The following is a 57,671-nucleotide window of genomic DNA, read 5'->3' on the forward strand; positions in this document are numbered from 1 at the left end:
ATTCTTTATCGGCGCTTGGGTGAAAGGAGGAGGGGCGAACTCTCCCACAGTCTGTACTGCGTCAACAGTCAGAATCGAGCCTTGTCCCTCCTCCTCCCTTCAAGTCCTACCATACAAGCGAGCCTGCCCGCGAAGGCGGCCTGACAGCCAACCCATCACTTCCGAATACACCCAAACCCACTGTAGGAGCTGGCTTGCCAGCGATGACGGCCTGACAGCCGCCCCATCTCCCGCGCCCCTACCCGATCAACTGTGGGAGCGGGCTTGCTCGCGAAGGCGGCCTGACAGTCAACCCATCACTTCCGAATACACCCAAACCCACTGTAGGAGCTGGCTTGCCAGCGATGACGTCCTGACAGCCAATCCATCTCCCGCGACCCTCCCCGATCAACTGTGGGAGCGGGCCTGCTCGCGAAGGCGGCCTGACAGTCAACCCATCACTTCCGAATACACCCAAACCCACTGTAGGAGCTGGCTTGCCAGCGATGACGTCCTGACAGCCAACCCATCTCCCGCGACCCTCCCCAATCAACTGTGGGAGCGAGCCTGCTCGCGAAGGCGGCCTGACAGCCAAGCTGTCATTTGTTGACTGAGTACATATCCATTCCTGCGGTAACGCCCACCTAGGGTTTCGCTTTTACAGCGAGTCACTTGGAAAAACGGAACGCCGCCCGGCCCTAAGTAACCAAGGGCTCTTGCCCCTGACGTTCGGTGCCTCGCTGCGGCTCGGCATGCCCTCGCTCCGGTCCTGCTCCGTGGGCCCGCCGCGCTGGGCCCTCCTTGGCCAAGCGCGGCTAAACCGGCATCCATGCCGGTTTACCCACTACGCAGAACCGGAACGAAGCCTCTCGACGGGGCAAGAAAAATCAAAAGCCAAATCACAATCAAAAGCGAGGCGGCCGACCGGCCTGATTGGAAGCCATACGCATCCCCCGTAGGAGCCAGGCTTGCCGGCGAATGCGTACTCACAACCAATGACTTTCTTTCAGGTGACACACGAAAAAGCGCACCTGCCAGGCTCCCTGGAAAGCTTGATACCTGAACCCAAAACAACAATTCATTGCACTGCCCCAACCCATAGCCTCTATCCCCCTACCTATAGTCAGGGCAATTCGCTGTGGTTGGGTATTTTAGAAAGTTGTCGTATGGGTTCAGCGTATGAAAGAGATTTGATCTGTTGATCGAGAAAGCCTTCGCCGGCAAGTCAGATCACTGCTGAACTGGTTCCCACAAGGAGCATGTACCCACGCTTAATGAGCTTGCTGCCCAGCCCATACTGCCTGAAAGGAACAGCATTACCCACAAGATGCCGTATTTACGGTGGACCACATCCCTGTGCTCAGTGTTCGCGCTCTTGAAAGGACCAGTGTTTCGTCAAACCACGACTAGTACTCGGTGTCGCCTTCGATTTTGAAATGTTGAACCCAACCTTGTATCGATGTAGCAAGAACCATCAGCGGTACCAGCATCAACAATGTCACGGTAATCATGGGCCAAGTAGTCATGTGCGTTCCCTGATTCAGGATAATCCGCCAGCTCGCCTTCCAACTGAATGTCAGGCACCTATAAACCTAGTCACAGCCACAGTTCTACACACGCCATGTTAAGGAAAAAAGTCAGGACCTTTCTTGCTGGCTAACGGGTAAATCTGCCTAAATGCATCATTAAAGGTAGTCTCGCCAGTCAATCAGGATGACCCCATGCTCGTACTGCCCTGGCCATACCTGACATTGCTCTCTGCCGGTTATGTACTCGCTCTCACCTACGGCTACCTATCTGCCCAGGCGATCATTGCAATCATCCTGCTGGGGCTCGCTGGATACGCCGTCCGGCAACACCGCTTTCGCTTTGGTCCCTACCTCGGCCACGCCCTGTTCATCCTCCTTGCCCTCGCCTTGGCCCTCCATTGGTGGCCGGGATTTCACAACGCCAGGATGATCGACCAGGAACGCTTCACCGAGAACGCCGTGCCCTTCTCGATGAACCTTAATCTGGATAAACCGCTGATAGGCTTCTGGCTGTTGCTCATATGCCCATGGATCATCGGCCGCCACTCACTGACACAAGCATTAAAGGCAGGCGCCCTGACACTGATCCTGACGGCAATCGTCACTTTGGGAAGCGCATGGCTGTTGGGAATTGTCGAGTGGGCACCGAAATGGTCGCCTCAGGCGTGGCTGTGGATAAACAACAACCTTCTATTGGTGACTTTGGTAGAAGAAGCACTGTTTCGCGGCTACCTGCAAGGTGGCTTGAGTCGACGCTTCAAACGCCTGGCCTACGGCGAACATCTTGCCTTGCTGATCGCTTCTCTATTATTCGGGTTAGCGCATTGGGGCGCTGGTTGGGAATGGGTATTGTTGGCAACCTTGGCAGGTGCTGGCTACGGTCTAGCTTATCGATTCGGCGGATTGGCAGCCGCCATCGCTACCCACTTCGGTTTGAATCTGCTGCATTTCAGTTTGTTCACGTACCCGATGACGGCCGCTTGAGCCATTACTAGTCGATCAAACCGAATACTGACCGACTGGTCAAAGCCTGTCAGAAAGCCCTCCCCGATGGCAAAAACGGCCGATTATCGGTAGGGAACTATGCAGCTTGACTCCTGTCAGGCCGAGCGTTTAACCTCCCGCCCCACGAATGGAAGCGATCTGTCCCACATGGACAGAAAGTCCTCTGAAATTGAATTCAAGCAACGCGTTTACCGCGCTGTTGTGCTGTGCGGTAAATCATGCTCAAGCCCCGCTCTCCCCTGCAGATCAAAAAATCCGTCATTTTTGCCTTGGTGCTGCGTGAAGCGCGTTCGCGTTTTGGCCAGCGCCGCATGGGTGCTATCTGGACACTTATCGAGCCGATTAGCCACCTGCTTGTTCTCAGCATGTTCTTTGCCTTAATTCGTGGCAACACCGTGGCAGGTATAGACTTCCCAGTTTTCGTGCTGGTCGGCCTGGCACCATTCCTGCTGTTTCGCAATACAGCCCTGCGCCTGATGAACAGCCCAAAGGAAAACCGCTCGCTCTTTGCCTATAAACAGATCAAGCCCCTAGATACTTTTATAGCCCGAGTGCTCGTGGAGTTCAGTATATCGGCAAGCGTCTACGCCATTCTGGTATTTGGCTTTGCTTGGTACGGTTTCGACATGTCCATCAAATCACCCATCGAATGGATGCTGACCATCCTGCTGGGCGTTTTGTTTTCCTTTAGCCTAGGCATGTTGTTGTCGCTGATCGCTCATGCGATGCCCAGCAGCTCGCTGTTTATTCGGATGATGTTTTTCCCGCTCTATTTCATGTCAGGCGTGCTCATCCCGGCTGCTTACCTGCCTCACGCCATGCTGCCGCTGCTACTGCTCAATCCGTTCCTGCATCTGCTGGAGCTGATTCGCGCCGAGATCTTCCCATATTACGTTCCGGTCGATGGCGTTTCAGTGAACTACGTGATCGCCTTCACTTTGGTTTTGCTGTTCGTCTCCCTGGGTACTTATCGGGTTCGTCGACTGCATTTGATCTCCACCAAGAACGGCTAACTGCAGGCTTCCCGTGTTCGAGCTCAGAAATATCACCAAGTCTTACCTGACCCCCAAAGGTCGTCGCCACGTTTTCCGCGACCTGTCGTTGAAGATTCCCGCTGGCAAGAACATCGGCCTGATCGGCCGCAATGGCGCGGGTAAATCAACCTTGATGCGCCTGCTCGGCGGTGCCGATGTACCCGACTCCGGCACCATCGTTACCGACAAAAGTGTTTCCTGGCCCGTGGGCCTTTCCGGCGGTTTCCAAGGCAGCATGACTGGTCGCGAAAACATCAAGTTCGTCAGCCGAGTTTATGGCGCTGAGGGCGACGCCATGCGTGAGAAGGTCGCCTACGTTCAAGACTTCGCCGAAATTGGCAACTGGATCGACGAACCAGTCAAGACCTACTCCTCAGGTATGCGCTCGCGCCTGGCCTTCGGTCTGAGCATGGCCTTCGACTTTGACTATTACCTTATCGACGAAGTGATGTCGGTGGGTGATGCCCAGTTCAAGCGCAAATGTGCAGAGGTGTTCGAAGAGCGCCTGCAGAAATCCAAGGTTGTGCTCGTTTCCCATAGCATGCCCGAAATCAAAAAACTCTGTGACGTCGTGCTGCTGGTGCGCGATGGCGCAGTGCAGATCTATGACGATGTCGATGAAGGCATCAAGGCCTACAACACCTGATCGCCTGACCGTGGCGTGACTGTTTCATTTCAAGGATGCGTGTGCATATGAGTAGTACGGGTAAATTCAAGGGCTGGCGCCTGACATTGGGGCTGATCGTGCTTCCAATGGTACTGGCCATCGTCTACTACAGCTTCTTTGCCGTGGACCGCTATGTCAGCTCCGCGCAGGTAGTTGTGCGCCAGGACAGCAACAACCCTGCCGGTCAAGTGCCAGGCCTGAGCATGCTGCTCAGCGGCGCCAATCCCGCCTCCCGCGAAGAGACCTTGTACTTGCGCGAATACATCGTGTCGATGGACATGATGCAGCTGCTGGAAGACCGCCTGCACTGGGTCGAGCAATACAGCAAACAACGCAACGACCCGTTCTTCTGGCTGAGCACCGACACTGAGCGCGAAGACCTGCTCAAGTACTACCAGCGCATGGTCACCGCTCACTATGACGAAACCACTGGCTTGCTCAAGGTTGAAGTACAAGCTTTCAGCCCGGAACTGGCCGAGCAAATGGTCAAGGTCATTCTCGAAGCAAGTGAGCACTTCGTGAACGAAGTCTCCCACAGCATCGCCCGCGAGCAGATGCGCTTCGCCCAAGGCGAACTGGAAGGCGCAAAAAAGAGCTATACCCAACGCAAGGAAGAGTTGCTGAGTTTCCAGAACCGCAACAAGGTACTGGACGGTAAGAGCTCGGCCCAAGGCCGCGCCAGCATCATCGATACTCTGGAAGGCGAGCACTCCAAAGAGCGCGCCGTGCTCACCCAAATGCTCTACAAGCTTCGCCCGGACTCACCCCAGGTCAAACAACAACAGCAACGCGTCGACGCCATTCGCGAACAGCTGAATGCGGAAAAACGCCTGCTGGTGTCAGCCCCTGATGGCGCCCAGCTCAACGTCGTTGCTTCGCGCTTTCAGCAACTGACCCTGGACGCCGGCATCGCTGAAGAAACCTACAAGACTGCGGTCGCCGCACTCGACAACGCCCGTATTGAAGCCAGCAAGAAGATTCGCACACTGGTCACCGTGGTCAGCCCGAACACACCACAGATGGCCATCTACCCAGAGCGCCTCTACAACCTGGCAACCATCTTCCTGGCCCTGCTGCTGCTCTACGGCATCACCCGCTTCCTAATTGCATCGATCGAGGATCATCGTGATTAAATCCATTACTGGCCTGCCCCTTCGCCCCCTGAACGTGAGCATGCGAAACAGCGCTGTAGCGGGTTTAATCCTGGCGGCCCTGACCTTGTCCGGCTGCGGCGGCACTTTGTCCGGCGCAGGCCCTTACAAGGGCGATATCGAAAGCAAAAACCAGCCGTATAACCTGGTCGAGATCAACGCCAACACCATCGCTCCGTACATGCGTGGCGCAGTGCGTCCGGTACAGGCGAGCATTGCCAAGCCAGTCGCTCCTTCGGCGCGACTGATGGCCGGTGATATCCTCAACGTGTTGATCACCGACAACGCACCGGAAGGCTCGGCGCTGTTCGCCCCGCTGTCCGCTGGGGGCACGCAGCTCAAGACTCGCATCGACGACCAAGGCATGATCTCCCTGCCTTACGTCGGCCGCCAGTTCGTCGCCGGCATGACGCTCAACGACGTTGAGAACATGATCCGAAAGCAGCTGAAGGGCGTGACTACCGACGTGCAGACCCACGTTGAACTGGTTGGGGACCTGTCGGGCTCGATACTGGTAGCCGGTGCGGTCAAAGCACCTGGCCGGTTTAGTACCCTGCAAGGACCACTGACCCTGCTTGACGCCATTAACCAGGCCGGTGGTCCGGTAATGGAACCACATTTGGTCAACGTCACCGTACGTACGGGCACACAGGTTCAAGAGTTTAACTATGAAGACGTACTGGCCGGCAACAATATGGTGTTGCGTCCGAATTCGGAAGTAGTGGTGGACCGTGCGCGCCAACGATTTGTGGCGATGGGGGCTGTGCAGGAACCAGGCCTTAAAGATTTGCCGTCCCAAAACACCAGCTTGCTCGATGCACTGGGATCAGTGGGTGGACTGAGAGAAGCGAACGCTAACCCTCAAGGCGTTTTCGTATTCAGAATGGGTGAAGGCAACAACAAGCCAACTGTGATGCGTATTGATATGCGCGACCCTGCTGCCATTTTTTATGCTCGCCAAGTCATGGTTAAGCCTGACGACACCATTTATGTCACCAATGCGGCTGTGTATGAGTGGCAAAAAATCATTGGGCCTATTGTGCAGACGATGGTACTAGGAAGAGCAACTGGAATCACTCAGTAAACTCAACGCGCCCCATTTTTTTATTAAAAGCTGCATTAAAATTAACGAGCAGGATGAGCTGACCTAACTCTCCTGCCACAACTAATCAGACTACGAACATTAGCCCCCACCCAGCCCCCCCTGAATCGGGACAGATATAACTTTAAACCGACTACCCCTATTACATTGTGACGAGCAAAAACATGAAACAATGTTCAAAAATACTTCGCGATCTACAAAGAGCCCACATGCCAACTAGCGAATGCGAAAAAAAAACAGAACAACAAGAAGTGACAGCAGCAAAAGTTACTGCAAGAAAAAAATACTCGATAGTTTCAGCAGTATATAACGTCGCAAGATATCTTGACGAGTATCTCGAATCCGTAATCAATCAAACCGTAGACTTTAAAAACTCTATAGAAATAATATTGGTAGATGACGGCTCTACGGACGACTCACTAGAAGTTATAAAAAAATGGATTAATCTCCATCCAAAAAACATCAGATACATATATCAAGAAAATGCAGGACAAGGCGCTGCGCGCAACCATGGTCTTCAATACGCGAAACATGAGTGGGTTACTTTCATTGACCCAGACGACTTTATCTCCAACGACTACTTCGAATTAATCGATAAACATTTAAGTGAAAGCACAAACGCCGCATCACTAAAAATGATATGTGCTAACTACATCTTTTACTATGAAGACAGCCTAAAATACTCTGACACTCACGCTTTAAAGTTCAGATTCAGCAAAGGCGATATCACCCTTCCAATTGAAGATCTAGGCCGGCACATAATTTTAAATGTTAACTGCGTTTTATTCAAACGCTCTCAAATACTACAGCAACAACTACAATTCCACCCCCTCATACGCCCTGGATTCGAGGATGGGAACTTTGTTAACAATTACCTACTAAACTTAAAAGATGGCCATGTAAGCTACCTAGCCAAACCTAAATATTTTTACAGAAAACGTGAAGATGGAACCTCCACCCTCGACACGGGATGGCTAAATCCTGGGCGCTATAGCGCTCAATTAGAACTCGGATACCTTGGTATAATAAATAACAGTTTAGCTCTCTACGGCGAGGTCAAACCGTTCATCCAAAGAGTAGTTCTTTATGATCTTTGCTGGCATTTTAAAAGATTCATCAACAACAGTAGCAAACTAACCGTGCTCTCTGCCAATCAAGTCTCGAATTACAAAAAATTAATATCAGAAATAATGCAACACATTTCCATTGAAACAATTATGAATTTTGAGCTGGCAGGCGCCTGGTTCTATCATAAACTTGGCTTGCTCTCTTTATACAAAGACCACACTCCAAAACTCTCGATTGTTTATGTCGATGCTTTAGATGCAGTTAAAAATCTCGTAAAAGTTCGATACTTTTCAAGAAGCGACAACTCGACAGAAACTATAAAACTTGACAACAAAATTGTACTACCAACGTATGTAAAAACACTCAATCACACCCTATTTGACGATATATTTATATACGAACATATTATATGGTTCAAACTGGAAGACTCCAAAAAACTAACTATAACCGTCGAAAATTTTAACACCCGAATTTCATTAAAGGGTAAACAACATCATCACGGTGTATCCGTCGATGAAATTAACAATTGCTTCTCAAATATTAAAATAAATGAGACCAACCTCCCGGAAGAGCTTATAGAGCTGCGTAAATCAGCGGCATCTAAAGATGCCACGATGAAATATGGTGGTTGCTGGCTACTCATGGATCGAGACACACAGGCTGACGATAACGCAGAACACCTTTACAAATACCTGCAAGCTCACCACCCTGAAATCAGAGCATATTTCGTTTTACGTGAAACCTCTCCTGATTGGAATAGATTGACCGCCGCCGGTTTTTCGATGCTAGCATTTGAAAGCCACGAGCACAAATTAGCATTACTTAACGCTAATCATTTGATATCGTCACACGCAGATCATTATATTTTTGGCGGCATAGACAGAAAGCACGTGTTTGACATACTTACTTACAAGTATACATTTCTACAACACGGTGTCACCAAAGATGATCTATCTTCATGGTTAAACTCAAAACCTATAGACCTACTTATTACTTGTACACACCCAGAGACAACATCATTCATAGCAAATGGTGCGTATAAATTCACCGAAAAAGAAGTAGTGCTAACTGGCTTCCCACGTCACGACCAATTAATCGGAAAAGCATCTGCTGCTTCCAAAGTAATCTTGGTAATGCCTACATGGCGAAGCAATCTTGTGGGGGCGATTACCGGCATAGGAAATGAGCGCGAACTAAATCCAGAGTTCAGCAACACAACATTCGCACTTCAGTGGAAAAACTTCTTACATTCTGCAGAGCTAGAAAATCTTCATTCAACTCACGGCTATAAAATAGTCTTCTATCCTCACGCCTACATACAACCTTACATAGAAACTTTTGAAGTACCATCTTTTATTGAAATTGCGGGTCATAATGACGAAACCTCAATACAGGATCACTTTTCCCGCGCCTCGATATTGGTAACAGACTATTCATCTGTTGCATTTGAAATGGCAGCACTTGAACGTGCAATTGTTTACTTTCAATTTGACGCAAGTTCGTTCTTTGGTGGGAACCACACTTATAAAGCGGGTTACTTTGACTATAAACTAGATGGTTTCGGACCTGTCTGTGAGACATTGAATGAAGCCCTAAAAGAGCTTGAGCATATCTTATCGAATAACTCACAGCCTTCTGATAAATACCTCACAAGAATGCGAACGACGTTTGCCTTTCATGATCAGGACAACTGCAAGCGTGTATATGAAGCCATCAATGCACTCGACAAATGCAATATTTCAGCAGAATCGACCCAGGCTGCTGCAGTTTCGCACGGAAAAAAAATGCTTGCTGCTCAGCGATGGGAAGAATCTCTAACAGCTTGGAATCAAGTAACTATTGACCCATACTTTATGGGGGGCGAGGCCGCATTTTCAAAAGCTGTTGCTTTGAAAAATTTGGGTAAATACGACGAAGCGTTGTCATGGTTAGACATATCAAACTCTGCAGGTTATTGCTCTGACAAAATCAAGGCAGAACATTTTTCAATTACAATATCAACGAAGAATTTTGTACAAATAAATGAACTTTTCGACATTGATGAAATCCTGAGTAAATCAGTACCCATTAGCGACGAAATTCTCGCGTTTTTAGCAAAGTTTTTCCGCGAACAGAAAAAATTATCAATAGCGGCATCTCTTCTTAAAATTGCAGAAGACACAGCTCATCCAGCCATATTGGTAGAGCGCGCAGCCGTCGCCACTGGTGTTGAAATGTGGGCTGACGCCCAAGAGATCTGGCTCAAAACCTCAGTAGATCTTATGGATAATCACACATGGTTCCTGCGTGCCCAAACATCCAGAATGTTGGGGAATGTTTCAGAAGCATATAGGTTTCTAAAAAATATCAAGAACATAGACCAACTACCTGAATTTTCAATTGAGCAAGCAGAAATACTTTACGCACAGGCAGAGTGGAAAAAAGCTCATGCTGCTTGGGTTACTGCCAGCGTTTATACAAAGCTTTCAGCAGACCAATACTTAAAATTTGCTAAAACATCTCGCAAAGCAGGAAAATCGGATGAAGCACTAAATATTTTGACCAACGCTGCAAGTGCCTCAGACGAACGCACTCTACTCCAAGAAACTGCTTTAATTTTCACAGCTATGGGCAAACTTAAAGAGGCGAGAAATGCATGGAAAGGCTTTTTAAGTAGAAAAGATCTTCGTCCAAATAGAGACGCTTGGCTCCACTTAGCAAAGGTAAGTTATGATCTAAAAGAGTTCCAACAGTCGCTGCAAGAACTCGAAAAATTTGAAACACTTTCACCTCCTACCAAGGTGAGCCAAAAACTTAGAAAGGAAATTCAGCAGAATATTGTCCCCGCACTACAAGAGCCGAAAGAAGCATCTATACACCGCAATATCACCAAACTAGTAAAATGGCGACGAGCGTAAGTATCAAAGCCCGGCCATCACGTGGATGTATATTTTACTTAAAGGGATGAACAAAGCATGAACATTTTAGTAACTGGTGGCGCGGGGTATATCGGATCGCACGTAACACTTTCACTACTTGACAAGGGTTACAACGTAATTGTATTGGATAATTTCTCCAATAGCTCGCCAAAAGTGATGAACAGAATAAAAAAAATATCAGAGAAAACCCTAAAAGTTATCCAGGGCGACATTTTAGACAGCGCGCTACTAGCAACTACATTCAAAGAACATTCTATTGATGCAGTATTCCATTTCGCGGGACTTAAGTCGGTTGCCGAAAGTACAAATCAACCTGGGCGCTACTATCAGACGAATGTCACTGGTACCCTAAACCTGTGTCAAGCAATGATCACCGCGAGAGTGTTCAATTTGGTTTTTAGCTCCTCTGCTACGGTGTATGGTGAAAAGCATCATATGCCGTTGCGAGAATGCTACGAGACCGGTACAGCAACCAACCCATATGGTCGATCTAAATATATCGCTGAGACAATACTAAAAGACCTAGCTGCAGCGACGCCGCAGCTAAAAATCGCAGTGTTGAGATATTTTAACCCAATCGGCGCACACCCAAGCGGACTAATTGGTGAAAACCCAAGTGGAATTCCCAACAATCTCCTTCCGTATATAGGGAAAGTTGCTACCGGGCAATTACCTGAATTATGCGTGCATGGTAGTGATTATCCAACAATTGATGGAACTGGTGTAAGAGACTATATCCATGTTATGGATCTTGCGTATGGCCATGTTAAAGCACTTGAGGCTTTGAGTGATAGGTCAGGTGTATCCATATGGAACTTAGGGACAGGAAAAGGATATTCTGTTCTTGAAATGATAGAAGCGTTTGAAAAATCTAGCGGCTGCACTATTCCGTTTAAATTTGGGTCTCGACGAGATGGGGATATTCCTGCTTCCTGGGCTGATATATCAAAAATACAAAGCGAATTACAATGGGAGCCAAGGTTTAGCTTAGATCAAATGATGAGTGACACATGGCGCTGGCTCACCAATAACCCTTGGGGATATGAGCAGTAAATAGAAAAACTAAAGCATCCAAATCCCGATATAATACGGGATTTGGATTTCATCATCAGGTCATCGAACTTTAGAACTAGAAATCATCTTGCCAATTAAAGAGTCCGGATTGACAGCTCCGGAGATTATTTTTTCACTCAGTGGCTTCCAAACCCTACCGACCATCTTAAATATATTGCAATCAAGGGTAGGATTATCATTTTGCGTCATAAATGAAACAATTCGATCAACATCCCAAGCTAATTTACATGGGATATTGTAGGCGTCATTCTCGGCAGGAATCAAAGTCAGAACATATTGGTTCGAACGCCGCATCAGAACCTGTGCGGCAACATGCATGGAAAAATAGTTAGGATGCTGAAGCCCCTGACGTAAATGATCGATATTGTATTCCGTCAATGACTTTATATAATTATCCGCACCTTGAATCATCGACTTTTCAAATTCATTAAGCCAATCATTGATGAATTTTGTCCCCGCGGGAGCTGCAAGAAACCAATTCTCAATTAACGGATAGGCTGCATTAGTAGTTTTCCCTCGCAGGAAATAACCTACTAACTCACCTCCATGTATACTTTGAGTTTTATGAATATAAGCAAAAGACTTGAAAGCTATAATGGTGGCGTCAAGCCAAATCCCACCATATTTATTAAGAAGGGCAAGCCTAACCCAGTCCGCTTGCCGTTGAGGTGTATTGCGGAAAAAACCTTCCGGCAGTAAACCCAAGAAGCTATCAATACTACTCGGCGTAACAATGTTAACCTCATGATCTGGATTTTTTTCTTTCCAGCTCCCAATACATGCATTTACAGTGTCGGGAAGGCTATCGGAATTCCAGTATGCCCATATTTTTTTTGGTATTTCGCGAGTAAAATCTGGTCGTGCATTATCACCAAACCAACCTAAAGCACGAGGGGTATTTACAACACCTTCCATCAATATACACCTAGCTGAATTTAAGTTTAATTCCTACTACCAGTTAAGAAACTAGACTTAGGAACGAATTGCAAACTTCATACATCACAGCAGCGCTATTTAACGATAACTAGAAAATATATATTCAAGAGGATACATCATTAAAACAAATCACAAGTAAAAATAAAATTTTCTTTTTTAAAAACCATCTGAAAACTCACACACATAGCATCCGTTAGGAATATGCAGTTTTATCAACATTTGTACGAGATATTTTTTATAAAAAGCCACCTGACGGTGGCTTTTCAGTACGAGCAGCTTAAACTGCTATCAATACGCCTTACCAGCCTTGTAGAAGTTCTCGAAACAGAAGTTGGTCGCGTCGATGTAGCCTTCGGCGCCGCCGCAGTCGAAACGCTTGCCCTTGAACTTGTAGGCCATCACGCAGCCGTTCTGGGCCTGTTTCATCAGGGCGTCGGTGATCTGGATTTCGCCGCCCTTGCCTGGCTCGGTCTGTTCGATCAGGTCGAAGATGTCCGGGGTCAGGATGTAGCGACCGATGATGGCCAGGTTCGACGGCGCATCTTCAGGTTTTGGTTTTTCCACCATGCTGTGCACACGGTAGATGTCGTCGCGGATCATCTCGCCGGCGATCACGCCGTACTTGTTGGTCTCTTGCGGGTCGACTTCCTGGATGGCCACGATCGAGCAGCGGAACTGCTTGTACAGCTTGACCATCTGGGTCAGTACGCCGTCGCCTTCGAGGTTGACGCACAGGTCGTCTGCCAACACCACGGCGAAGGGTTCGTCGCCGATCAGCGGACGGCCGGTCAGGATCGCGTGGCCCAGGCCTTTCATTTCGGTCTGGCGGGTGTAGGAGAACGAGCAATTGTCGAGCAGCTTGCGAATGCCGACCAGGTACTTTTCCTTGTCGGTGCCCTTGATCTGGTTTTCCAGCTCGTAGCTGATGTCGAAATGGTCTTCCAGGGCGCGCTTGCCACGACCGGTGACGATGGAGATTTCCGTCAAGCCAGCGTCCAGTGCTTCTTCGACGCCGTACTGGATCAGTGGCTTGTTTACCACCGGCAGCATTTCTTTAGGCATGGCTTTGGTCGCTGGGAGGAAGCGAGTGCCATAACCGGCTGCTGGAAACAAACACTTCTTAATCATAATATTCCTTAGAAAAACAATCCATATTACCGAAGCTCATTTTAATCAACAAACTGGCATCTTACAATAAAAAAACAAGAACCACCGCAATGTGATAAAAGCAACCAAAGAGCAATCTCTAATATATGAAATCAGGTTCGAATTGCATTTGAAATAAATTTTCTTTTTTTATTTCCCGGGTCTGCAATTTTCTTCAAAAAATCTGAATCGCATGACTCTGAAAAAGCCTTGAGGTGACCACTTTTTGGCGAACTCAAATGCGCACTCACCGCATCGCAAAAGTCTTTATAAATCTTATATTTTGTAAACTTCAAAGCTCCAATCATCTGAAGGAGATCTGAAGACGGCTCCTTTTCTAGGGTATCGATAAACAAGGTAAATATGTGTTCCTCTGCTTCTGGACAGTGCTTAGCTAGTAACTCAATGGATTGTTTTGAACTTGGCCAGTCTGCCTTGAAGAACACTTGAGAGGCTCGCCCTCCGACCACTGACAATGTAAAATCTTCTGAAAAAGAATCACGCCACTTTGTCTTAACTACAAATACATGCTTAGCATGATTTACGGGCTTAGTAAAAACCACGGTTTCCTTCTGCCAGCTATTAGTAACTCGAACTCTCTCCCTCGAACCCGAACTGAGACCGTGAACAACTCCAAAAATCCAGTCTTTATTTACTGCAACCAACTCAATCTCCGCACTTTCAACGCGCGCCCGAGCTACGGATAACTTTTCTTTAATTTCACTCAAACAACGCTGCACAGTAGAAATTTGCATGTCAACGCCAGAATGCTCATACACTTGACTATGAAACTTATCGAATTCAGCTATATTTTTCAGTTCTTGTTTTGCCCGATCCGCTTTCGGCAACGACCGCCTACGAATCCACTCCTCCCTGGACTTAGTGTAATAGTGATGGATGACCGCCCGACCAAAAGATGACGACTTCAATTTGATCGGCATCAACTGATTCCACTCAGCTACCCTCAAGTTATTATCCAGATAAACACCAGATAACAAATCACAAATATGCGTTCGCATATTATAAGTGTTTTTCGGCGAAAACATTGTCTTAACAACGGGAGAGGTTTTTTTCTCACATTTTTTAAAGCGCTCGATAACCAAATCGGTTGATGAGGACTCATTTCCACTGGAACCATAAACAAGCCAAGGAAACGCAATAGCTCCCACATTCCCGTGCATGCGTTCAGCATCTATTAACAGTTTTTTTACCGAGCCATCTTTAACGACCAAAAACTCATCAAGATCGCAAATCAGCACATAATCAAAATCCGCTGAAAAACTCTCGATAAAATGACCATATGCGTCCCGTTGCGGAGGTATTCCCTCTCGCCGAGGCCAATGCACTCTGGTTATCTCGCCGATATTATCTAGCGCCGCCAGAAGCTCTGAAGTACCGTCATCACTAACATTATCGTAGATAAACACCGAATCAAATCCGGAAATTTTATAATATGCAATCCACTCTTCAACATAATCAACTTCATTTCTACAAATCGCACAAACCGCAATTTTCAAAATAATTACCTTTTCAGACAGAACTCCAGAAGCAATTTCTATAACTTCAGGATCTAACAACGATTACACCGTAGAACGATAAATCTTCCTGAAACACAAGATTATTATTGCTCCCAAGCAGCCAACTCACTTAATCGCCGAGTAAAAAATCTGGAAGTATATTCCTTGTAGCGTCCATTCGTTGCACTGCCATCGCCATCGTTAAAGCAAAGCATCTTATACTTGTAGGTATCCTTCCCAAGAATTTTCTCTACATTGCCTGGGCGAACAATTAAACTGGATGCGTCAGCTTTAACTGCCCGCCCGCTGACATATGCAAAATGGTGATATAAAAACGATGTGACGTTGACGTCATCTAAAGAACGACGTTTAGCGTTTCGCGTTGATTCAATCGATTTCGGAAACGTCTCCTCGATCTCTTCCAGGATGGACTTTTTCAGGGCGTAAGGCACATGGCGATGCAAGCATCGAGCCTCATAGCCAGGGAAAATAGTTTTCAACAAGTCTTTGGAATTGTTGGCGGCCGCAAGATAATCCAGTGACTTATCTCTGCCCGCCTTTGAATCAACCATTCCATAAGGCTCCAGATACGTCACGGAACGTCCGATTTCGTCAAAGAAATCCTTCGGCAAACAAGGCTGATTGAGCAAAAAATCATCATTGAGATAAAGGAAATTTTCAGAAAGCCCTGGTATACGATGTAGACAAGCCTCGATGGCATGGGAGTTAAACGTTGGTAGCATCGTCTCTGCTGGAAAAATCTCTACGTGATTTACCCAAATAATCTTTGGATGGTCTTTCAGCCATCCAGGCTGCTTGCAGTTTGAAACAACAAAGATTCGATTTATCCAAGGCGCATATTTGTTCAGCGAGCGTAATGAATAGCGTAATTCATCGTTCGAAGTGTATCTGTCGGGATCGAATTCATCGGCTGGATATGTTGACGCCCACAAAGCTTGCCAGTCTGAGTCTGCATGATTGACCCATGTATAAACGGCATCTATCGGCGTAGTATACCCGCAACCGGTTGGCATACCATGGTAGATCGCACTGAGCTCTTGTACTTTGAACTTTCTAATCAACGCAGAGGAAGAACGGACGTTTGCCAATCCATCATCGGCGATATCGAATTGATAAATGTGTAGCACATGTAAAACCCCAGACTTATTGCCAAGTTCTAATACAAAATCTGGTCGCCCCCCCAATTCCCCCCCAACAACCTGGACATCAAACCTTTCTCCGGTACCGAACGTAGAACTGTAGTGCCCCCCAATGTATAGAGAGTGACACTCATTGCCAGTGAATCTTTCAAGAGACTCACAACGTCAAGCAAGGCATATAGATTACCAGACCAGATCAACAGGCTGTTTTTGTTACTACCATCTTCCACCCCATACCCTGCACCCATTGTCTTGCGCAAATACTCCTGCAAGCCTATCTTTTTCACTACATCAAGATCGACAGCAGCAGACGATATTGGGATCTCTATTTTTCGAACTGTTTTCTCTGCTTTTTTGAAGACACGCTTTCTAAACATGTCATAAAAAAACAGATCAGGGTCCTTGATGAATTTTCGGAGTTTTTTGAACCGTCGAGCTTTACTCATTTAATAAAAACCTTAATCGCCGCCGAAACGTGTCGAATCTATCGACATGACCTGGCTTGTTATCAAACAGAATTCCGTATTCACTTACCTCAAGATTTTTTTCCGCACAAAAGCGGGCGAAACTTGATATCAAGGTCGGATCACCAATTACTTTTCCTGACACCTTGCCTTCATGGAGTGAGACAAATAGTTCGTAATTTTTCTTTCTCGCTGCTTGATAGCCCTCAACATCCGGCCGCTCATGAAAAATATGGAACGCCAAATCTCTTTCCAAGAGTGCATCAAAGCAACTCTCACCAAGATACCGCCGAAACCCGCGAGCGAAGAGCGGAGATCTTGCAGTTCTATCGACCAGCATGTCAGGAGCTTTATCTAGGTCGCCATGAAGCGCTGCCAGACGCATCATGAAGTCGAAGTCTTCATAGCCATGCCCGGAGAAAGCCTCATTGAATCCCTCAAGTATTGAGTAGTCTTTGCTACGCATTACCATTACTGACGAAGGGCTCGCCAAGTGTAGAAACTCTTTTCTTGAAAAACTAAAAAAGCGTTGAGTGAGCTGATTGATATCAATCTTTGCGCGAATCAGGTCGTTGGAGCCTTTCTTTGTAAGATAGAGGCAGGGGAGCATGTAAAACGGTCGTTCGTGTGCTACCACCTTGAGCCTGTATTTTTCTATGAGCGAGAAATCAGGCCAGATATCTACGTCCAATAGGGTCAGATATTCATCTTCAACATGTTTGAATGCTTCGTTACGAAGCAGTGCCGCGTTCACGTTTCCCGTATAGAAACGCTTTGAGATGGTGACTGCAGCGTCGCATTTGCCGATGACGAGCCTGAACAGCCTGTCTACCCACATTCCACGATCATTGTGAGCAAAGATAATTTTGACGTTAGAGCGCTTTGCAGCTTTGGCCATCTGACGCGCCTTGGAGATGATATCCAAGGGGCGATGCACCAAATCAAGCGGCACTATGGCTGTGATATTAGGTTTGGTTATCTCAAACAATGTTCAACACTCAATGGTCTTGCTTGACCGACTAAAATCCAAACCCCATACCTCGTAAGCGCAGTGAACAGGGCTAGTGTCATTCGCTTCAGTCAAAAATCTCGACAACCCCAACTACTTCACCGCTGTCGTCATCCGTAACCGGCAAGGCACGGATCTTGTGATCCAGCATATAAGCCTCGGCTTCGGACAATTGTGCAGACGCTTTCACCGTGTGCGGATTTGAAGTCAGGAACGTTTCGACGTTTTCATTGACGACCCCCGGATTGTCCAGCAAGGCTCGACGTAGATCGCCATCGGTGACGATGCCGACGAGTTTTTCGTCTTCCATCACCAAGGCAAGCCCCAGGCGGCTTGATGTCATAACCAGCAGGCAGTTGTGGAATGAGGTGTTGCGAGTCACCTTAGGGATGTTGCTGTGCATCACGTCACTGACGCGCGTCAGGAGCTTGCGGCCAAGACTGCCCCCGGGGTGGTAGCGAGCGAAGTCCATCGGCTTGAAATCGAGCGCAGCGATCAACGCAACAGCAAGCGCGTCTCCCATGGCCATGGTGGCGAGCGTCGAAGTCGTCGGAGCCAGGTTGTTCGGGCAAACCTCACGTTCTACGGAAATGTCGAGCCAGATATCGGCATGCTTGGCCAGGGTGGATTGGCCGTTACCGGTCATGGCGATGATTTTATTACCGAACGACTTCAGGCTCGGGATCAGTTTGACGACTTCTTCGGTTTCGCCACTGTAGGAGATCAGGATCAGCACATCACTTGGCTTGAGCATGCCTAGATCACCATGAAAGGCTTCAGCCGGATGCAGGAAAAGACTCGGCGTACCCGTAGAGGCAAAAGTGGCGACCATTTTCTGCCCGATCAGACCGGATTTACCCATGCCGCAGACTGCCGCGCGGCCCTTGCAACCCAGTATGAGCTCCACTGCACGCTGAAACTCATCATCTAGGCGTGCTGCGAGTTGGCTGATGGCTTGCGACTGGGCGTTGAGTGCGTCTTTTGCAATTGGAAGGTGATTCATGGGAAAGCCAATGGTCCTTGATTAAGTGGTACGCCTAGATAGATGTGTGCGGAGCGTCCAACACTCGGTTCAGTAAATTGCCCAGCCGAAGTCCGGCATCAGTCAGTCTGGTTTTGACGACCGGAGAGATGTCCTTCAAGTAACGCTTTGGCAAAGCCATCTTCATCGTCGAGTCGGCGCGTAGTATGTCGCCGCCATAGATATAGTTCTTGGCAATCTCATGGCTCTCCATTGCCCACTCCTCGGGCGTACGCTGGGAAACAGTTGGATTGCCGGCCAAAAGATAAGACGCCAGTCCGGCAGGCGGCATTTTCAGCGATCGGACTGAAATGGTGTCCCATACTTTATGAAGCGTGTAGTCACGCTTTCCAAGCTGGACCTTCCCACCACCGGTCTCCTTAATGGCGTGCAAGGGCTGATGGATATCGCCTACATAGTGCACCACGAATTTCAGTGCCCTCAATCGGTCTGCTGCCGGCGCGTCTTTCTGACCAAGGATGGCTTCATATCGCTCTATTCCATAAACAATGCACTTGCCTTTACGACCGCAGTCACGTTCCAGGTCAAAGGCCGTTGCATTAAATGGAATACGCACAGCGTGGCTGATCAATCCCGGCTCCGTGCCCTTTATCTGATCTGCCCAGGAGGCGACGTCTGCCAGACTGCTCCCCCCTTCCAGAGCCAATAGCTGTCGCACCTCGCTTTGCGCAACCGCATCCAGCCTGGATTCGGCGATCAGGGCGACTGTTTTATGCCCGTCAATGCCCCAAGCCAATACGCTTGACGCATGAAGAGAGAGGAAGGTTAAAGCGATGAACTTGATTTTCAACGGTGACCTCCCTGTACCACTACGCTGAATCGACGAGGTAATTAGCTTGCCAGCGGGCCGATTCATAAAGGCAGCGATCGATCCTTGATTTTAGAGGCGCGTATGTTAACGGTTGAGCCGACGGCATGGAACTTTGATGTTGCCGTTTTCGGATGAGCGAGTAGGAATAATCGCCTCCTCAGTGACCGACAGCCCCTCACAATGGCAATCCGTAGGCAGAGTCCGTAATATCGCGCCTCGTTTGATCGGCTATGACACATTTTGAGTACAGACTTTTTCTAGCCACGCCCGACGTTATCCGATCAAAATTCGAGCGGTTGTTGACAGTTGGACCCCATGAATACCGAATCAAAGAAACAAAGAATATTTGATCGTAAAAATGTCTTCTGGTGGAGCCAAGCCAGCCTGAAAAAACGCTTGAGTCATGTGCTTGGGTACGCGCTGGACGAATACAGCATTACCACTCAGGATCTTGAGTCCAATGCCTCGTTTGTCAAGCATGTCCACCATCACCGTCTGACTCATCTACAGACTGGCGTCACGCTGGATATAGTAGAAAAATCCATTCGAAAATTGCTCGGCATTTCTAGCCTGGAATCGCGCTTTCATCGCGAGGGCGACGTGCTGGCCGACAGTACTCACTTCCGTCACCCTCAATGCCTAGGGGTGATCGAAACACCATGGGAAAGCTTCATCTTCACGCGCTTTGTCCGGGGAAAAGCCCCACGCATGGGCAAAATCGCCACGCAAATTGGTCAAGGTATTGCAGAAATAGAAAATCTATCGAACCTGCATTTGCAGCCCAAAAACTGGCTACAGCGCTATCGGTTTTGGGAAATGGATTTTTTTCGTCCGTGGTATCTGTTGCGTTGGCGCTTCAATTTTGTGCGTTACCTGCCGTCCCTTAGCGAACTGCCCGCTGACGATGCACGTTTTCATGGTCTGAAGGAGCGGTTATTAAGCCTGCAACCCGAGCTGAATCTGGCAAAAGCCCGCGCCTTTAATAGCCAACGTTGCTTTTGTCACATGGATTACCTGGCCAAGAATTTCTTTTCTTCTCGCGAAGGCTTTCAGATGATCGACTGGAGTGAGGTGAAAGTTGGCCGGATCGGCTTTGATGGCGGCGCGTACCTGAGTGCGATTTTTCGTCAGGAAGACATGGCGCGCTTCATGAAAATCCGCATGTACTTTTTACGCTCCTATCTCGCTGCACTGGACGAGCGCTTCGATGCGCAGAGCGCCTTGCACAATATGGACTACTTTTTCCTGCAGAACGCGCTATGGCATTTCTTACGCCCCAAGACCATTGCCGACTACCAGCAACGGGGCAAGCTCGACCTGCTGCATGAAAAATATGAGTACTTGCTAGCGCTGCCCTCGATGGCGAAGGGTTAGGCCAAGCGCAAGGGCGCTCCGACGCCACGCGGCCTTCCTCAATTTAACAATGCTTGTGCCGAGCCGACCGCAATTATCCTTGCGGATCGAGATTATCCAGCGCCCGATTCACCGCCATATCGGCCAGCATGATCACCTGCTGTATGCCCAACAACATGCTGCGCTGCGGCCCATCCACGAATGTTGCGAAATCACTGGCCATGACACTGGCGGACGCCAGGGATTCGCAGGCGTGGGCAAGAAGTGTTTCGGTGTCGATGCCTGGGGCGATGTAGAACATCGTGCTTGGATTGTGGGGCGCGTGGGATTTGAGGATCGCGGGTTTGAGATGCGGGTCGATTTCTGATTCGGGGGGATTGGGGGAAGGTTTGGGCATTTTGGAACTCCGTCTGGTGATTGAAGCTGCCCCATCCGTTTCCAGGCGAAGGGGTGGCAGCTGTACGCAGGCTGGAAACACGGGCAAACGGCAACCCGGTAGACACAGAGGTCTCCCGCGCACAGCCGCCATAACGGAGTGCACACATTAAAAGCGCGCAATCATACGTTATGAGGGGCGCTTTGGCGCCGTTTACACTTCGAGGTTTCCAGTCCCGGCCGCTGATTTGACAGCGGCGGACAAAGGCTAGAGATGCCGCTTCCGAGGGACAACCTGAAAGGGTTGTCGGAGGTTTCTTCGGAGGATGTGTGAATCTGGGCGAAATGGGTTGACTGGGTGGGCCTCTTCGCTGGCAAGCCAGCTCCTACATCTAAGGGAAAAAACTCGGTATGTAGGGCTTTACCCTATATACAGCCGTTTCTCCAAGTGGCTTAAATTCGCTTACAAGCAAGGACGCATCTCAACCATACACTCGCACCATTAAAGGCAGCCGAGTACGATGCGTTATCTAATCTTCATCCTCATAGCCGTGATCGTTGTCACCCTCGTGGCATCGCTGTATGGGTGGTATTGCCACCTACGAGATGACGAAGACGACCTGTATTACTCGCCCGAAAATCCTGTCGATTCAAATCACGCACGTACGCCTTGCATACAGCCAGCGGCAAGGCCTCGACAGCGTGATCACGCTAGCACGCCGAAGCCTTCGTCCACTGCCTCAGTCGACCTGTCCGCCCATTAGATCCGTCATTGATCCACTGAGCGGTTACCTTGAACCGGCCTTATATCTTGAACCCTGTCATCGCGTCATTGGGCGCAGATACGAGAACACCTGTATTGGACGTGCTGGCGTCTTCGCTGGCAAACCAGCTCCTACAGGGTTGAAGATTGGTTTTTTTATGGTTGTCAATCGCCCTGTGAACGCTGCGAATGCCGCTCATCGGGCCGTTGAATAGCGGGGGCTGAAGGTAGGGTGGGAAATGTCGAATTATGTGAAAAAATCGTCAGATTTTTCCTACTTTTATGAATGGCTACCATACGTTTGTATTATCATTCGCGCCAAATCTCATTGAGCATTTCCTCCAGGCACTCGCACTGATGCGCGCCTGAGTGATGATTGCGCCCGATATGGATATCCGCTGTTTTTTATGGACAATGCTGCTCCACCGCGTCGCTCTTTGCTGATTCTGTCTAAGGGTGCGCAACAAATCCCTACCCTCCCCGCGCTGCTGCCTGAGTATCGGCTGCTGTGTGGAACGGTGGGCGACATTGCCCGGGCCGAGGATGTGTTGGCGTGGGGGCGCAAGCCCAGTGCGTTGCGTGCCAAGGAAGCAGCCGATGCTGCCGGGTTGCCGCTGATCACGGTCGAAGACGGTTTTTTGCGCTCCGTGGGCCTGGGTGCTGAAGACCCGCCGTTGTCGCTGATCGTCGACCCGCTGGGCATCTATTACGACGCCACCGCCCCTTCTCGCCTGGAACAATTGATTGCGCAGCCGCTGACGCTGGCGCAGTCCGATCGTGCCCGCGCCTTGCAAGCGAGCTGGTGCGAAGAACGCGTTTCGAAGTACAACGGTGCGCGGATCGAAACCTGTGTATTGCCGCAGCCTTGCGTGCTGGTCGCTGATCAGACGCGGGGCGATGCTTCGCTGCAAGGCGCCAGCGCCGCGGATTTCGAGCACATGCTCGAGGTCGCGCTGGCCCGTCACCCGCAATGTACGGTGGTGGTCAAGGTTCACCCGGATGTGGTGGCCGGGCGCAAGCAGGGGCACTTTGATCTGGCGACGCTGCGCAAGCATCCACGAATTCATCTGATCAGCAAAAACGTGCATCCGGCGGAGCTGCTGTCGGCCGTTCAGGCGGTGTACGTCATGACCTCGCAACTGGGCTTCGATGCCCTGTTGTGGGACGTGCCGGTGCACACTTTTGGCATGCCGTTCTATGCCGGTTGGGGTTTGACCGTTGATGCGTTGCCCGCCCCTGAGCGACGTCAGCCAGTCAAGCTCGAGCAGTTGCTGCATGCCGCGCTGGTGGAATACCCGCGTTATGTCGACCCGGAGACGGGCGCGCCGTGCCAGGTTGAGACGGTGCTGGCGTGGTTGGGTTTGCAGCGACGGATGCGCAGTCGATTGCCCCATGACTTGCAAATGGTCGGCTTCAGCAAGTGGAAGCAGCCGTTGGTGCAGGACTTTTTCAATGGTTCGTCCATCCGGTTTCTCGGGCGTTTCTCCCGTCGTCGTGTGGCTGCTCCGGTGATCACCTGGGGTTGCCAGCACGATATGCCTCTGTCCGGGAAATCGGGTCGGCACCTCGGCCGCGTCGAAGACGGCTTCCTGCGCTCCGTCGGCCTGGGCGCTAAGAAAACCCGCCCCCTGTCCTGGGTGTTCGACGACCTGGGCATTTACTACGACGCCACCCGCCCTTCGCGTCTGGAACACATATTGCAAAACGAGCCTTGTGCACCGGGCTTGTTGCAGCGGGCGGCGGCCTTGCGGGAAGCGATCTGCGCGGCCGGCGTGACCAAGTACAACTTGCCTGGTACGCCGTGGAAACGCCCGGCCGGTGTCGAGCGGGTGATTCTGGTGCCGGGCCAGGTGGAGTCCGATGCGTCGATTCGTTATGGCGCGCACCGGATCCGCCGCAACCTGGATTTGCTCAAGGCGGTGCGCGAGCGTCATCCGATGGCGTGGCTGTTGTACAAGCCGCACCCCGAAGTACTGGCCGGCACACGCGAGGCCGGCGTAGACGAAGAACGCACCAGCGACTGGTGCAACCAGGTGGTGGGCGATGTGCCTTTCCACTCGCTGTTGTCCGAGGTCGACGAGGTGCATGTGCTGACTTCGCAATCGGGCTTCGAAGCTTTGTTGCGCGGCGTGCCAGTGACCACGTATGGCCAGCCGTTCTATGCCGGCTGGGGATTGACCGAGGATCGCGACCTGAGCCCGGACGTTCAGGCGCGACGCACCCGGCGCCTGAGCCTCGACGAGCTGGTGGCCGCAACGCTGATCCGCTACCCAACTTATGTCAGCCGCATCACCCGAAAATTTACCACCCCTGAACGCACGCTTATCGAGATCCAGAACTGGGATGAAGTACCAACGCAAGGAAGAACTCCAACATGGCGAGAGATGATTCGGCGTTTGCTCCTTACGGTTTTGAAACCACGCCTCAGGCAATCCTGATTCCCAAGCAGCGCTCCCTGCGACCGGTGCCGGTGAAGCCGCGCAACTCGTTCCTGTTCTTGCAGGGCGTCAGTTCGCCGTTTTTTGCGCGCCTGGCGCAAGCCCTGCGAAACGAGGGACAGCAGGTCAAGTCCGTCAGTTTCAACATGGGCGATACCCTGTATGGCAGCGGTGCGCGGGTGTATTACTCGGCGCGACCCGAGCAGTTGGCGGATTTCTACAGCCACTGCTTCAAGACGGAGCACATCACCGACGTGGTGCTGTTCGGCGATTGCCGGCCGGTGCATCAACCGGCGGTGACGCTGGCCAAGTCGCTGGGGATTCGTGTGCACGTGTTCGAGGAAGGTTACTTCCGGCCGTACTGGATCACCCTTGAGCGCAACGGTGTGAACAATCACTCGCTGCTGCCCCGGGATCCGGAGTGGTATCGCGAGGTGGGCAAGTACATTCCGCGTTATCACAACGGCAATGAGTTTCGCCTGTCGTTTGCCTCCCGGGCGCTGCACGATGTGATGTATCACGTCGGTGGCGCGCTGAACAAAGTGGTGTTTCCCCATTACAAGACCCACGCGCCGTTCAACGCGGCGGTGGAGTATGCGGGCTACATTCGCCAGGGCATTCGGCTGTTGAGTGCCAAGGGTCGCGATTCCGAGGTGATCAGCGAGGTGGCGCGCAATCGCCACCGCACCTTCCTGCTGCCCTTGCAGTTGGACAGCGATGCGCAGATCCGCGATCACTCGCCGTTCCGCCACATGAAGGATGTGCTCAAGCACGTGATGGGCTCGTTCGCCCGCCATGCCGGCAGCGATGCGCGGCTGGTGGTGAAGAACCATCCGCTGACGCCCGGTATCGTCAATTACCAGCGCATCACCCGGCGCATTGCCCACAAGCTGGGCATCGAAGATCGCGTGGACTTCCTCGAGAGCGCGCACATGCCGACGCTGTTGTCGCACGTGGCCGGCGTGGTCACGGTCAACAGTACCGTGGGCGGTTCGTCGCTGATGCACAACGTGCCGACCATCGCCCTCAGTGACCCGATCTACAACCTCAAGGGGCTGACCCACCAAGGCGGCCTCGACGCGTTCTGGGACCATCCGGAACCCCCTGACTCCACGCTGTTTCAACGCTTTCGCAGCACGGTCATTCACACCACGCAGGTCAACGGCGGCTTCTATACCCGCTGTGGCATTGACATGGCGGTGAACAATTCCCTGGAAGTGTTGATGGCGAAAACCTCGAAGATCGAACAGTACCTATGACGCTGCACAAGTCTCCACGCTGCATTCTCATCACCGGCGCCACTGGCGGCATCGGTGGTGCCCTGGCGCCTGCGTATGCGGCGCCGGGGGTGACCCTGATCCTGCAAGGCCGGCGCCTGGATCGCCTGGAAGAAATGGCCGCGCAGTGCCGCGCCCTCGGTGCGCGGGTGTTGCTGCAGCCGCTCGACGTCCAGGACCTGGAAGCCTTGCGCCGCTGGATCAGTGAGATCAGCGAGAGGGAGGCGCCGGACCTGATCATCGTCGGCGCCGGGGTCAACACCTCCGCAGGCGACAATGGCGAGGGCGAAGTCTGGGCGCTGTCCCAGGCGCTGATCGAGATCAATGTGTTGGCGGCGTTGGCTACGGTGCAGGCCGCATTGCCGTTCATGCGCGCGCGCAAATCCGGGCAGATCGCCCTGTTCAGTTCGCTGGCCGGCTGGCGTGGGTTGCCCGCCACGCCGAGCTACAGCGCGAGCAAGGCGGCGATCAAGGCCTACGGCGAAGCCATGCGCGACCTGGTGGCGGTGGACGGGGTGAAGATCAACGTGATCATGCCTGGCTACGTCGAATCGAAGATGTGCTTTGAGATGCCCGGGCCCAAACCCTTGCTCTGGGCACCGGACAAAGCCGCGCGCAGGATTCGCAGCGGCCTGGCGGCGAACCAGGCGCGGATCAGTTTTCCGTTCCCGCTGAACCTTGGATGCTGGGCATTGGGAGTCATTCCGCCACGGCTGTCGTCGATCATTTTGCGGTGGCTGGATTACGGTGCCTGATGTGTTGAGTAGTGCGTTTGGCTGGGTGGTAGTAGTCGGTTTTCTGTTGTCGTGCGGGTTCGAAAGACTGTTGGTGCCCTGCCCCGGCTGGCGTCGCCCGCTGCGCGCCTGGGCGTTGCACGCCGGTGCCTGGGCGTTCGCCGTCGGCTTGCTGTACCTGATCACCGGCCGCGCGTGGTTCAGCGCGGTAAACGTGTTGGCCCTGTGGTTGTTGATCGTGTTGGTAAGCAACGCCAAATATCATTCGCTGCGCGAGCCCTTCGTGTGCGCCGACTTCGAATACTTCAGCGATGCGGTGCGTTTTCCGCGCCTGTACCTGCCGTTTTTCGGCATCGGCAAGGCGATTGGCCTGGCGTTGCTGTTTGTGGTCTACCTGGGCTGTGGGCTGTATTTCGAGCCGGTCGGCGCCAATGCCCACGCCGAGGCAACGGGCACCTTGCTCGGGGGGTTGGCGCTGCTCTGGCTGGGTGGCTTCAAGCCCCTGAAGCCCACCTTCGACGCTGGCCTGGACCTGGGTCGTTGGGGCTTGGCGGCCAGTTTGTGGACGTACTTTTTTGCCGCCCGGCGTCCGGTGGCGCTGGCGTCTTTGAACTCGCCGTTCCTTGGCGAGGAAGCACGCCCCATGGCCGATGCCACCCTGGCGGACCTGGTGTCGGTGCAGAGCGAATCGTTTTTCGATGCGCGCAGGCTTTGGCCCGGCGTGCGTGGGCAGGTCCTCGAACAGTTCGATACCTTGCGGGGTGAAGCGCTGGCCCAGGGCCGTTTGCAAGTGGCGGCCTGGGGTGCGAATACGGTGCGGACCGAGTTCGCCTTCCTGACCGGGATCAAGGTCGACCAGCTCGGCGTCCATCACTTCAATCCCTATCGCCACCTGGCGCGCCAGGGGGTTGCCAGTGTCGCGCTGGAACTCAAGCGCCGAGGGTATCGCACGGTGTGCGTGCACCCTTATGTGGGCAGTTTCTATGGTCGCGACAAGGTGCTGCCGGCGCTGGGCTTCGACGAGTTCATCGACGTGCGCAGTTTCACCGCGCAGCAGAAGGCCGGTCCGTTTATCGGTGACTGCGCCGTGGCCGACAAGATCCGAGAATTGCTCGATGCGCCGGGTCGCACGCAGCCGTTGTACATCCATGCCATCACCATGGAGAACCATGGGCCGTTGCACCTGGAAAACGTCGAGGCGACTGATCTTGCGCAGTGGTTTGACCGTCCCCTGGCTGAAGGCCTGCGCGACCTGGCGCCGTATGTGCGCCACCTGGCTAATGCCGACCGCATGCTCGGCCAGTTGCGCGAGCACTTGCTGGCCCGCGATACGCCGGCCGGGCTGTGTTTCTTCGGTGACCATGTGCCGATCCTGCCCGACGTGTATGGCGCCCTGGGTGAGCCAGATGGAAATACCGAGTATTTCATCTGGTCCAATCGCGTGCGAAGCGCCTGTGCTCCCATGGATATGGGGGTCGAGCATTTGGCCAAGACGTTTATCGATCACCTGGCGTCGGTAGGCGATGCAGCGTGAACCCGTGCAGATCGTCCTGGCTTCCAGCCTTTCGCAGCGCGAACCTGCGATTGCACGCTGGATCACCTCGGGGCGCGGCTCGCTGGCGTTCATCCTTGGCGATGAAGAATGTCGTCATCGCCTGTTGGCGGACGGGATCAATTGGGATCGGGTGTTGATTGCCTATCGCAGTGAAGGCGCTATCGGTTACGCGGCGTTCAAACACCATCGACGCGGTCCTTTTTCACCTGGCCCCGCGCCGTTCGTGCGTGAGTTCGGCTGGCTGGGGGGCTCGCTGCGCTACGGGTTGTTCATGATCAGCGAGTGTCGCGAGTGGTACTACGGGTTTTACCTGTATGGCTTGCGCGTGCGTAAAGTCGCCCGCCGCCAGGGCGTCGCCAGTGCCTTGCTGCAGGCCGTGTGCGAGCAGGCCTTGGGCTGCGGGCAGGGAAAAGTCGAGCTGGAAGTGCAAGCGAAAAACCTCGCCGCCCGGGCGTTCTATGCCCACCAAGGTTTTGTGTCGATACGCACCATGAGCTGGCTCAGCCGCCTGGTGCCGATTCCCACTGTCATCAATCTGCGTCGCACGTTGTCGCCCCTTTCACGAGTGCCCCCGAAATGAATCGACCCGTCGCCCTTGAGTCCCTGGTTGAAGGTCCCGGCTGGGTGGGGATCATGTCGCAATGGGTGATGTGGAAAGTCTTTCACCTGGGCGAGTTTCTTGACCCTGAAGGAACGCCGCAATGGCTGTGGCGACGCGGTCGACAGCGGCCGGCGGGGTTGAAGGCGATTTCCGGGATCGGCTACAAAAGCTCGTCGGACCATGCCCGGGTGTTGTGCAAGCGCTGGGGGATTCCCTATGTGGCACTGGAGGACGGCTTTTTGCGTTCTTCGTCGCTGGGGGTGGAAGGCGATACGCCGATGTCGATGGTGGTCGATCCGATCGGCATTCACTACCTGGCCGATCGGCCGTCGCTGCTGGAAAACATCCTGCAGGTGCCGCACACCCTGAACGATGCAGATTTGGCCACCGCGCGGGAGTTGATTGCGCTGATGCGCAGCAGCGGCATCGGCAAATACAACAATGCGCCGGACCTGAGCGATGACGATCCGCTGGGGCGTGAGCGGCCGTTGGTGCTGGTGGTGGACCAGACCTACGGCGACTTTTCGATTCCCGGTGGCGGGCTGTGTGAAGCGGACTTTATTCGCATGCTCGACGCGGCGCTGGCGGAAAATCCCGAGGCGGATGTGCGGGTGCGGATTCACCCGGACTGCGTCAACGGCCACAAGAAAAGCTGCCTGCTCGATGCCGCGCGCGAACGCGGCTTGGTACTGGAGAGTCGTCATGTGTCCTGGGCTTCCCTGGCGCGCCGGGCCCAACGGGTGTATGTGGGCACCAGCCAGGCCGGGCTTGAGGCGTTGATCCAGGGCATCCCGGTGACCTGTTTCGGACTGCCGTTCTATGCCGGCTGGGGCTTGACCGATGACCGCCTGGCCATCCCCCGTCGCCAGGCACGCCCGACCCTGGAGCAGTTGGTGGCGGCGGCGTATATCCGCTATTGCCGTTACGTCGACCCCCTAACCGACCAGCGCTGCGACGTGATGACCGTGGCCCGGCAACTGGCGCGGCAGAAGCAGCAGGACAGTCTGTTTGCCGGTAGCGTGACGGTGGTTGGCGTGCCTCGGCGCGAGCGGTCGGCGTTGCGTAGATTATTGAATAGCCGCTGGGGTCGCTTGACCTTCGCCCGCGACAACGCCGGATTGATCCCGACTGTGGCTCGCGAAACGGGGAAGCTGTTGGTGTGGCATGCCTGTGAATCGGGTGAGCTGCAAGCCCGTGCCGAGGCCCATGGCGTGACAATGTGGCGGATCCGCCCGGGTGTGCTGCAGTTGCCGTGCGGGGGTGAACAACCCCTGGCGCAGATACGTGGTCTGCCTTGCAGCCCGCAACAGGCCCAGGCACACAACGCCCGCCCCAAAGCCGGATTGCTCGAGAGCTGCGCACGTTATCGACAGATTCGGCGGTACCTCAAGGGGATGTTCGTACGCGGCGAGCACTGTAGGAGCGAGCATGTCGAATCGTCGCACCGTCGCGATGGTCGTCAACGATGACGCGGGGTGCCTGGTAGCCCGCGGTGTTCTCTGGTTCATCGCGAGCATGCTCGCTCCTACATTGGATTGGGCATAGCCGTGACTGGCTGGTCGGCTATAAGGCCGCCTTCGCCAGCAAGCCGGCTCCTACAGAGGGAAGTGCGTACGGCTCCCGATCGGGCCGCCTCGCTTTGCCTTTTGATCTTCTTGCCCCCTCGATCGGAGTGCGGCGGGACCTGTAGGAGCGAGCATGCTCCGGGCGGCGTTCCGACGATGGTCGTCAACGATGACGCGGGGTACCTGGTAGCCCGCGGTGTTCTCTGGTTCATCGCGAGCATGCTCGCTCCTACAGGGATCGCGGACAAGTCTGCAATCAGGTCGACTGCCAGGACGCCTTCGCGAGCAGGCTCGCTCCCACAGTAGATCGGGTACAGCCGCGAGCGCAGGGTGCAGCGTTACAGCTTCTGCAGTTCCTGCGCAACGATGGCCACGGTTTCGGCGATTTGTTCGGGGGTGTGCAGGCACGAAACGAAGAAACGCACGCGCGCAGCTTTCTCCGGGACGGCCGGGTGCAGGATGGGTTGGGCGTTGATCCCGCGTTTGGCCAGGGCGCTGGACAATTGGGTGGCCTTGACCGAGCTGCCGGTGATCACCGGAATGACTGCTAGCCCGGTACTGGTGCCGGTATCCAGCCCCGCCTCGCGGGCCAGGGCGAGGAACTGTTGGCCGCGGGCCTGCAAGGTTGCCACGCGCTCGGCGTCGTGGGCCATGCAACGCAAGGCTGCGAGTGCCGCCGCCGCCACCGAGGCCGGCATGCCAACGCTGTAGAGAAAACCCGGCGCCATGAACTTCAGGTGCTCGACCAGGGCCGACTCGCCGGCAATGTAGCCGCCGCAGCTGGCCAGGGTCTTGCTCAGGGTGCCCATCCAGATGTCGACGTCTTTGCCCGCCAGGCCGAAGTGCTCGCGAATGCCCTTGCCATTGGCCCCCATGACACCCAGCGAGTGGGCCTCGTCGACCATCAAGAACACCTTGTGCCGGTTCTTCAGCTCGACGAAACGCGGCAGGTCCGGGTAGTCGCCGTCCATGCTGTAGATGCCTTCGAGCACCACCAGCACCCGCTCGAAATGCTGGCGCTGATCGCCCAGCAGACGATCGAGGGCTTCGACGTCGTTGTGAGCGAAGCTCAAGCGTCGCGCTCCGGACAACTGGATGCCTTGCAGCACACTGTTGTGGATAAGTTCGTCGTGGATCACCAGGTCCCGCGGGCCGAACAGATAGCCGATGGTGGTGACGTTGGTGGCATGCCCACTGACGAAGGTCACGGCGTCATCCACCTCGTACAAACGGGCCAGTTCGGCTTCCAGCTCGCGATGGATCGGCCGGTCGCCGGACACCAGGCGGCTGGCCGACACCGAGGTGCCGTAGTGATCGATGGCCGCCTTGGCCGCCTCGGCGACCACCGGATGGCCGGAGTAACCCAGGTAGTTGTAGCTGGCGAAGTTGACGAAGCGCTGGCCCTGGATCGTCGTTTCGGCGCCCGCCAGGCTTTCATGCAACTTGAAGAACGGATTGGCCAGGCCAAAGCGCGCCGCGCCGTCATGCATGATCCGCAGTTGTTGATAACCGGGATGCTGATCGAAGCGGTAGAACTGCTCCGGCACCGCCCGCGCATGGCGGCTCACGTCCGCCAGCGAGGCTGGCGGCGCGCCGTCGCCGGTCTGCCGCAGGCGCCGTTCCAGGGCTTGCTGGATCAGCTTGTCTTTCATCGAAGCGCCAAGCCCTGGTGAACTTTTTGAGGTCATAGTCAATTGATCAAACGGGATAGTTGAGATTCAGGGTCGCGCGCGCCCTGGCGGACCTGGGCCAGCTCGGCTTCGGACAATTCGGCGCCGTGGCGAGCCAGGGTCAGCGCCTGCAGGTTGTCTTCGGCAACGGGCGCGGCCTCGGCATCCTGGCTGCCGCGCAGCAGTTCAAGAATGCGCACGGTCAATTTGGCGATGCTGGAGGTTTCGCTCAGCTCCATCACCGGCAAGCGAATGCCGAAGCGCTCCTCCACCGCCACCACCAGCTCCACACTCATCAACGAGTCGAGCCCCAGTTCCTGCAGCGGTTGGTTGCTGTCGAGCTTGCTGGTCGGCATGCGCAGGATCTCGCTGATTTCCTGCTTGAGCATTTCGGCGAACAGTTCGGTGAGTTCCTGGTCGTTCATCTCCAGCAACAGGCGCTGGATGTCATCGACATTGCTCTCTTCCTCTTGCTCGCCACTGTGCAGCCGCACCAGTTCACTGAACTTCGGCGAACCCGCCGCCGGCAGGAAGCGCGACAGGGCTTTCCAGTCGAGCTCCAGCACACCCAATCCGGAGCGCTGTTGCAGCAGCAAGCGTTCGAGGGTGTCGAGGGCCGCTTGCGACTGCAGGGCCGCGCCGCCCATGCGACTTTGCAAGGCGTTCTTGATGTCCTGGTTGCGCGCCAGGAACCCGGCATCGTCAATCGCCCCCCACAGCACCGCCGTGGCCGGCAAGCCTTGCAGCAGGCGATGACGGGCCAGGGCTTCGAGCCAGTGGTTGGCCGCCACGTAGTTGGCCTGCCCCGGGTTGCCGAACAAAGTGGTCGCCGAAGAGAACAGCACGAAGAAGTCCAGCGCCAGGTGCGCGGTCAGTTCGTGCAGGTATTGCGCGCCCTTGGCCTTGGGTTCGAGCACCCGTTGCAATTGCGCCTGGGTCAGGTTGCGGACTAGCCCGTCTTCAAACACGGTGGCCGCGTGCACTACGCCACGCAGCGGCGCCTTGGAGGCTTCGATGCTGGCCAGCACGCTGCGCAGTTGGGCGCTGTCAGTAATGTCGCAAGCCAGCGCCTGGACCTCGATGCCCTGCTCGCGCCAAGCCGCCAGCGCCGGTTGTGCTTCTTCGGTGGCCGCGCCGCGACGGCCGAGCAATGCCAGGTGCCGCGCGCCCTTGTCGACCAGCCATTGCGCGGTACGCAGGCCAAAACCGCTGAGCCCGCCGGTCACCAGGTAGGTGCCGTCGGCGGCGAGTTGCAAGGCCGGTGCCTGTGCCAGCGGCGCACGGAACACCTGTTGGATCGGCGTGCGGTAGGTGACGACGATCTTGCCGATCTGCCGCGCCTGCTGCATGTAGCGGAACGACTCGACCACATCGTTGGCGTCGAATTCACGGTACGGCAACGGACTGAGGATGCCGTCGCGGAACAGTTGCATCATGTCGCCGAACAGGCGGCGGGTCAGGTCCGGGCGCTCGCTCATCAGTTGGTCGGCGTCGATGCCAAAGTAGCTGATGTTGTTGCGGAACGGCCGCAGGCCGATCTTGGTGTTCTGGTAGAAGTCGCGCTTGCCCAGTTCGAGGAAGCGCCCGAATGGCTTGAGCACTTGCAGGTTGCGGTTGATCGCCTCGCCTGCCAGGGAATTGAGCACTACATCAACGCCACGGCCGGCGGTGATCGCCAGGATCTCGTCGGCAAACGCCAGCGAGCGCGAATCGAACACGTGCTCGACCCCGAGCAAGCGCAGGAAGTCGCGTTTTTCGTCGCTGCCGGCGGTGGCGTAGATCTCGGCCCCGCACCATTTGGCGATCTGGATCGCGGCGATGCCGACACCACCCGCCGCACCGTGGATGAGGATTTTCTCGCCCGGCTCCAGGCGTGCCAAGTGGTGCAGCGCGTAGTACACGGTGAAGAAGGTGCTCGGGATGGTCGCGGCCGCCTCGAAGGACATGCCCTCGGGGATGCGCGCCACCGCATTGGCATTGGTGACCAGGCGGTTGGCGAAGCTCGATGGACCAAAGCCGACCACCCGGTCGCCCGGCTGGAAGTCGCCTTGCACCTGCGCACCCTTGGCGCGCACGACACCGGCGAATTCAAAACCCAGGGTCGGGCCGGAGAAGCCGTTCTCGATGGCTTCGTCGGACAACAGGCCGAGGGCATACATGACGTCGCGGAAGTTGAGGCCGGTGGCCTGGACCTCGATGTCCAGCTCATCGCCCTTCGGCAGCAACGGCTCGTGGGCCTCCCAGCGCAGGTTGCGCAACTGGCCCGGCAGTTCGAAACCGAGGCTGACCTGGGTCGCGGCCTGTTGCAGGGCGCTGGCATCCAGCTGATCAGGGCGCACCCGCAGGCGAGCCACGTAACGATCACCTTCGGCACTGATGGCCAGTTCGGTTTCGTCATCGGCATTCAGCAAGGCCGGCAGCAACGCGTCGACCCCGACGCCTTCGGCCAGGTCCAGCAGACGCACGCGGCAACCCACGGCTTCGTTGGCCAGGGTGCGACCAAAGCCCCACAACGCCGCATCGGCAACGGATGCCAGGCTCCCTGCGACCTGTGCAGCGGCTGGCAGCAAATGCACCGCCGCTCCACGGGTCAGCAGCCAGCAATCGGGGCTGATGCCCGCCTGCTCGCAGGCCTGGGTCAGTGCCGCAGCCAGCATGCAGCGCCGCGCCTGGTCATCCAGGCCCTGGCTGCCGAACAGGCCGCTGAGCAACAGCACGTGCTGGGGCGCCGCCATGGCGCGCAGTTGCTCGGCCAGGTCCTGGGCCAACGCCGGCGCCAGCCAGTCAACACTTTGCCCTTGCTCGCGCAGGGCGGTGGCCAATTGCTGGGCGAAGGCGTGTTCCGCGCCCTGCTCATCGGCCACCAGCAACCAGCGCTGGGCCGGCAGTGGTTGCGGCTCGAATGCCGCTGCCGCTGCGGCCGCGCCCACCAACAGGTAGCTGCCGCTGGACATGCCCGGGCACAATTCCAGCGCCTCGCCGACGCTCAGGCCGTGACGACGCAGTTCCTGTTGCCAGAAGCCCGGGCGCTGTTGCACCGACAAGCTGCCCTGCCCCTGCCCGGACAGCCACCACGAAGGTTGCGCGCCGAAGACGAAATCTGCCCAACGGGCCGGATGCTGCGCCAACAACATCAGCTGGCCACCGGCCGACAAGCGCGCCGCGCCATGGGTCAGTCCTGCGCTGATGGCCTGCAGCGGCGCCAGGTCGGAGGCGACCAGCACCAGGTCGAAGCCCGCGGCCGGTACGGTCGGCTGTTGCGCGGCATCGTCCAGGCTGAGCAAGCGCAGGTCCGGGAAGTCGGCTTGCAGCAGGCTGGCCGGGTCCAGGTCATCGGCGCTGTACTGGTAGTCGACTCGGTCGAAGTCCAGTTGCGCACAGAGTTGCGCGGCGAAAGGCGAACCGCCGAAGCCGAGCTCGAGGATGCGCAGGCGCTGGCCCGCCGGGAGCACGGCCAGGCGTTGTTCGATGTGGTGTTTGATCGCGTCCAGCACGGCGTGATAGCCGCTGGCGCCCAGCACCTGACGGGCCAGTTGCGCGGGCGAGGTTTCACGGGGCAGCAGTGTTTCGATCTGCAGCGCGCCGCTGACCAGGTCCAGCAGGTGGATACCGATGCGGCCCACCGAGTGAATGATCTGGAAATGCTCGGGATAACTGCGGAACAGTTCCTGCCAGATGTCCTGGGCGCTGGGCTGCTCGCCCTGATCGACCAGCTGCCAATTATCGCCGTTGGCAACCAGGCTGCCGTCGTCCAGCGCCTGCTGCAGCAGATGATCCAGATAGCCCGAGAAGCCTTGCGCGTCAGCCTGCCAGGTCGCCCGTTGCGCCGCGCTGAGCTGGCCGCCGAGGGACGCGATGGCCTCCAGCACGAAACTGCCGCACAGGCTGTCGAGCAGTGGATCGACTTCCTGGCTGTAACGCACCAGGGTCGGTTCATCGCTCACCGACGCCAGGCTTTGCGCCAGGGCGCTGTGCAAGGGCGCACCCGGTTGCGATTGCGCGCGGGCGGCCAATGGATAGGGTTTGGCGATACCGGCGAAATCCACCAGCTTCAGGTCGCCGCTGCGATCCTTGTGCAGCTTGACCGCACGGAAACGCGCGTCCTTGATGCACACCACGGCGCGGCCCTGGGCGTCGAACAGGGTGAAATCCGCCAGCAGCGAATGCTCCGAGCGACGCACCAGGCGCACCTTGGCCAGGCACGGTGTCAGGCTGCCCGCGGCAAAGTTGATGCGCCCCAGTTTCACCGGAATGAATGCCAGGCCGTTACGCGCCTTCGGATCGCGGCTGAGCAACTGGGTGATCAGCTGGAACGCGCTGTCCAGCAACGCCGGATGCAGGTGCAGGGCCGCCAGCTCCGACTCAATCACGCTCGGTGGGCTGAGTTGCGCCAGCACCTGGTCACCGTCGATCCAGCCGGCTTCGATGGCCTGGTAGGCCGGACCGTAGTTCAGGCCGACCGCCGTGGTCAGTTGCAAATGTTCAGCGCGGGTGAAATCCGCGGCACGGGTCGGCAGCACGGGCGCCGGCTCGTTGAGCAGCACACCACGGGCCTCACCCGGCAGGCGGGCGACCACGTGGCGGGCCCAGGGTTCTTCCTGGGAGGTGCTGCGCGACACGATCGACACGGTGCCATCGCTGCTGTCGATCTGCACCCGCACGCGCTTGCTCGACTCGGCGTGCAGCACCAGCGGGCTGTGGATTTCCAGCTCTTCGATGTCGACGAATTCACCAGGCTGGTGGCACTGCGCGGCAGCCAGCACCAGCTCGGTGAAACCGGCACCGGGGAACAGCACGGCGTCGCCGACCTTGTGGTCTTCCAGGGACGGGAACAGTTGCGTGTCCAGGCGATTGTCCCAGGTCAGCTCGTGGCCGGGCACCGCATGGCCCAGCAGCGGATGCACCCGATCGTGGTACAGCGTGCGCGCCGACTCCGGGGTGTCGCCGTGCCAGTGGCGCTCGCGCTGCCAGGCATAGTTGGGCAGGCGCACGAAGCGGCCGGTGCTCGGGAACAGGCACGCCAGGTCGGTATCGACGCCACTGATCAGCACCTTGGCCACCGCGCGGGTGACCATTGGCGGCGCATCGTCGTGGCGCTTGAGCGTGGCGATCACCACACCCTGTTGCTCGCGTGCCGCCAGGGCATCGCTGACATAGCTGCGCAGGATCGGGTGCGGACCGACTTCGACGAAGACGTTGTAGCCCTGCTCGCACAGGGTCTCGCTGGCGGACTGGAACAGCACCGGGAAACGGATGTTCTGCCACCAGTACTCGGCGTCCAGGCGTTCGCCATCGAGCAAGCCACCGGTGACGGTGGAATACATCGGAATGCGGCTGGCGCGCGGCGCGATATCGCGCAAGGCCTCGACCACCTGTTCGGCGATGACGTTCATGGCCGGCGAGTGGAAGGCGTAATCCAGGCCAAGACGGCGCACGAACACCTGACGCTCGGTCAATGCCTGCTCCAGACGCTCAAGCCCCGCCAGGGAACCGGCAACGGTGGCGCCCTTGAAGCTGTTTTCGCCGGCGACGACCACGTCATCCAGGCCCAGCTCCAGCAGCAGGTTGGCGGTGTCACTGCCTGACAGGCCCACGGCGGACATCTGCCCGGATCCGGCGGTCAGCCCCTGCAAGCGACTGCGGTGGTAGATCACGCGGGTCGCGTCGTTAAGGCTCAGGGCGCCACATGCCCAGGCGGCCGCCACTTCGCCAACGCTGTGGCCCATCACCACCTGCGGTACCACGCCTTTGCTTTCCAGCATGCGGGTCACGCCCACTTGCAGCGCGAACAGCGCCGGCTGGGCCAGTTCGGTCAGGTGATAACGCTCCTGGCCGTACTCGCCCGCCAGTTCTTTGATCAGCGAGTAACCCGACAGTGGCTGGAACAGCGAATCGACTTCCGTCACCGCGGCATGGAACACCGCATCGGCGAGCAACGCCTTGCCCATGCCCTGCCACTGCGAGCCATTGCCGGAGTACACGAACACCGGGCCCTTGGCCTGATCCAGCGCGCGACCGCTTTCGACCACCGAGCTCAACGCCGACACAGCCGGGTCAAGGGCGAAATCCAGCAGCGCCTGGGCGCTTTGCTGTTGATCGGCCTCGAACACCACCACGCGCTGCGGATGCAGGTCGCGACGCAGCATGGCCTGGTAAGCGACGTCGTACAGACCGTCTGCCGGGTGATCACCCAGGTGCTGGGCGATGCTTTCGGCCATGGCCGCCAAGCCGGCGCTGTCCTTGGCCGTGACCATCAGCGGCACCGGGCCTGCCTGGACAACCGGCGGTGTTACGTCCGGCGTGTGGCTTTGCAGGATGACGTGGGCGTTGGCGCCGCCGAAACCGAAGGAGTTCACCCCCACCACCAGCGTGCCGCTCGGTTTGAGGGCGTGGTTGCGGGTGGCGACGTTGAGGTTGAGGTCGGCGAACGGAATACGCGGATTGAGGTTCTTGATGCCGATGGTGGCCGGCACCTGGCGCTCGGTGACGCAGTACAGCGCCTTCATCAAGCCGGCCACGCCGGACGCGGCTTCCAGGTGACCGATGTTGCTCTTGACCGAGCCGATCAACAATGGCTTGTCCGCGCCGCGTACCTGGCCCAGCGCCAGGCCGATGGCCCGGCTTTCGATGGGGTCGCCCACCGGTGTACCGGTGCCGTGGGCTTCCAGGTAATCGATGTCGGCCGGCGAGATCCCGGCGCTGGCGTAGGCCTGGGTCATCAAGGCCGCCTGCGCATCGGCGCTCGGCACGGTCAACCCGGACTTGCGCCCGTCGGTATTGACCGCACTGCCGGCGACAACAGCGAGGATCTGGTTGCCATCGGCCACTGCCTTGTCGTAATCCTTGAGGTAAAACAGCCCTGCCCCTTCGGAACGCACATATCCGTCGCCCGCTTCGTCGAAGACGTTGCAGCGCCCTTTGCGCGACAGCATCGAGGCCTTGGAGAAGATCAGGAAGCCGAACGGGTGCAGGTGCAGGCTGATACCGCCGGCCAGTGCCTGGTCGATATCGCCGCTTTGGATGGCCTGGCAAGCCTGGTGGAACGCCACCAGCGACGAGGAACACGCGGTATCGACCGCCATGCTCGGGCCGTGCAGGTCATAAAAGTACGACAGGCGATTGGCCGCGATGCTGAAGGTGTTGCCCGTGGCCGTCGACGCGTCCACCAGCGACAGGTCATGGGACAGGCGATACGCATAGTCGGTACTGGCAATGCCCAGGTACACACCGCAATTGCTGCCGCGCACGCTCGAGGGTTTTACCCCGGCGTTCTCGAACACTTCCCAGCCCAGCTCCAGCAACAGGCGCTGTTGGGGGTCCATGATCGCCGCTTCGCGCGGAGAAATGCTGAAGAAGCCGGCATCGAAGGTAGAGATGTCGCCCAGCGTACCGGCCGCCAGGGTGTAGGCGGTGCCAGGGTTGGCCTTGTCTGGGTGGTAGAACGCATCGCGGGACCAGCGGGACGGATCGACCTGCGTGATGAAGTCGTGCCCTTCCAGCAGGTTCTGCCAAAAAGTTGCGGAAGTGGAGCCGGGAAAACGGAACGAAGCCCCAATAATTGCAACTTTTTTACGCATGACTTAATCCACCTTTTTATATTCTCAACGGTCCCGCCATCACTTCGTGCGATGGGTGTGTCGAACGCCCTCATGGGTTCAACATAACGTTGAGAAACTTGCTAAATTCCGTTGGGTAGTGACTCTGTATTTATTATTAGGAGTACTTTTTCTGCCCGGCATCGACTCCAGTGCCCCTTCAAGGGTGAACCACTAAAGCGCCAGCGCCGGGGGCGCAAAATCATACGCTGAGCGCCCCCCGAGGGAAACCCTTACAAACCGTTACGTTGCGACCCGTCGTCGTATTCCCCGCCTTGATCCACGCCTTGCGCCCGGCAAAAAAATAAATTCAATAAAACCGCTGCAGGGCCGACACCCTGTCAAAGCCTTGCGGATTATATAAGCCATGCGTAATAACCAGCCCATTACACAACGCGAACGGACCTTCCCGGCTCAGCAACGGTTGATCTCCACCACAGATGCCAAGGGCATGATCACCTACTGCAACGACGATTTCGTCGAGATCAGCGGGTTTTCGCGTGAGGAATTGATCCGTGCGCCGCATAACCTGGTGCGTCACCCCGACGTTCCCGCTGCGGTCTTCGCGCATATGTGGGGCACACTTAAACAAGGCTTGCCATGGATGGGCATTGTCAAGAATCGCTGCAAGAACGGTGACCACTACTGGGTTAACGCCTATGTGACGCCGATCTTCGAAGGCAATCAGGTGATCGGTTACGAGTCGGTGCGGGTCAAGCCCACCGCCGAACAGATTCGCCGCGCCGAAGCGCTCTATCAACGCATCAACCAGGGCAAGTCGGCCGTTCCTTCTTCGGATAAATGGATGCCGGTCCTGCAGGACTGGTTGCCGTTCATTCTGGTCAGCCAGTTGAGCTTCATGATCGGTGCGACCTTGAACTCGCAGTGGGGCTTTGCCCTGGCGGCCGCTCTTTCGGTGCCACTGGGCCTTTTGGGCCTGGGCTGGCAGCAACGCGGCATCAAGCGTTTGCTGCGCCTGGCCGAGCAGACCACGTCCGACCCGCTGATCGCGCAGATGTACACCGACAGCCGCGGTGCCCAGGCACGCCTGGAAATGTCGATCCTCAGCCAGGAAGCCCGCCTGAAAACCTGCCTGACCCGACTGCAGGATACCGCCGAGCACCTGACCGACCAGGCGAAGCAATCCGACGCCCTGGCGCACAACAGCTCCACCGGCCTGGAACGCCAGCGCGTCGAGACCGAACAGGTGGCCACCGCCGTCAACCAGATGGCTGCCACCACCCAGGAAGTCGCCAGCCACGTACAGCGCACCGCCGACGCCACCCAGGAGGCCAACCGCCTGACCGGTCGAGGCCGCGACATCGCCGGGGAAACCCGCGAAGCCATTCAGCGCCTGTCGGTGGTGGTGGGCGAGACCGGCCTGACCGTGACCCAGCTGGCCAAGGACAGCAACGAAATCGGCGGCGTGGTCGATGTGATCAAAGGCATCGCCGACCAGACCAACCTGTTGGCACTGAACGCAGCCATCGAAGCGGCGCGCGCCGGCGAGATGGGGCGTGGCTTTGCGGTAGTGGCCGACGAAGTTCGCCAACTGGCCCAACGCACCAGCGAATCCACCGGGCAGATCCACGCCCTGATCGCCAAGCTCCAGCAAACCGCGGGCACCGCGGTGCAGACCATGGAAGCCGGGCATCGCCAGGCGGAAGAAGGTGTGGCGCGAGTGCTGGAAGCGGACCAGGCCCTGGTGGGGATTAGCGAAGCGGTGGCCAACATCACCGACATGACCACCCAGATCGCCGCCGCGACCGAAGAGCAAAGCGCCGTGGCCGAAGAAATCAGCCGCAACATCAGCAACATTTCGGCACTGGCGGACCAGACCTCGGAACAGGCGCAGAACTCGGCATTGCTGAGTGAAGAGCTGACCAAGACGGCGAATACCCAGTATTCGCTGGTGGAGCGGTTTAACCGCTGATTGATGCAGGCAAAACGAAACCCGGACAGCGAAGGCTTCCGGGTTTTTTATTGCCCATCTGAAATTGATGTCGCCAGTCAGGGCTGCTGGCGACGATATCCAGACTACACACCTATAGGCACCTGCCTACAAATTTGCCAGAAGCCGCCGACTTGTCCGTCTTGGAGCCGAACTCTATCGTTTGCCGGTAAAAATTTAATCACATAAGCTGGTCAGTATGAACACACACCCTTCGGAGGCTCCGATGGCCACCACCAAAAAGGACAAACCCAACAAAAAGGCTGTCCGCGATGAACTGACATTCCTTGATGTTCGGCAAGCCGCGCGTGATGGTCAGAAAGCGTTCGATCAATTTGTGATCACTGGCAGGCTACCTATTACAAAGTAGGCCTGGATGCCAGCCGTCAAAATCTCTGCGCTTTTCGAACAAATACGCAACTGGCAGAACTTCGCCGCACACTTTTACAACTACAAAGTGTGCGGCGAACTGCCTGCAATTTTCGGACGGGACGAACGACTCGACCTGAACGATATGCATCACATCCACTTGGCGAGCACTCAAGCGATTCAAACGCGATGGGCGAAAATCGCCCGCCAGTATTACCGCACAGCATTGGTCAATGACCCTGACAATGACTTTTGGCTTATCTATGCCTATGACGCCTTTCGGGACGAGTACCTTTTGCTTACAGTCACTGGCCCGGACGCCCATAACTGCAGTGAGTGGGGTTCATTTCTGCGCTCGGTGCATTACGAGATTGTTGAGCCTTGGGTGATGGGAAAAGTCATTTTTCCCGATCTGGACGATCTTTTGATTTGAAGAGGTCGTCACTGCAGCAATAGATCACTGCAGAAACGCAGCCACCCTACTCGCCGCAGCCGCCAAATGCTGATCATGCGTAAACCCCGAAGCCTTCAACGGCTTCAAATCATGATCCCCCGCCACCAGCCAGAACACCTCGATACTCGGTGACAGCGCGTAGCCCTCCACCGCCTCGCGATTGCCCAATGCATCCCGCTCGCCCTGCACGATCAACGTGCGTGTCTTCAACGCCGCCAGGTGCTCCACCCGCGGTTTTTCCGGTTTACCCACGGCATAAAACGGATAACCCAGGCACACCAACGCATCGGCACCCAACTCATCGGCGAGCATGCTGGCGACCCGCCCGCCCATGGACTTGCCGCCAATGGCCAGCGGCCCAGTGACATGGCGTCGCACCAGGGCATACACCTCGCGCCAGCACTCCAGCAGCCTTGGCATCGGATTGGGCGGGCGCTTGCTGCCGTCGACACGCCGCTGCGCCATGTACGGAAACTCAAAGCGCAATACGTTGACGCCTTGTGCCACAAGGCGTGCAGTGATGTCGTTCATCCAGTCGCTGTCCATTGGCGCTCCAGCGCCGTGGGCCAGGACCAGGGTGGCCGAGGCCTTGCCCGAAGCCGCATCCCACAACCATCCCTGTTCGCGCACGCACTGCGCCCATTGATCCCCGTCAATACCGGCCGTGTGCTGTTTGTCCATGCTTGCCTCGCTTTTAGTCTGCCTATAACTCCAGGCGCAGGGTGCACCGTTTGTGCAGCCGGCGGCTGAACCGTGGATGGGGAACCATGAACACTTCTATCAGTACCGCCTACAACTACAAGGTGGTCCGCCAATTCGCCATTATGACGGTGGTGTGGGGCATCGTCGGCATGGGGCTCGGGGTTTTTCTCGCTGCCCAGTTGGTCTGGCCCGAACTCAACTTCAATTTGCCCTGGACCAGCTTCGGCCGCCTGCGCCCGCTGCACACCAACGCGGTGATTTTCGCGTTCGGTGGCTGCGCCTTGTTCGCCAGTTCGTTCTATTCGGTACAACGCACCTGCCAGACGCAATTATTCGCGCCGAAAATAGCTGCGTTCTGCTTCTGGGGCTGGCAGCTGGTGATTGTCCTGGCGGCCATCAGCCTGCCGCTGGGCTACACCAGCTCCAAGGAATACGCCGAGCTGGAATGGCCGATCGACATCCTGATCACGATCGTCTGGGTCGCCTACGCCGTGGTGTTCTTCGGCACGGTGATGCAGCGCAAGACCAAGCACATCTATGTCGGTAACTGGTTCTTCGGCGGATTCATCATCACCGTGGCGATCCTGCACATCGTCAACAATATGGAACTGCCCGTCAGCTTCACCAAGTCCTACTCGCTGTATTCCGGCGCCACCGATGCGATGGTGCAATGGTGGTACGGCCACAACGCCGTAGGCTTTTTCCTCACCGCCGGCTTCCTCGGGATGATGTATTACTTCGTGCCAAAACAGGCCGAGCGCCCGGTGTATTCCTATCGCCTGTCGATCGTGCACTTCTGGGCGCTGATCACCCTGTACATCTGGGCCGGCCCCCACCACTTGCACTACACCGCCTTGCCGGACTGGGCGCAGTCGCTGGGCATGGTGATGTCGCTGATCCTGCTGGCGCCCAGCTGGGGCGGCATGATCAACGGCATGATGACGCTCTCCGGGGCCTGGCATAAGTTGCGCAGCGATCCGATCCTGCGCTTCCTCGTGGTATCGCTGGCGTTCTACGGCATGTCGACCTTCGAAGGGCCGATGATGGCGATCAAGACGGTCAACGCCCTCTCCCACTACACCGACTGGACCATCGGCCACGTGCACGCCGGAGCGCTCGGCTGGGTGGCGATGATTTCCATCGGCGCGCTGTACCACATGATCCCCAAAGTCTTCGGCCGCGAGCAGATGCACAGCATCGGCCTGATCAACGCGCACTTCTGGCTCGCCACCATCGGCACTGTGCTGTACATCGCCTCGATGTGGGTCAACGGCATCGCCCAGGGCCTGATGTGGCGCGCGGTGAACGAAGACGGCACGCTGACCTACTCCTTCGTCGAAACCCTGGTGGCCAGCCATCCGGGCTTCGTCGTGCGGCTGGCAGGCGGGGCGATCTTCCTGAGTGGCATGTTGCTGATGGCCTACAACACCTGGCGCACCGTGCGGGCCTCGCAGCCTGCCGACGCCGTCGCTGCCGCGCAGATGGCCTGAGGAGTCCGCGATGAAACACGAAACAATCGAGAAAAACGTCGGCCTGCTGATGCTGCTGATGGTGTTGGCCGTGAGCATTGGCGGCCTGACCCAGATCGTCCCGTTGTTCTTCCAGGACGTGACCAACAAACCGGTGGAAGGCATGAAACCCTACACCGCACTGCAACTGGAAGGCCGCGACATCTATATCCGCGAAGGCTGCGTGGGTTGCCATTCGCAGATGATCCGCCCGTTTCGCGCCGAGACCGAACGCTACGGGCACTACTCGGTGGCCGGTGAAAGCGTTTGGGATCACCCGTTCCTCTGGGGCTCGAAACGCACCGGCCCGGACCTGGCGCGGGTCGGCGCGCGCTACTCCGATGACTGGCACCGCGCGCACTTGTACAACCCGCGCAACGTGGTACCGGAATCGAAGATGCCGGCGTACCCGTGGCTGGTGGCCAACGCGGTCGACAGCGGCCACACCGAAACCAAGCTGCGCGCCATGCGCGCCCTCGGCGTGCCCTACACCGACGAGGACATCGCGGGCAGCGTCGAGTCGCTCAAGGGCAAGTCGGAGATGGACGCGCTGGTCGCCTACCTGCAAGTGCTCGGCACTGCGATCAAGAGCAAGAGGTGAGTCATGGTCGTTGAAATGAGTACTGGAATGATCCGCGGCCTGGGCACCGTCGTGGTGTTCGTGGCTTTCGTCGGCCTGACGCTGTGGGTGTTCAACGCCAAGCGCAGCGCGCAATTCGCAGAAGCGCGCCTGCTGCCGTTCGCCGACGACCCGCAAGCCGAGACCCCCGAAGAATCCGCCACAAGGAGCACCCGGCCATGACCACTTTCTGGAGTACGTGGATCTGCGTACTGACCATCGGCAGCCTGATCGGCCTGACCTGGCTGCTGATCGGCACCCGCAAGGGCGAAACCAAGGGCAGCGTCGACCAGACCATGGGCCACAGCTTCGACGGCATCGAGGAGTATGACAACCCGTTGCCGCAATGGTGGTTCATGCTGTTCGCCGGCACCCTGGTGTTTGCCGTCGGCTACCTGATCCTCTATCCCGGCCTGGGTAACTGGAAAGGCATCCTGCCCGGCTACGCCAACGGCTGGACCGGCGTGCACGAGTGGGAAAAGGAAATGGACAGGGCCGACGCCCGGTTCGGACCGATCTTCGCCAAATTCGCCGCCATGCCCGTGGAAGAAGTGGCCAAGGACCCGCAAGCGCTGAAAATGGGTGGGCGCCTGTTCGCCTCAAACTGCTCGGTGTGCCACGGCTCGGATGCCAAGGGCGCGTTCGGCTTCCCCAACCTGGCGGACAGTGACTGGCGCTGGGGCGGCGACGCCGACACCATCAAGGCCACCATCCTCGGTGGGCGCATGGCGGCGATGCCCGCCTGGGGTGAAATCCTCGGCGAAGCAGGGGTGAAAAACGTTGCGGCCTATGTACGCCACGAACTGGCCGGGCTGCCATTGCCAGCGGACGACAAGGCCGACCTGCAAGCCGGACAGCAAGCCTTCAGCACCACCTGTACCGCCTGTCACGGGGCAAACGGCCAGGGCACCGCAGCCATGGGCGCGCCGAACCTGACGCACCCGGCCGGGTTCATTTATGGCACCAGCCTGACTCAGCTCGAACAGACCATTCGCCACGGTCGCCAGGGGCACATGCCGGCGCAGAATGAGTTACTGGGCAATGATAAAGTGCAACTGCTCGCGGCTTATGTGTACAGCCTTTCGAAAGGGAATGAGCCGTTGAGCGGCAAGCTCCAAGCAACAAGCGAAAAGTAAAAACAAGAAGCTGCAAGCGACGAGATCACTCTTGAAGCTTGCAGCTTCAAGCTCCAGGCTGCTTCCTTTTGTCACACCCTTCCCGAGTCCTCCTTTCGAATCCCCGCATTCGGGTCTACGCTTGATCGATGCGGACTGGCCCGTGCCGGTTCCAGGTCATCCTTGCGCGAGGTGCTCGCCCCCGTCGACTGACTGACAGGCCGCAAACGCTGGTAGATACCGGCTGTCGAGCCAAATACCGTCGGTCGCCGACCAGGCCTTTTCAACACACCTTGTTACAAGCGATCTGAACCCCCTCGCTTTTTCCGTTCACTGCGACATTTTGTCCGAGGCCATTTTTGTCCTTACGCGGCGCATGGAAAGGCCGCAGAATCAGCATTTGAACGCATTGACCCAGGTCATGGCGCGTTGCAATGACCCCCTGCTTTCTCCATACTTGCGGCCGATTTTTAATCCTAATAAAACACCCAAACCGTGGAACCTTAGAATGAGCACAGCAATCAGTCCGACTGCTTATAACTATAAGGTAGTCCGCCAGTTCGCCATCATGACGGTGGTCTGGGGGATCCTTGGCATGGGGCTCGGTGTCTTCATCGCCTCGCAACTGGTCTGGCCGGAGTTGAACTTCGGCCTGCCGTGGACGAGCTTTGGACGCCTGCGCCCGTTGCACACCAACCTGGTGATTTTCGCCTTCGGTGGTTGTGCACTGTTTGCCACTTCCTATTACGTCGTGCAGCGAACCTGCCAAACGCGACTGATTTCCGACAGCCTCGCGGCCTTCACCTTCTGGGGTTGGCAAGCGGTGATCGTCGGCGCCATCGTTACCTTGCCGCTGGGTTACACCACCACCAAGGAATACGCTGAGCTGGAATGGCCGCTGGCTATTCTGCTGGCCATTGTCTGGGTTACCTACGGGCTGGTGTTCTTCGGCACCATCACCAAGCGCAAGACCAAGCACATCTATGTGGGCAACTGGTTCTACGGTGCCTTCATCGTCGTGACCGCGATGCTGCACATCGTCAACCACATGTCGCTGCCGGTCAGCCTGTTCAAGTCCTACTCGGCCTACTCGGGCGCGACCGACGCGATGATCCAGTGGTGGTACGGCCACAACGCCGTAGGTTTCTTCCTGACCACCGGTTTCCTGGGGATGATGTACTACTTCGTGCCGAAACAGGCCGAGCGTCCGATCTACTCCTATCGCCTGTCCATCGTGCACTTCTGGGCGCTGATCACCCTGTACATCTGGGCCGGTCCACACCACCTGCACTACACCGCACTGCCGGACTGGGCCCAATCGCTGGGCATGGCCATGTCGATCATCCTGCTGGCGCCAAGCTGGGGCGGCATGATCAACGGCATGATGACCCTGTCGGGCGCCTGGCATAAGCTGCGTACCGACCCGATCCTGCGCTTTTTGGTGGTGTCCCTGGCGTTCTACGGCATGTCGACCTTCGAAGGCCCGATGATGGCCATCAAGACCGTCAACTCGCTGTCGCACTACACCGACTGGACCATCGGCCACGTACACGCCGGCGCACTCGGCTGGGTAGCAATGATCTCGATCGGCGCGATCTACCACATGATCCCGAAACTGTTCGGTCGCGCGCAGATGCACAGCATCGGCCTGATCAACACGCACTTCTGGCTCGCGACCATCGGTACCGTGCTGTACATCGCCTCGATGTGGGTCAACGGCATTACCCAGGGCCTGATGTGGCGTGCAATCAACGACGACGGCACCCTCACCTACTCGTTCGTCGAGGCGCTGCAAGCCAGCCACCCTGGCTTCATCGTTCGCGCCCTGGGCGGTGCGTTCTTTGCCACGGGCATGCTGTTCATGGCCTACAACGTATGGCGTACCGTACGTGCCTCGCACCCGGCAGAGGCTAAAGCTGCCGAACAGATCGTTGTAGTTGGAGCTCACTGATGAAGCATGAAGCAGTCGAGAAGAATATTGGCCTGCTGGCCTTCTTCATGGTTATCGCCGTCAGTGTCGGCGGCCTGACCCAGATCGTTCCGCTGTTTTTCCAGGATGTCACCAACAAGCCGGTCGAGGGCATGAAGCCCCGCCCTGCCCTTGAACTGGAAGGCCGGGATGTCTACATCGCCAACGGTTGTGTCAGCTGCCACTCGCAGATGATCCGCCCGTTCCGTGCTGAAACCGAACGTTACGGCCACTACTCGGTCGCCGGCGAGAGCGTGTGGGACCACCCGTTCCTGTGGGGTTCCAAGCGTACCGGTCCGGACCTGGCTCGTGTCGGCGGTCGTTACTCCGATGACTGGCAGCGTGCGCACTTGTACAACCCGCGCAACGTGGTGCCTGAGTCGAAAATGCCGGCCTACCCGTTCCTCGTGGAAAACAAGCTCGACGGCAAGGACACCGCCAAGAAAATGGAAGTCTTGCGCGCGCTCGGCGTCCCTTACACCGACGAAGACATCGCCGGTGCCAAGGATGCCGTGAAGGGCAAAACCGAAATGGACGCGCTGGTGGCCTATCTGCAAGGCCTGGGCACCATCATCAAAAGCAAACGGTGATCTAAATGGATATCGGGATGATTCGTGGCCTGGGCACCGTTGTCGTGATGGTGGCCTTCATCGGTCTGGCGTTGTGGGTGTTCAGTCCCAAGCGCAAGTCGGAGTTCGAAGACGCGACCTTGCTGCCTTTTGCGGATGATCCCGAAGCCATCAAGCACGTCGAGCAAGCTTCTAGGAGTAACAAAGAATGACTACATTCTGGAGTCTGTATGTCACAGTCCTCAGTCTCGGTACGATCTTTTCCCTGACCTGGCTGCTGCTGTCGACCCGTAAGGGCCAGCGCACCGAGGCGACCGAAGAGACGGTTGGCCACTCCTTCGACGGGATCGAGGAGTACGACAACCCCCTGCCGAAATGGTGGTTCATGCTGTTTGTGGGCACCATCATCTTCGCCTTGGGTTACCTGGTGCTGTACCCGGGCCTGGGCAACTGGAAAGGCCTGCTGCCAGGCTACAACTACCTCGATAACGAAAAGCAGACCGCGTTCGCCAACGGCCAGACCGGCTGGACCGGCGTTCACGAGTGGGAAAAGGAAATGGCTCGCTCGGACGCCAAGTTCGGTCCGATCTTCGCCAAGTTCGCGTCCATGCCGATCGAAGAAGTCGCCAAGGACCCACAAGCGCTGAAAATGGGCGGCCGCCTGTTTGCCTCCAACTGCTCGGTCTGCCACGGCTCCGACGCCAAGGGTGCCTACGGCTTCCCTAACCTCACCGACGCCGACTGGCGCTGGGGCGGCGAAGCGGAAACCATCAAGACCACCATCATGGGCGGTCGCCACGCGGTGATGCCGGCGTGGGCTGAAGTGATCGGCGAGCAAGGCGTTGCGGACGTTGCCGCTTTCGTCCTGACCAACCTCGATGGCCGCAAGCTGCCGGAAGGCGCCAAGGCTGACCCGGTTGCCGGCGGCAAGTTGTTCGCGGCCAACTGCGTGGCTTGCCACGGTCCGGAAGGTAAAGGTACCCCAGCGATGGGCGCACCTAACCTGACTCACCCGGCCGCGTTCATCTACGGTTCGAGCTTTGCGCAACTGCAGCAGACCATCCGTTACGGCCGCCAGGGCCAGATGCCTGCCCAGGAACAGCTGCAAGGTAACGACAAGGTTCACCTGCTGGCCGCTTACGTCTACAGCCTGTCGCATGGCGACAAGGCTCCGGTGGCAGACGCCCAGTAAGGCATTCGCCTGATGCAGTAACGAACGGCCCCGCCAATGAGAATTGGCGGGGCCGTTTTGTCATGGGCGCCCCGTTCACGAACTGAAACCAATATTCGATAGGCTTGCAGACCGCACGGGGGTAACGTCGAGTGACCTGGCCGCCGGCAGGAAGCCGGTTTGCCAGGACAAGGAAGATTTCATCATTGAACAAGGAATGATCCCATGTCTGATCAAGAACACCGTGATCCCTGTAACAGCCCGGTACCCTCCGAGCCTGTGAAAGAGGAAATCGTCGCGCGCGTCGAGTCTGCCATCACCGAGCGCGAACCCACCGAAAAACCTCAACCCGAGGCCACCACGCCGCGTCGGCGCAGCTTTGCCGCTACCGACAGGAAAAAAGGCAGCGGTGGTCTCGACAGCCTGGGCAAGGGTAACCTGCCCTAGGCCATGAAGCCCCGAGCGCAGCGGACAGCCGCTGCGCTCTCAGGGTTGCCCCACCCTACGGGCGGGCCAGCAACCTCCGTGAGCTATAGTCAATTGACCTGCATCATGTTTTGTTACATTCGCTACACCATTCGGGTTTTTTCCCCAACGCGACCAAAGGTCGCACCCTTGAGCTAGAGCGACAGGCGTATCATTGCGCCACTGCAACACCTCTTTTTGACCGCGGTCGGCATGTACTGACCGAGGCATTTTTCCACTGCCGTGGGATGCAACGATGAGCAATCAGATTCCGGTACACGATGTCACCCCGCCCGCCAAGAACGGGGGCAACAGCGTCGACCTCTATGCCTCCAGGGAGAAAATCTACACCCGTGCCTTCACCGGCCTGTTTCGCAATTTGCGCATGGCAGGCGGCGCTTTCCTGTTCCTGTTGTATTTCGGCACGGTGTGGCTCAACTGGGGCGGGCACCAGGCCGTGTGGTGGAATTTGCCTGAGCGCAAGTTCTTCATCTTCGGGGCCACCTTCTGGCCTCAGGATTTCATCCTGCTGTCCGGCATGCTGATCATTGCCGCCTTCGGCCTGTTCTTCATCACCGTGTACGCCGGCCGGGTCTGGTGCGGCTACACCTGCCCGCAAAGCGTCTGGACCTGGATCTTCATGTGGTGCGAGAAGATCACCGAAGGCGATCGTAACCAGCGCATCAAACTCGACAAGGCGCCGATGAGCGCCAACAAGTTCCTGCGCAAATTCAGCAAGCACAGCCTGTGGCTGTTGATCGGTTTCGTCACCGGCATGACCTTCGTCGGCTACTTCACGCCGATTCGCGAACTGGTGATCGAGTTCTTCACCGGTGAAGCCGACGGCTGGTCGTATTTCTGGGTCGGTTTCTTCACGCTCGCCACCTACGGCAACGCCGGCTGGCTGCGTGAGCAGGTGTGCATCTACATGTGCCCGTACGCACGCTTCCAGAGCGTGATGTTCGACAAGGACACCCTGATCGTCTCCTACGACCCGCGCCGGGGCGAAAGCCGTGGCCCGCGCAAGAAAGGCATCGACTACAAGGCCCAGGGCCTGGGTGACTGCATCGATTGCACCATGTGTGTCCAGGTCTGCCCGACCGGCATCGACATCCGCGACGGCCTGCAGATCGAGTGCATCGGCTGCGCGGCGTGCATCGATGCCTGCGACGCCATCATGGACAAGATGGAATACCCGCGCGGCCTGATCAGCTACACCACCGAGCACAACCTGTCCGGGCAGAAAACCCATAAACTGCGCCCGCGCCTGATCGGCTATGCCGTGGTGCTGATGGCGATGATCGGGGTGCTGGTGACCGCGTTCTTCATGCGCTCGCTGGTCGGCTTCGACGTCAGCAAGGACCGTGTGCTGTACCGTGAGAACGCCGAAGGCCGGATCGAGAACGTCTACAGCCTGAAGGTAATGAACAAGGACCAGCGCGACCACACTTACTTGCTCGAGGCCGCCGGCCTGCCGGACCTCAAGCTGCAGGGCCGGCGCGAGATCAAGGTTGCGGCCGGCGACATCGTCAGCCAGCCGGTCGAACTGTCGGTGGCCCCGGAACAATTGCCATCGAGCACCAACGAGGTGAAATTCATCCTCAAGGACGCCGATGACGCCAGTATCCACGTTGAAGCCAAGAGCCGATTCATCGGCCCACAAAATCGTTGAGAGAAGTGATCATGCCCGCAGCAACTGCCGCAAGCCCCTGGTACAAGCACCTTTGGCCGTGGATCATCATCGGGATCCTGGCCTGCTCGGTGACCCTGACCTTGTCCATGGTGACCATCGCGGTGAAGAACCCGGACAACCTGGTCAACGACAATTACTACGAGGCCGGCAAGGGCATCAACCGCTCCCTGGACCGTGAACTGCTGGCGCAAACCCTGCAGATGCGCGCCAGCATTCACCTGGATGACGTGACCGGTGAAGTCGACCTGCGCCTGAGCGGCAAGAGCCAGCCTGCGACGCTTGAGCTGAACCTGATCTCGCCGACGCAACCGGAGAAGGATCGCAAGATCACCCTCACCCGCAGCGACACCGAGCAGGGCCGCTATATCGGCCAACTGAGCGACAAGATCGAAGGCCGCCGCTTTATCGAACTGCTCGGCACCCAGGATGACCACATCTGGCGCATGTTCGAGGAAGAATTGGTCAACCATGACAAGGAATTGCTGCTCGGTGATGAACCGTTGCAAGGCGCGGAAGACCTGAAAAAATAATCCTTACCTGATCGTCCCCACGCTCTGTGTGGGGACGCAGCCAGGGACGCTCCGCGTTCCAGCCGAAGCGGACGCGGAGCGTCCGGGGAGGCATTCCCACGCGGAGCGTGGGAACGATCATCGGACAACACCTCATGACCACCACCCCAACCCCCTGCTACCACTGCGCCCTGCCCGTCCCCAGCGGCAGCCGCTTCACCGCCGTCGTGCTCGGGGAGACGCGGGAATTCTGCTGCCCGGGATGCCAGGCGGTGGCCGAGGCCATTGTCGCAGGTGGCTTGCAAAGCTATTACCAGCATCGCAGCGAAGCCTCGGCCAACCCCGAGGCGCTGCCGGTGCAACTGGTCGATGAATTGGCGCTATACGATCGCGCCGACGTGCAGCAGCCCTTCGTTCGCCACGAAGGCGATTTGGCCGAAACCACGCTCCTGATGGAAGGCATCAGTTGCGCTGCCTGCGGCTGGCTGATCGAGAAACACCTGCGCACCTTGCCGGCCGTTGCCGAAGCGCGCCTGAACCTGTCCAACCATCGCTTGCACGTGCGCTGGGCCGACGGGCAATTACCGCTGAGCCGGGTGCTCGCCGAATTGCGCCACATCGGTTACGCCGCCCACCCTTATCAAGCCGATCGCGCCAGCGAACAACTGGCCAGCGAAAATCGCCTGGCCCTGCGCCAGCTTGGCGTGGCCGGGCTGTTGTGGTTCCAGGCGATGATGGCGACCATGGCCACATGGCCGGAATTCAACATCGACCTCAGCCCCGAGCTGCACGCCATTCTGCGCTGGGTCGCGCTGTTCCTCACCACACCGATCGTGTTCTACAGCTGTGCGCCGTTCTTCAAGGGCGCCATGCGCGACCTGCGCACTCGGCACCTGACCATGGACGTATCGGTGTCGCTGGCCATTGGCAGTGCCTACATCGCCGGGATCTGGACCTCGATCACCGGGGTCGGCGAGCTGTATTTCGACGCCGTGGGCATGTTCGCCCTGTTTCTGCTGGCCGGGCGCTACCTGGAACGGCGAGCCCGGGAACGCACCGCCGCCGCAACCGCGCAGCTGGTCAATCTGCTCCCGGCCTCCTGCCTGCGCCTGAGCGCCGACGGCCAGAGCGAGCGCATCCTGCTCAGTGAACTGCGTGTAGGCGATCAAGTGCTGGTGCATCCGGGGGCGATCCTCCCGGCCGACGGCAAAATCCTAGACGGTCAGTCGAGCATCGACGAATCGCTGCTGACCGGCGAATACCTGCCGCAGCCACGCACCCCGGGCGATGCCGTTACCGCCGGCACCCTGAATGTGGAAGGCCCGTTGACCGTCGAAGTCCTGGCCCTCGGTCATGACACCCGCCTCTCGGCCATCGTGCGCCTGCTCGATCGCGCCCAGGCGGAAAAACCGCGGCTGGCGGAAATCGCCGACCGTGCCGCGCAATGGTTCCTGTTGCTGACACTGATCGCCTGCGCCTGTATCGGACTGTTGTGGTGGGAGCTGGACCCGTCTCGCGCCTTCTGGATCGTGCTGGCGATGCTGGTCGCGACCTGCCCGTGCGCCCTGTCCCTGGCCACGCCGACCGCATTGACCGCCGCCACCGGCACCTTGCACAAGCTGGGTTTGTTGCTGACCCGCGGTCACGTGCTCGAAGGCCTGAACCAGATCGACACGGTGATTTTCGACAAGACCGGCACCCTCACCGAAGGCCGCCTGGCGCTGCGTTCGATCCGCCCCCTCGGCGCGCTTGCCAGCGATCAGTGCCTGAGTCTCGCCGCCGCACTGGAGAACCGCTCAGAACACCCGATTGCCCGTGCTTTTGGTCGCGCGCCGGTGCCCGCCGAAGAGGTTCACAGCACGCCTGGGCTGGGCCTCGAAGGACGGGTGGGCGAGCAACGCCTGCGCATCGGCCAACCCGGTTTTGTCTGCGCACTCAGCGGCGCCACGGTGCCCTCCATACCGGAGGAAGCCGGGCAATGGCTGCTGCTAGGCGATAGCCAGGGCCCACTGGCGTGGCTGGCTCTCGACGACCGTTTGCGCGCCGATGCTCCCGATCTGCTCGCTGCCTGCAAGGCCCGTGGCTGGCGCACCCTGTTGCTGTCGGGCGACAGCTCGCCGATGGTCGCCAGTGTCGCGGCCGAACTGGGCATCGATGAAGCCCGTGGCGGCTTGCGTCCGGACGACAAGCTGCAAGTCCTGCAGCAACTGCACAAGGAAGGTCGCAAGGTGTTGATGCTCGGAGACGGGGTCAACGATGTGCCGGTACTGGCCGCCGCCGACATCAGCGTGGCCATGGGCTCGGCCACTGACCTGGCGAAAACCAGCGCCGACGCGGTACTCCTGTCCAACCGCCTCGATGCCCTGGTGCAAGCGTTCAACCTGGCGCGCCGCACCCGTCGGGTGATCATCGAGAATTTGCTGTGGGCCGCGCTGTACAATGGACTCATGTTGCCGTTCGCCGCCCTCGGCTGGATCACTCCGGTATGGGCCGCCGTCGGCATGTCGCTCAGTTCGTTGACCGTGGTGCTCAACGCCCTGCGCCTGACTCGCCTGCCGAGCGCGCCGGTTGCCCGCTCCACGCCAGAAACCCGCCCGCTGCCGGCCTGAGCCGCACGGGCATGGAGTCCAGATGCCAGCTCTCTACGTGATGATTCCGGCCGCGCTGTTGATCGTGGCCATCGCTGTCTTCATCTTCTTCTGGGCCGTCGACAGCGGTCAGTACGACGACCTCGACGGCCCGGCCCACAGCATCCTGTTTGACGACCAGGACCCGAACCACACTGCGGCGGTCGACGAGGCCAGCGGCCACCCGCCCAAACCCGACGACAAGGCGCCGCCCCATGCTTGATTTGGCGCCGCTGCTGGTATCGGCGGTCATCCTCGGTCTGCTCGGTGGCGGTCATTGCCTGGGCATGTGCGGCGGCTTGATGGGCGCATTGACACTGGCCATCCCGAAGGAACAACGCAGTCGCCGCTTTCGCCTGCTGCTGGCCTACAACCTGGGGCGCATCCTCAGCTATGCCACCGCCGGCCTGCTGATCGGCCTGGCCGGCTGGGCGGTGGCCAACAGCCCGGCGGCGATGTTCATGCGCGTGCTCGCGGGCTTGCTGCTGATCGCCATGGGCCTGTACCTTGCCGGCTGGTGGAGCGGACTGACCCGCATCGAAAGCCTCGGTCGCGGCCTGTGGCGGCATATCCAGCCGGTCGCCAACCGACTGTTGCCAGTGTCGAGCCTGCCCCGGGCGTTGCTGCTGGGCGGGCTTTGGGGCTGGCTGCCTTGCGGGCTGGTCTACAGCACCCTGCTGTGGTCGGCCAGCCAAGGCAATGCGCTGGACAGCGCGTTGCTGATGCTGGCGTTCGGACTGGGCACCTGGCCGGTACTGCTCGCCACGGGACTGGCGGCCGAACGGGTGACGGCGTTGTTGCGCAAACGCAGCGTGCGCATGGCAGGCGGGTTGCTGGTGATGTTGTTCGGCATCTGGACCCTGCCGGGGCCGCATCAACATTGGCTCATGGGGCATTAAAAGCAAAAGATCGCAGCCTGCGGCAGCTCCTACAGGTGTTACGCAATTCCCCTGTAGGAGCTGCCGCAGGCTGCGATCTTTTGATCTTGATCCCCTTTGACGCAAATCAAGATCCCCAAACGCCCCATCCCCTAGACTCGCCAACACTGCCAGCCTATCCGGGGAATTGCCCGCATGATGCTCGACGCCATTCGTTGGGACACCGATCTGATCCGCCGTTATGACCTGGCGGGACCGCGCTATACCTCCTACCCGACCGCGGTGCAATTCCACAGCCAGATCAGCCCGTTCGACCTGCTGCATGCCCTGCGCGACAGCCGCAAGGCCGTGCGCCCGTTGTCGCTGTATGTGCACGTGCCGTTTTGCGCGAACATTTGCTACTACTGCGCCTGCAACAAGGTGATCACCAAGGATCGCGGCCGGGCGCTGCCTTACCTGCAGCGCCTGGAACAGGAAATCCAGCTGATCGCCTGCCACCTCGACCCCGCACAGAAAGTCGAGCAACTGCATTTTGGCGGCGGCACGCCGACCTTTCTCAGCCACGACGAACTGCGCCAGCTGATGGCGCACCTGCGCAAACATTTCAATCTGCTCGATGACGATAGCGGTGACTACGGCATCGAAATCGACCCTCGCGAAGCCGACTGGTCGACCATGGGCCTGCTGCGCGAACTGGGTTTCAATCGGGTCAGCATCGGCCTGCAGGACCTTGACCCGGCCGTACAGCGCGCGGTCAATCGCCTGCAGAGCCTGGAGGAAACCCGCGCAGTCATCGACGCCGCCCGGACACTGCAGTTTCGCTCGATCAACATCGACCTGATCTACGGGCTGCCCAAGCAGACCCCGGAAAACTTCGCCCGCACCGTCGACGAAGTCATCAACCTGCAACCGGACCGGCTCTCGGTGTTCAACTATGCGCACCTGCCGGAACGCTTCATGCCGCAACGGCGTATCAACAGTAACGAGTTACCGACGCCAGCACAAAAGCTGGAAATGCTGCAGCGCACCATCGAACAGTTGACCACTGCTGGCTACCGCTACATCGGCATGGACCACTTCGCGCTAGCCGACGATGAGCTGGCGATCGCCCAGGAAGAATCGACCCTGCAGCGCAACTTCCAGGGCTACACCACCCACGGGCATTGCGACTTGATAGGCCTCGGCGTGTCGGCAATCAGCCAGATCGGCGACCTGTACTGCCAAAACAACAGCGACCTCAACCAGTATCAGAACGCCTTGGCGTCGGCGCAGCTGGCCACCAGCCGCGGCCTGCTGTGCAATGCCGATGACCGCGTGCGGCGGGCGGTAATCCAGCAGTTGATCTGCAACTTGAGCCTCGAGCTCGTCCAGATCGAACGCGCCTTCAACATAGATTTTCAAGGCTATTTCGGCGAACTTTGGCCGCAATTGCAGGGCATGGCCAAAGATGGCCTGATTGAGCTGGACAGCGAACGCATCACTGTACTGCCGGCAGGTCGCTTGCTGGTTCGCTCGGTGTGCATGGTATTTGACG

The 57,671-nt window shown here is 57.2% G+C and carries 44 protein-coding genes (1 of these 44 running past the window's edge); 32 read left to right on the forward strand and 12 right to left on the reverse strand.

All coding sequences use genetic code 11. The annotated features are described in order from the left end of the window. Nucleotides 1–1,700 precede the first annotated feature (1,700 nt). The 7 genes from CGA21_RS14000 to galE all read left to right on the forward strand — a co-directional run bounded on the left by CGA21_RS14000 (nucleotide 1,701) and on the right by galE (nucleotide 11,506). Nucleotides 1,701–2,492 carry a CPBP family intramembrane glutamic endopeptidase gene (locus CGA21_RS14000; RefSeq protein ID WP_188264374.1) on the forward strand — a complete coding sequence of 264 codons (792 nt, stop codon included), beginning with the start codon at nucleotides 1,701–1,703 and terminating at the stop codon, nucleotides 2,490–2,492. Between the two features lie 239 nt (nucleotides 2,493–2,731). Further along, on the forward strand, nucleotides 2,732–3,526 hold the full coding sequence (locus CGA21_RS14005; RefSeq protein ID WP_188264375.1) for an ABC transporter permease: 795 nt from the start codon (nucleotides 2,732–2,734) through the stop codon (nucleotides 3,524–3,526). Nucleotides 3,527–3,539: 13 nt separating this feature from the next. After that, nucleotides 3,540–4,193: an ABC transporter ATP-binding protein gene (locus tag CGA21_RS14010; protein ID WP_188264376.1), complete on the forward strand. Its 654-nt coding sequence runs from the start codon at nucleotides 3,540–3,542 to the stop codon at nucleotides 4,191–4,193. A gap of 47 nt (nucleotides 4,194–4,240) precedes the next feature. Beyond that, entirely contained in the window at nucleotides 4,241–5,347 is a 1,107-nt protein-coding gene (locus CGA21_RS14015; RefSeq protein ID WP_188264377.1) for an ABC transporter permease, read from the forward strand. Nucleotides 5,348–5,387: 40 nt separating this feature from the next. Further along, the gene (locus tag CGA21_RS14020) at nucleotides 5,388–6,449 is read left to right on the forward strand and encodes a polysaccharide biosynthesis/export family protein (protein ID WP_188264473.1); all 1,062 of its coding nucleotides are present in this window, start codon (nucleotides 5,388–5,390) and stop codon (nucleotides 6,447–6,449) included. 227 nt (nucleotides 6,450–6,676) lie between these two features. After that, nucleotides 6,677–10,432: a CDP-glycerol glycerophosphotransferase family protein gene (locus CGA21_RS14025; protein ID WP_188264378.1), complete on the forward strand. Its 3,756-nt coding sequence runs from the start codon at nucleotides 6,677–6,679 to the stop codon at nucleotides 10,430–10,432. Between the two features lie 57 nt (nucleotides 10,433–10,489). Continuing rightward, on the forward strand, nucleotides 10,490–11,506 hold the full coding sequence (gene galE / locus CGA21_RS14030) for a UDP-glucose 4-epimerase GalE (protein ID WP_188264379.1): 1,017 nt from the start codon (nucleotides 10,490–10,492) through the stop codon (nucleotides 11,504–11,506). Nucleotides 11,507–11,566: 60 nt separating this feature from the next. On the opposite strand, the gene CGA21_RS14035 is transcribed toward galE, so the two are convergent. The 8 genes from CGA21_RS14035 to CGA21_RS14065 form a co-directional block, all read right to left on the reverse strand. After that, nucleotides 11,567–12,442, reverse strand: coding sequence for a glycosyltransferase family 32 protein (locus CGA21_RS14035; protein ID WP_188264380.1), 876 nt, complete (start codon nucleotides 12,440–12,442; stop codon nucleotides 11,567–11,569). Between the two features lie 309 nt (nucleotides 12,443–12,751). Further along, complete coding sequence (gene galU / locus CGA21_RS14040) at nucleotides 12,752–13,591, reverse strand: UTP--glucose-1-phosphate uridylyltransferase GalU (protein ID WP_188264381.1); 840 nt, start codon at nucleotides 13,589–13,591, stop codon at nucleotides 12,752–12,754. Nucleotides 13,592–13,722: 131 nt separating this feature from the next. Further along, complete coding sequence (locus CGA21_RS14045) at nucleotides 13,723–15,186, reverse strand: glycosyltransferase family 2 protein (RefSeq protein WP_188264382.1); 1,464 nt, start codon at nucleotides 15,184–15,186, stop codon at nucleotides 13,723–13,725. A gap of 44 nt (nucleotides 15,187–15,230) precedes the next feature. Next, nucleotides 15,231–16,274: a stealth conserved region 3 domain-containing protein gene (locus CGA21_RS29950; protein ID WP_317451690.1), complete on the reverse strand. Its 1,044-nt coding sequence runs from the start codon at nucleotides 16,272–16,274 to the stop codon at nucleotides 15,231–15,233. Between the two features lie 29 nt (nucleotides 16,275–16,303). Then, nucleotides 16,304–16,732, reverse strand: a complete 429-nt coding sequence (locus CGA21_RS29955; protein WP_223194129.1) for a hypothetical protein — start codon at nucleotides 16,730–16,732, stop codon at nucleotides 16,304–16,306. Then, nucleotides 16,725–17,738: a galactosyltransferase-related protein gene (locus CGA21_RS14055; RefSeq protein WP_223194130.1), complete on the reverse strand. Its 1,014-nt coding sequence runs from the start codon at nucleotides 17,736–17,738 to the stop codon at nucleotides 16,725–16,727. The genes CGA21_RS29955 and CGA21_RS14055 overlap by 8 nt, the downstream gene beginning before the upstream one ends. An 88-nt stretch (nucleotides 17,739–17,826) precedes the next feature. Beyond that, a complete protein-coding gene (locus CGA21_RS14060) occupies nucleotides 17,827–18,762 on the reverse strand; it encodes an SIS domain-containing protein (protein ID WP_188264383.1) in 936 nt (311 codons plus the stop codon). A gap of 34 nt (nucleotides 18,763–18,796) precedes the next feature. Continuing rightward, on the reverse strand, nucleotides 18,797–19,591 hold the full coding sequence (locus CGA21_RS14065) for a S1/P1 nuclease (protein WP_188264384.1): 795 nt from the start codon (nucleotides 19,589–19,591) through the stop codon (nucleotides 18,797–18,799). 336 nt (nucleotides 19,592–19,927) lie between these two features. On the opposite strand from CGA21_RS14065, the gene CGA21_RS14070 reads away from it, so the two are divergent. Next, a complete protein-coding gene (locus tag CGA21_RS14070; RefSeq protein WP_188264385.1) occupies nucleotides 19,928–20,986 on the forward strand; it encodes a phosphotransferase in 1,059 nt (352 codons plus the stop codon). Nucleotides 20,987–21,059: 73 nt separating this feature from the next. Here the strand turns inward: CGA21_RS14070 and CGA21_RS14075 are convergent, their stop codons facing one another. Beyond that, nucleotides 21,060–21,362 carry a DUF6124 family protein gene (locus CGA21_RS14075; protein ID WP_188264386.1) on the reverse strand — a complete coding sequence of 101 codons (303 nt, stop codon included), beginning with the start codon at nucleotides 21,360–21,362 and terminating at the stop codon, nucleotides 21,060–21,062. 1,148 nt (nucleotides 21,363–22,510) lie between these two features. Here CGA21_RS14075 and CGA21_RS14080 point away from each other — a divergent pair. From CGA21_RS14080 to CGA21_RS14105, 6 genes are read left to right on the forward strand one after another with little or no spacing between them, the layout of a single operon-like run. Beyond that, nucleotides 22,511–24,541: a capsular polysaccharide biosynthesis protein gene (locus tag CGA21_RS14080; RefSeq protein WP_188264387.1), complete on the forward strand. Its 2,031-nt coding sequence runs from the start codon at nucleotides 22,511–22,513 to the stop codon at nucleotides 24,539–24,541. Continuing rightward, complete coding sequence (locus CGA21_RS14085; protein ID WP_223194131.1) at nucleotides 24,478–25,800, forward strand: capsular biosynthesis protein; 1,323 nt, start codon at nucleotides 24,478–24,480, stop codon at nucleotides 25,798–25,800. The genes CGA21_RS14080 and CGA21_RS14085 overlap by 64 nt, the downstream gene beginning before the upstream one ends. Further along, nucleotides 25,797–26,573: an SDR family NAD(P)-dependent oxidoreductase gene (locus CGA21_RS14090; protein ID WP_188264388.1), complete on the forward strand. Its 777-nt coding sequence runs from the start codon at nucleotides 25,797–25,799 to the stop codon at nucleotides 26,571–26,573. Before CGA21_RS14085 ends, CGA21_RS14090 begins: the two co-directional genes overlap by 4 nt. A 4-nt stretch (nucleotides 26,574–26,577) precedes the next feature. Continuing rightward, on the forward strand, nucleotides 26,578–28,086 hold the full coding sequence (locus tag CGA21_RS14095; RefSeq protein ID WP_223194132.1) for an LTA synthase family protein: 1,509 nt from the start codon (nucleotides 26,578–26,580) through the stop codon (nucleotides 28,084–28,086). Then, nucleotides 28,076–28,687, forward strand: a complete 612-nt coding sequence (locus tag CGA21_RS14100; protein WP_188264389.1) for a GNAT family N-acetyltransferase — start codon at nucleotides 28,076–28,078, stop codon at nucleotides 28,685–28,687. The genes CGA21_RS14095 and CGA21_RS14100 overlap by 11 nt, the downstream gene beginning before the upstream one ends. Beyond that, complete coding sequence (locus tag CGA21_RS14105; protein WP_188264390.1) at nucleotides 28,684–30,177, forward strand: capsule biosynthesis protein; 1,494 nt, start codon at nucleotides 28,684–28,686, stop codon at nucleotides 30,175–30,177. Before CGA21_RS14100 ends, CGA21_RS14105 begins: the two co-directional genes overlap by 4 nt. A gap of 434 nt (nucleotides 30,178–30,611) precedes the next feature. Here the strand turns inward: CGA21_RS14105 and CGA21_RS14110 are convergent, their stop codons facing one another. Both CGA21_RS14110 and CGA21_RS14115 read right to left on the reverse strand, forming a co-directional pair. Then, nucleotides 30,612–31,961, reverse strand: a complete 1,350-nt coding sequence (locus CGA21_RS14110; protein ID WP_188264391.1) for an aminotransferase class I/II-fold pyridoxal phosphate-dependent enzyme — start codon at nucleotides 31,959–31,961, stop codon at nucleotides 30,612–30,614. 2 nt (nucleotides 31,962–31,963) lie between these two features. Then, complete coding sequence (locus CGA21_RS14115) at nucleotides 31,964–39,520, reverse strand: type I polyketide synthase (protein ID WP_188264392.1); 7,557 nt, start codon at nucleotides 39,518–39,520, stop codon at nucleotides 31,964–31,966. A 385-nt stretch (nucleotides 39,521–39,905) separates the two neighbouring features. Between CGA21_RS14115 and CGA21_RS14120 the strand changes: the two genes are divergently transcribed. From CGA21_RS14120 to CGA21_RS14130, 3 genes are all read left to right on the forward strand, one after another. Then, entirely contained in the window at nucleotides 39,906–41,471 is a 1,566-nt protein-coding gene (locus tag CGA21_RS14120) for a methyl-accepting chemotaxis protein (protein ID WP_188264393.1), read from the forward strand. Between the two features lie 244 nt (nucleotides 41,472–41,715). Further along, the gene (locus CGA21_RS14125; protein WP_177411524.1) at nucleotides 41,716–41,859 is read left to right on the forward strand and encodes a hypothetical protein; all 144 of its coding nucleotides are present in this window, start codon (nucleotides 41,716–41,718) and stop codon (nucleotides 41,857–41,859) included. 6 nt (nucleotides 41,860–41,865) lie between these two features. Then, the gene (locus tag CGA21_RS14130; protein WP_188264394.1) at nucleotides 41,866–42,291 is read left to right on the forward strand and encodes a type II toxin-antitoxin system YafO family toxin; all 426 of its coding nucleotides are present in this window, start codon (nucleotides 41,866–41,868) and stop codon (nucleotides 42,289–42,291) included. A 24-nt stretch (nucleotides 42,292–42,315) separates the two neighbouring features. On the opposite strand, the gene CGA21_RS14135 is transcribed toward CGA21_RS14130, so the two are convergent. Further along, nucleotides 42,316–42,993: an alpha/beta fold hydrolase gene (locus CGA21_RS14135; RefSeq protein ID WP_110746469.1), complete on the reverse strand. Its 678-nt coding sequence runs from the start codon at nucleotides 42,991–42,993 to the stop codon at nucleotides 42,316–42,318. Between the two features lie 86 nt (nucleotides 42,994–43,079). Between CGA21_RS14135 and ccoN (CGA21_RS14140) the strand changes: the two genes are divergently transcribed. The 15 genes from ccoN (CGA21_RS14140) to hemN all read left to right on the forward strand — a co-directional run. Next, nucleotides 43,080–44,504, forward strand: coding sequence for a cytochrome-c oxidase, cbb3-type subunit I (gene ccoN, locus CGA21_RS14140; RefSeq protein WP_110746468.1), 1,425 nt, complete (start codon nucleotides 43,080–43,082; stop codon nucleotides 44,502–44,504). 10 nt (nucleotides 44,505–44,514) lie between these two features. Then, entirely contained in the window at nucleotides 44,515–45,123 is a 609-nt protein-coding gene (gene ccoO, locus CGA21_RS14145; protein ID WP_188264395.1) for a cytochrome-c oxidase, cbb3-type subunit II, read from the forward strand. A gap of 3 nt (nucleotides 45,124–45,126) precedes the next feature. Then, nucleotides 45,127–45,324 carry a cbb3-type cytochrome oxidase subunit 3 gene (locus CGA21_RS14150; RefSeq protein ID WP_188264396.1) on the forward strand — a complete coding sequence of 66 codons (198 nt, stop codon included), beginning with the start codon at nucleotides 45,127–45,129 and terminating at the stop codon, nucleotides 45,322–45,324. Further along, on the forward strand, nucleotides 45,321–46,277 hold the full coding sequence (ccoP, locus tag CGA21_RS14155) for a cytochrome-c oxidase, cbb3-type subunit III (RefSeq protein ID WP_188264397.1): 957 nt from the start codon (nucleotides 45,321–45,323) through the stop codon (nucleotides 46,275–46,277). Before CGA21_RS14150 ends, ccoP (CGA21_RS14155) begins: the two co-directional genes overlap by 4 nt. Before the next feature lie 487 nt (nucleotides 46,278–46,764). Continuing rightward, on the forward strand, nucleotides 46,765–48,207 hold the full coding sequence (gene ccoN, locus CGA21_RS14160) for a cytochrome-c oxidase, cbb3-type subunit I (RefSeq protein WP_020800668.1): 1,443 nt from the start codon (nucleotides 46,765–46,767) through the stop codon (nucleotides 48,205–48,207). Further along, nucleotides 48,207–48,815, forward strand: coding sequence for a cytochrome-c oxidase, cbb3-type subunit II (ccoO, locus tag CGA21_RS14165; RefSeq protein WP_008057891.1), 609 nt, complete (start codon nucleotides 48,207–48,209; stop codon nucleotides 48,813–48,815). The genes ccoN (CGA21_RS14160) and ccoO (CGA21_RS14165) overlap by 1 nt, the downstream gene beginning before the upstream one ends. 5 nt (nucleotides 48,816–48,820) lie before the next feature. Further along, a complete protein-coding gene (locus CGA21_RS14170) occupies nucleotides 48,821–49,006 on the forward strand; it encodes a CcoQ/FixQ family Cbb3-type cytochrome c oxidase assembly chaperone (RefSeq protein WP_003175465.1) in 186 nt (61 codons plus the stop codon). Continuing rightward, complete coding sequence (gene ccoP / locus CGA21_RS14175; protein WP_188264398.1) at nucleotides 49,003–49,986, forward strand: cytochrome-c oxidase, cbb3-type subunit III; 984 nt, start codon at nucleotides 49,003–49,005, stop codon at nucleotides 49,984–49,986. The genes CGA21_RS14170 and ccoP (CGA21_RS14175) overlap by 4 nt, the downstream gene beginning before the upstream one ends. A 204-nt stretch (nucleotides 49,987–50,190) precedes the next feature. Further along, nucleotides 50,191–50,412 carry a hypothetical protein gene (locus CGA21_RS14180; RefSeq protein WP_188264399.1) on the forward strand — a complete coding sequence of 74 codons (222 nt, stop codon included), beginning with the start codon at nucleotides 50,191–50,193 and terminating at the stop codon, nucleotides 50,410–50,412. A 274-nt stretch (nucleotides 50,413–50,686) separates the two neighbouring features. Further along, the gene (gene ccoG, locus CGA21_RS14185; RefSeq protein WP_110746461.1) at nucleotides 50,687–52,102 is read left to right on the forward strand and encodes a cytochrome c oxidase accessory protein CcoG; all 1,416 of its coding nucleotides are present in this window, start codon (nucleotides 50,687–50,689) and stop codon (nucleotides 52,100–52,102) included. A gap of 11 nt (nucleotides 52,103–52,113) precedes the next feature. After that, complete coding sequence (locus tag CGA21_RS14190) at nucleotides 52,114–52,653, forward strand: FixH family protein (RefSeq protein WP_188264400.1); 540 nt, start codon at nucleotides 52,114–52,116, stop codon at nucleotides 52,651–52,653. Nucleotides 52,654–52,787: 134 nt separating this feature from the next. Next, the gene (locus CGA21_RS14195; protein ID WP_188264401.1) at nucleotides 52,788–55,241 is read left to right on the forward strand and encodes a heavy metal translocating P-type ATPase; all 2,454 of its coding nucleotides are present in this window, start codon (nucleotides 52,788–52,790) and stop codon (nucleotides 55,239–55,241) included. 22 nt (nucleotides 55,242–55,263) lie between these two features. Continuing rightward, nucleotides 55,264–55,482 (forward strand): cbb3-type cytochrome oxidase assembly protein CcoS, encoded by a 219-nt coding sequence (ccoS, locus tag CGA21_RS14200; RefSeq protein WP_188264402.1) that lies wholly within the window; start codon nucleotides 55,264–55,266, stop codon nucleotides 55,480–55,482. After that, nucleotides 55,475–56,158 carry a sulfite exporter TauE/SafE family protein gene (locus tag CGA21_RS14205; protein WP_020800662.1) on the forward strand — a complete coding sequence of 228 codons (684 nt, stop codon included), beginning with the start codon at nucleotides 55,475–55,477 and terminating at the stop codon, nucleotides 56,156–56,158. The genes ccoS and CGA21_RS14205 overlap by 8 nt, the downstream gene beginning before the upstream one ends. Before the next feature lie 177 nt (nucleotides 56,159–56,335). Beyond that, on the forward strand, nucleotides 56,336–57,671 hold the 5' portion of the coding sequence (gene hemN, locus CGA21_RS14210; RefSeq protein ID WP_188264477.1) for an oxygen-independent coproporphyrinogen III oxidase. 47 nt of this gene lie beyond the right edge of the window; the window shows 1,336 of its 1,383 coding nt (coding positions 1–1,336); its start codon is at nucleotides 56,336–56,338; the stop codon falls past the right edge of the window.

This window comes from Pseudomonas sp. PSB11 (assembly GCF_014596605.1).
GTDB classification, from domain to species: domain Bacteria; phylum Pseudomonadota; class Gammaproteobacteria; order Pseudomonadales; family Pseudomonadaceae; genus Aquipseudomonas; species Aquipseudomonas umsongensis.

Coding starts and splice junctions, on each gene's coding strand:
- CGA21_RS14075 (WP_188264386.1), bottom strand. CDS start 21,362: ATGCCCAAACCTTCCCCCAATCCCCCCGAATCAGAAATCGACCCGCAT.
- CGA21_RS14000 (WP_188264374.1), top strand. CDS start 1,701: ATGCTCGTACTGCCCTGGCCATACCTGACATTGCTCTCTGCCGGTTAT.
- CGA21_RS14170 (WP_003175465.1), top strand. CDS start 48,821: ATGGATATCGGGATGATTCGTGGCCTGGGCACCGTTGTCGTGATGGTG.
- CGA21_RS14090 (WP_188264388.1), top strand. CDS start 25,797: ATGACGCTGCACAAGTCTCCACGCTGCATTCTCATCACCGGCGCCACT.
- CGA21_RS14020 (WP_188264473.1), top strand. CDS start 5,388: ATGCGAAACAGCGCTGTAGCGGGTTTAATCCTGGCGGCCCTGACCTTG.
- CGA21_RS14025 (WP_188264378.1), top strand. CDS start 6,677: ATGCCAACTAGCGAATGCGAAAAAAAAACAGAACAACAAGAAGTGACA.
- ccoG (WP_110746461.1), top strand. CDS start 50,687: ATGAGCAATCAGATTCCGGTACACGATGTCACCCCGCCCGCCAAGAAC.
- CGA21_RS14015 (WP_188264377.1), top strand. CDS start 4,241: ATGAGTAGTACGGGTAAATTCAAGGGCTGGCGCCTGACATTGGGGCTG.
- ccoN (WP_020800668.1), top strand. CDS start 46,765: ATGAGCACAGCAATCAGTCCGACTGCTTATAACTATAAGGTAGTCCGC.
- CGA21_RS14150 (WP_188264396.1), top strand. CDS start 45,127: ATGGTCGTTGAAATGAGTACTGGAATGATCCGCGGCCTGGGCACCGTC.
- CGA21_RS14115 (WP_188264392.1), bottom strand. CDS start 39,520: ATGCGTAAAAAAGTTGCAATTATTGGGGCTTCGTTCCGTTTTCCCGGC.
- CGA21_RS14070 (WP_188264385.1), top strand. CDS start 19,928: ATGAATACCGAATCAAAGAAACAAAGAATATTTGATCGTAAAAATGTC.
- CGA21_RS14125 (WP_177411524.1), top strand. CDS start 41,716: ATGGCCACCACCAAAAAGGACAAACCCAACAAAAAGGCTGTCCGCGAT.
- CGA21_RS14110 (WP_188264391.1), bottom strand. CDS start 31,961: ATGACCTCAAAAAGTTCACCAGGGCTTGGCGCTTCGATGAAAGACAAG.
- galU (WP_188264381.1), bottom strand. CDS start 13,591: ATGATTAAGAAGTGTTTGTTTCCAGCAGCCGGTTATGGCACTCGCTTC.
- CGA21_RS14085 (WP_223194131.1), top strand. CDS start 24,478: ATGGCGAGAGATGATTCGGCGTTTGCTCCTTACGGTTTTGAAACCACG.
- CGA21_RS29955 (WP_223194129.1), bottom strand. CDS start 16,732: ATGAGTAAAGCTCGACGGTTCAAAAAACTCCGAAAATTCATCAAGGAC.
- galE (WP_188264379.1), top strand. CDS start 10,490: ATGAACATTTTAGTAACTGGTGGCGCGGGGTATATCGGATCGCACGTA.
- CGA21_RS14190 (WP_188264400.1), top strand. CDS start 52,114: ATGCCCGCAGCAACTGCCGCAAGCCCCTGGTACAAGCACCTTTGGCCG.
- CGA21_RS14100 (WP_188264389.1), top strand. CDS start 28,076: ATGCAGCGTGAACCCGTGCAGATCGTCCTGGCTTCCAGCCTTTCGCAG.
- ccoO (WP_008057891.1), top strand. CDS start 48,207: ATGAAGCATGAAGCAGTCGAGAAGAATATTGGCCTGCTGGCCTTCTTC.
- CGA21_RS14205 (WP_020800662.1), top strand. CDS start 55,475: ATGCTTGATTTGGCGCCGCTGCTGGTATCGGCGGTCATCCTCGGTCTG.
- CGA21_RS14035 (WP_188264380.1), bottom strand. CDS start 12,442: ATGGAAGGTGTTGTAAATACCCCTCGTGCTTTAGGTTGGTTTGGTGAT.
- CGA21_RS14005 (WP_188264375.1), top strand. CDS start 2,732: ATGCTCAAGCCCCGCTCTCCCCTGCAGATCAAAAAATCCGTCATTTTT.
- CGA21_RS14080 (WP_188264387.1), top strand. CDS start 22,511: ATGGACAATGCTGCTCCACCGCGTCGCTCTTTGCTGATTCTGTCTAAG.
- ccoP (WP_188264398.1), top strand. CDS start 49,003: ATGACTACATTCTGGAGTCTGTATGTCACAGTCCTCAGTCTCGGTACG.
- CGA21_RS14180 (WP_188264399.1), top strand. CDS start 50,191: ATGTCTGATCAAGAACACCGTGATCCCTGTAACAGCCCGGTACCCTCC.
- CGA21_RS14135 (WP_110746469.1), bottom strand. CDS start 42,993: ATGGACAAACAGCACACGGCCGGTATTGACGGGGATCAATGGGCGCAG.
- ccoO (WP_188264395.1), top strand. CDS start 44,515: ATGAAACACGAAACAATCGAGAAAAACGTCGGCCTGCTGATGCTGCTG.
- CGA21_RS14195 (WP_188264401.1), top strand. CDS start 52,788: ATGACCACCACCCCAACCCCCTGCTACCACTGCGCCCTGCCCGTCCCC.
- CGA21_RS14060 (WP_188264383.1), bottom strand. CDS start 18,762: ATGAATCACCTTCCAATTGCAAAAGACGCACTCAACGCCCAGTCGCAA.
- ccoP (WP_188264397.1), top strand. CDS start 45,321: ATGACCACTTTCTGGAGTACGTGGATCTGCGTACTGACCATCGGCAGC.
- CGA21_RS14130 (WP_188264394.1), top strand. CDS start 41,866: ATGCCAGCCGTCAAAATCTCTGCGCTTTTCGAACAAATACGCAACTGG.
- ccoN (WP_110746468.1), top strand. CDS start 43,080: ATGAACACTTCTATCAGTACCGCCTACAACTACAAGGTGGTCCGCCAA.
- CGA21_RS14120 (WP_188264393.1), top strand. CDS start 39,906: ATGCGTAATAACCAGCCCATTACACAACGCGAACGGACCTTCCCGGCT.
- CGA21_RS14105 (WP_188264390.1), top strand. CDS start 28,684: ATGAATCGACCCGTCGCCCTTGAGTCCCTGGTTGAAGGTCCCGGCTGG.
- ccoS (WP_188264402.1), top strand. CDS start 55,264: ATGCCAGCTCTCTACGTGATGATTCCGGCCGCGCTGTTGATCGTGGCC.